This window comes from Phycicoccus sp. Soil802, from assembly GCF_001429605.1.
Classification (GTDB): Bacteria; Actinomycetota; Actinomycetes; order Actinomycetales; family Dermatophilaceae; genus Pedococcus.
Genome location: NZ_LMSS01000001.1, coordinates 113,737 through 171,407, shown reverse-complemented (window position 1 = coordinate 171,407; position 57,671 = coordinate 113,737). Strand labels below are relative to the sequence as shown.

Annotated in this window: 50 protein-coding genes and 1 riboswitch (2 of these 51 only partly in view); of the genes, 9 read left to right on the top strand and 41 right to left on the bottom strand. The window is 70.8% G+C overall.

What is annotated here, in order from left to right; all coding sequences use genetic code 11:
- From ASG91_RS00730 to ASG91_RS00710, 5 genes are all read right to left on the bottom strand, one after another.
- A protein-coding gene (locus ASG91_RS00730) for a GH1 family beta-glucosidase (RefSeq protein WP_056920708.1) crosses the window boundary here: on the bottom strand, positions 1-998 show its 5' portion. It extends 367 nt beyond the left edge of the window; 998 of the gene's 1,365 nt are visible here — the first part of the coding sequence; it begins with the start codon at positions 996-998; its stop codon lies off the left edge, out of view.
- 2 nt (positions 999-1,000) lie between these two features.
- Positions 1,001-1,936 (bottom strand): carbohydrate ABC transporter permease, encoded by a 936-nt coding sequence (locus tag ASG91_RS00725; protein WP_082593804.1) that lies wholly within the window; start codon positions 1,934-1,936, stop codon positions 1,001-1,003.
- A 7-nt stretch (positions 1,937-1,943) separates the two neighbouring features.
- Positions 1,944-2,903 carry a carbohydrate ABC transporter permease gene (locus ASG91_RS00720; RefSeq protein ID WP_235545294.1) on the bottom strand — a complete coding sequence of 320 codons (960 nt, stop codon included), beginning with the start codon at positions 2,901-2,903 and terminating at the stop codon, positions 1,944-1,946.
- A gap of 131 nt (positions 2,904-3,034) precedes the next feature.
- The gene (locus ASG91_RS00715) at positions 3,035-4,330 is read right to left on the bottom strand and encodes an ABC transporter substrate-binding protein (protein ID WP_200961192.1); all 1,296 of its coding nucleotides are present in this window, start codon (positions 4,328-4,330) and stop codon (positions 3,035-3,037) included.
- Positions 4,331-4,434: 104 nt separating this feature from the next.
- Complete coding sequence (locus ASG91_RS00710) at positions 4,435-5,313, bottom strand: RimK family alpha-L-glutamate ligase (RefSeq protein WP_056920706.1); 879 nt, start codon at positions 5,311-5,313, stop codon at positions 4,435-4,437.
- 144 nt (positions 5,314-5,457) lie between these two features.
- Here ASG91_RS00710 and ASG91_RS00705 point away from each other — a divergent pair, with 144 nt between their 5' ends.
- Together ASG91_RS00705 and ASG91_RS00700 are read left to right on the top strand one after the other, a co-directional pair.
- Entirely contained in the window at positions 5,458-6,297 is an 840-nt protein-coding gene (locus tag ASG91_RS00705; RefSeq protein ID WP_056920705.1) for a DUF4097 family beta strand repeat-containing protein, read from the top strand.
- Positions 6,294-6,899, top strand: a complete 606-nt coding sequence (locus tag ASG91_RS00700) for a PadR family transcriptional regulator (RefSeq protein ID WP_056920704.1) — start codon at positions 6,294-6,296, stop codon at positions 6,897-6,899. The genes ASG91_RS00705 and ASG91_RS00700 overlap by 4 nt, the downstream gene beginning before the upstream one ends.
- A 15-nt stretch (positions 6,900-6,914) precedes the next feature.
- Here the strand turns inward: ASG91_RS00700 and ASG91_RS00695 are convergent, their stop codons facing one another.
- Positions 6,915-7,391: an RDD family protein gene (locus ASG91_RS00695; protein WP_056920703.1), complete on the bottom strand. Its 477-nt coding sequence runs from the start codon at positions 7,389-7,391 to the stop codon at positions 6,915-6,917.
- Positions 7,392-7,523: 132 nt separating this feature from the next.
- Between ASG91_RS00695 and glnA the strand changes: the two genes are divergently transcribed.
- Positions 7,524-8,948 carry a type I glutamate--ammonia ligase gene (gene glnA / locus ASG91_RS00690; protein ID WP_056920702.1) on the top strand — a complete coding sequence of 475 codons (1,425 nt, stop codon included), beginning with the start codon at positions 7,524-7,526 and terminating at the stop codon, positions 8,946-8,948.
- Between the two features lie 438 nt (positions 8,949-9,386).
- Here glnA and ASG91_RS20465 read toward each other — a convergent pair whose 3' ends face one another.
- Positions 9,387-9,524, bottom strand: coding sequence for a hypothetical protein (locus ASG91_RS20465; protein WP_157582028.1), 138 nt, complete (start codon positions 9,522-9,524; stop codon positions 9,387-9,389).
- 247 nt (positions 9,525-9,771) lie between these two features.
- Between ASG91_RS20465 and ASG91_RS00685 the strand changes: the two genes are divergently transcribed.
- The 3 genes from ASG91_RS00685 (at position 9,772) to ASG91_RS00675 (ending at position 10,901) form a co-directional block, all read left to right on the top strand.
- A complete protein-coding gene (locus ASG91_RS00685; RefSeq protein ID WP_157605898.1) occupies positions 9,772-10,359 on the top strand; it encodes an ANTAR domain-containing protein in 588 nt (195 codons plus the stop codon).
- 114 nt (positions 10,360-10,473) lie between these two features.
- Positions 10,474-10,653: a hypothetical protein gene (locus ASG91_RS00680; protein WP_056920700.1), complete on the top strand. Its 180-nt coding sequence runs from the start codon at positions 10,474-10,476 to the stop codon at positions 10,651-10,653.
- Positions 10,654-10,757: 104 nt separating this feature from the next.
- A complete protein-coding gene (locus tag ASG91_RS00675) occupies positions 10,758-10,901 on the top strand; it encodes a hypothetical protein (RefSeq protein WP_157605895.1) in 144 nt (47 codons plus the stop codon).
- A 420-nt stretch (positions 10,902-11,321) separates the two neighbouring features.
- Here ASG91_RS00675 and ASG91_RS00665 read toward each other — a convergent pair whose 3' ends face one another.
- From ASG91_RS00665 to mraZ, 31 genes are all read right to left on the bottom strand, one after another.
- Positions 11,322-11,627 (bottom strand): hypothetical protein, encoded by a 306-nt coding sequence (locus ASG91_RS00665; protein ID WP_056920697.1) that lies wholly within the window; start codon positions 11,625-11,627, stop codon positions 11,322-11,324.
- A gap of 218 nt (positions 11,628-11,845) precedes the next feature.
- Positions 11,846-12,091 carry a hypothetical protein gene (locus ASG91_RS00660; RefSeq protein ID WP_056920696.1) on the bottom strand — a complete coding sequence of 82 codons (246 nt, stop codon included), beginning with the start codon at positions 12,089-12,091 and terminating at the stop codon, positions 11,846-11,848.
- Positions 12,088-12,810 (bottom strand): DUF2306 domain-containing protein, encoded by a 723-nt coding sequence (locus tag ASG91_RS00655; RefSeq protein WP_056920695.1) that lies wholly within the window; start codon positions 12,808-12,810, stop codon positions 12,088-12,090. Before ASG91_RS00655 ends, ASG91_RS00660 begins: the two co-directional genes overlap by 4 nt.
- Positions 12,807-13,499: a hypothetical protein gene (locus ASG91_RS00650; RefSeq protein WP_056920694.1), complete on the bottom strand. Its 693-nt coding sequence runs from the start codon at positions 13,497-13,499 to the stop codon at positions 12,807-12,809. The genes ASG91_RS00655 and ASG91_RS00650 overlap by 4 nt, the downstream gene beginning before the upstream one ends.
- 112 nt (positions 13,500-13,611) lie before the next feature.
- On the bottom strand, positions 13,612-16,341 hold the full coding sequence (locus ASG91_RS00645) for a LuxR C-terminal-related transcriptional regulator (protein ID WP_056921191.1): 2,730 nt from the start codon (positions 16,339-16,341) through the stop codon (positions 13,612-13,614).
- Positions 16,342-16,407: 66 nt separating this feature from the next.
- On the bottom strand, positions 16,408-17,211 hold the full coding sequence (locus ASG91_RS00640; RefSeq protein ID WP_056920693.1) for a hypothetical protein: 804 nt from the start codon (positions 17,209-17,211) through the stop codon (positions 16,408-16,410).
- A gap of 96 nt (positions 17,212-17,307) precedes the next feature.
- Positions 17,308-17,502, bottom strand: coding sequence for a hypothetical protein (locus ASG91_RS00635; protein ID WP_056920692.1), 195 nt, complete (start codon positions 17,500-17,502; stop codon positions 17,308-17,310).
- A gap of 257 nt (positions 17,503-17,759) precedes the next feature.
- On the bottom strand, positions 17,760-19,934 hold the full coding sequence (locus ASG91_RS00630) for an ATP-binding SpoIIE family protein phosphatase (protein WP_056920691.1): 2,175 nt from the start codon (positions 19,932-19,934) through the stop codon (positions 17,760-17,762).
- A 106-nt stretch (positions 19,935-20,040) separates the two neighbouring features.
- Positions 20,041-22,185 carry a S9 family peptidase gene (locus tag ASG91_RS00625; protein WP_056920690.1) on the bottom strand — a complete coding sequence of 715 codons (2,145 nt, stop codon included), beginning with the start codon at positions 22,183-22,185 and terminating at the stop codon, positions 20,041-20,043.
- Positions 22,186-22,206: 21 nt separating this feature from the next.
- Complete coding sequence (dnaE, locus tag ASG91_RS00620; protein WP_056920689.1) at positions 22,207-25,803, bottom strand: DNA polymerase III subunit alpha; 3,597 nt, start codon at positions 25,801-25,803, stop codon at positions 22,207-22,209.
- Positions 25,804-25,936: 133 nt separating this feature from the next.
- Entirely contained in the window at positions 25,937-26,872 is a 936-nt protein-coding gene (locus ASG91_RS00615) for an RluA family pseudouridine synthase (RefSeq protein WP_371262018.1), read from the bottom strand.
- A complete protein-coding gene (locus ASG91_RS00610; protein ID WP_157605892.1) occupies positions 26,869-27,447 on the bottom strand; it encodes a signal peptidase II in 579 nt (192 codons plus the stop codon). The genes ASG91_RS00615 and ASG91_RS00610 overlap by 4 nt, the downstream gene beginning before the upstream one ends.
- A complete protein-coding gene (locus tag ASG91_RS19990; protein ID WP_235545293.1) occupies positions 27,420-28,250 on the bottom strand; it encodes a TraR/DksA C4-type zinc finger protein in 831 nt (276 codons plus the stop codon). Before ASG91_RS19990 ends, ASG91_RS00610 begins: the two co-directional genes overlap by 28 nt.
- A gap of 314 nt (positions 28,251-28,564) precedes the next feature.
- Positions 28,565-29,857: a DivIVA domain-containing protein gene (locus ASG91_RS00595; RefSeq protein WP_082593859.1), complete on the bottom strand. Its 1,293-nt coding sequence runs from the start codon at positions 29,855-29,857 to the stop codon at positions 28,565-28,567.
- A gap of 85 nt (positions 29,858-29,942) precedes the next feature.
- Positions 29,943-30,233, bottom strand: a complete 291-nt coding sequence (locus tag ASG91_RS00590) for a YggT family protein (RefSeq protein ID WP_056920686.1) — start codon at positions 30,231-30,233, stop codon at positions 29,943-29,945.
- Positions 30,234-30,275: 42 nt separating this feature from the next.
- Entirely contained in the window at positions 30,276-30,755 is a 480-nt protein-coding gene (locus ASG91_RS00585; protein WP_056920685.1) for a cell division protein SepF, read from the bottom strand.
- A gap of 94 nt (positions 30,756-30,849) precedes the next feature.
- Complete coding sequence (locus tag ASG91_RS00580) at positions 30,850-31,557, bottom strand: YggS family pyridoxal phosphate-dependent enzyme (protein WP_056920684.1); 708 nt, start codon at positions 31,555-31,557, stop codon at positions 30,850-30,852.
- Entirely contained in the window at positions 31,554-32,279 is a 726-nt protein-coding gene (gene pgeF / locus ASG91_RS00575) for a peptidoglycan editing factor PgeF (RefSeq protein ID WP_056920683.1), read from the bottom strand. The genes ASG91_RS00580 and pgeF overlap by 4 nt, the downstream gene beginning before the upstream one ends.
- Positions 32,280-32,442: 163 nt before the next feature.
- A complete protein-coding gene (gene ftsZ, locus ASG91_RS00570) occupies positions 32,443-33,693 on the bottom strand; it encodes a cell division protein FtsZ (RefSeq protein WP_056920682.1) in 1,251 nt (416 codons plus the stop codon).
- Positions 33,694-34,035: 342 nt separating this feature from the next.
- Complete coding sequence (locus tag ASG91_RS00565; protein WP_056920681.1) at positions 34,036-34,803, bottom strand: cell division protein FtsQ/DivIB; 768 nt, start codon at positions 34,801-34,803, stop codon at positions 34,036-34,038.
- Entirely contained in the window at positions 34,800-36,236 is a 1,437-nt protein-coding gene (murC, locus tag ASG91_RS00560; RefSeq protein ID WP_056920680.1) for a UDP-N-acetylmuramate--L-alanine ligase, read from the bottom strand. Before murC ends, ASG91_RS00565 begins: the two co-directional genes overlap by 4 nt.
- Complete coding sequence (gene murG / locus ASG91_RS00555; protein ID WP_056920679.1) at positions 36,233-37,348, bottom strand: undecaprenyldiphospho-muramoylpentapeptide beta-N-acetylglucosaminyltransferase; 1,116 nt, start codon at positions 37,346-37,348, stop codon at positions 36,233-36,235. The genes murC and murG overlap by 4 nt, the downstream gene beginning before the upstream one ends.
- Positions 37,348-38,628, bottom strand: a complete 1,281-nt coding sequence (ftsW, locus tag ASG91_RS00550) for a putative lipid II flippase FtsW (RefSeq protein ID WP_056920678.1) — start codon at positions 38,626-38,628, stop codon at positions 37,348-37,350. Before ftsW ends, murG begins: the two co-directional genes overlap by 1 nt.
- 2 nt (positions 38,629-38,630) lie before the next feature.
- The gene (murD, locus tag ASG91_RS00545) at positions 38,631-40,115 is read right to left on the bottom strand and encodes a UDP-N-acetylmuramoyl-L-alanine--D-glutamate ligase (protein WP_235543854.1); all 1,485 of its coding nucleotides are present in this window, start codon (positions 40,113-40,115) and stop codon (positions 38,631-38,633) included.
- Positions 40,112-41,194: a phospho-N-acetylmuramoyl-pentapeptide-transferase gene (mraY, locus tag ASG91_RS00540; RefSeq protein ID WP_056920676.1), complete on the bottom strand. Its 1,083-nt coding sequence runs from the start codon at positions 41,192-41,194 to the stop codon at positions 40,112-40,114. Before mraY ends, murD begins: the two co-directional genes overlap by 4 nt.
- Entirely contained in the window at positions 41,191-42,639 is a 1,449-nt protein-coding gene (murF, locus tag ASG91_RS00535; RefSeq protein WP_056920675.1) for a UDP-N-acetylmuramoyl-tripeptide--D-alanyl-D-alanine ligase, read from the bottom strand. Before murF ends, mraY begins: the two co-directional genes overlap by 4 nt.
- Positions 42,636-44,219, bottom strand: coding sequence for a UDP-N-acetylmuramoyl-L-alanyl-D-glutamate--2,6-diaminopimelate ligase (locus ASG91_RS00530; protein ID WP_056920674.1), 1,584 nt, complete (start codon positions 44,217-44,219; stop codon positions 42,636-42,638). The genes murF and ASG91_RS00530 overlap by 4 nt, the downstream gene beginning before the upstream one ends.
- A 17-nt stretch (positions 44,220-44,236) precedes the next feature.
- Complete coding sequence (locus ASG91_RS00525) at positions 44,237-46,360, bottom strand: penicillin-binding protein 2 (RefSeq protein WP_235545292.1); 2,124 nt, start codon at positions 46,358-46,360, stop codon at positions 44,237-44,239.
- Positions 46,361-46,422: 62 nt separating this feature from the next.
- Complete coding sequence (locus ASG91_RS00520) at positions 46,423-47,070, bottom strand: hypothetical protein (RefSeq protein ID WP_056920672.1); 648 nt, start codon at positions 47,068-47,070, stop codon at positions 46,423-46,425.
- Positions 47,067-48,077 carry a 16S rRNA (cytosine(1402)-N(4))-methyltransferase RsmH gene (rsmH, locus tag ASG91_RS00515; RefSeq protein WP_082592596.1) on the bottom strand — a complete coding sequence of 337 codons (1,011 nt, stop codon included), beginning with the start codon at positions 48,075-48,077 and terminating at the stop codon, positions 47,067-47,069. Before rsmH ends, ASG91_RS00520 begins: the two co-directional genes overlap by 4 nt.
- A gap of 255 nt (positions 48,078-48,332) precedes the next feature.
- Positions 48,333-48,764: a division/cell wall cluster transcriptional repressor MraZ gene (gene mraZ, locus ASG91_RS00510; RefSeq protein WP_056921187.1), complete on the bottom strand. Its 432-nt coding sequence runs from the start codon at positions 48,762-48,764 to the stop codon at positions 48,333-48,335.
- Between the two features lie 401 nt (positions 48,765-49,165).
- On the opposite strand from mraZ, the gene ASG91_RS00505 reads away from it, so the two are divergent.
- The 3 genes from ASG91_RS00505 to ASG91_RS00495 are packed head-to-tail and all read left to right on the top strand — an operon-like array spanning position 49,166 to position 53,877.
- Complete coding sequence (locus ASG91_RS00505; RefSeq protein ID WP_369820381.1) at positions 49,166-50,221, top strand: AAA family ATPase; 1,056 nt, start codon at positions 49,166-49,168, stop codon at positions 50,219-50,221.
- A gap of 9 nt (positions 50,222-50,230) precedes the next feature.
- Positions 50,231-51,493 (top strand): DUF58 domain-containing protein, encoded by a 1,263-nt coding sequence (locus ASG91_RS00500; RefSeq protein ID WP_056920670.1) that lies wholly within the window; start codon positions 50,231-50,233, stop codon positions 51,491-51,493.
- Entirely contained in the window at positions 51,490-53,877 is a 2,388-nt protein-coding gene (locus ASG91_RS00495) for a transglutaminaseTgpA domain-containing protein (RefSeq protein ID WP_056920669.1), read from the top strand. The genes ASG91_RS00500 and ASG91_RS00495 overlap by 4 nt, the downstream gene beginning before the upstream one ends.
- Before the next feature lie 119 nt (positions 53,878-53,996).
- Here the strand turns inward: ASG91_RS00495 and ASG91_RS00490 are convergent, their stop codons facing one another.
- The 3 genes from ASG91_RS00490 to ASG91_RS00480 all read right to left on the bottom strand — a co-directional run bounded on the left by ASG91_RS00490 (position 53,997) and on the right by ASG91_RS00480 (position 57,561).
- Positions 53,997-55,637 (bottom strand): RNA polymerase sigma factor, encoded by a 1,641-nt coding sequence (locus ASG91_RS00490; protein ID WP_056920668.1) that lies wholly within the window; start codon positions 55,635-55,637, stop codon positions 53,997-53,999.
- 257 nt (positions 55,638-55,894) lie between these two features.
- On the bottom strand, positions 55,895-56,296 hold the full coding sequence (locus ASG91_RS00485; RefSeq protein ID WP_056920667.1) for a universal stress protein: 402 nt from the start codon (positions 56,294-56,296) through the stop codon (positions 55,895-55,897).
- 128 nt (positions 56,297-56,424) lie between these two features.
- The gene (locus tag ASG91_RS00480) at positions 56,425-57,561 is read right to left on the bottom strand and encodes a homoserine O-acetyltransferase (protein WP_056920666.1); all 1,137 of its coding nucleotides are present in this window, start codon (positions 57,559-57,561) and stop codon (positions 56,425-56,427) included.
- 17 nt (positions 57,562-57,578) lie between these two features.
- A riboswitch (SAM riboswitch) is annotated at positions 57,579-57,671 on the bottom strand (it continues 18 nt past the right edge of the window).

Genomic DNA, 57,671 nt, shown 5'->3' with positions numbered 1-57,671 from the left:
TCCCAGCCCATCGCGGTGGTGGGCAGCCCGCGGTCGGTGAAGTCGACGACGCCCGAGCCGGGGAACGCCCCGGGCGCCACCACGTGGCGGGTGTAGTAGTTCACCCCGAGGAAGTCGAGCGGGGCGCTGATCGTCTCGAGGTCGCCGTCGGCGACGAACGCGAGGTCGCTGACGTGGGCCACGTCCTCGACGACGTCCTTGGGGTAGGCGCCGCGCAGCACCGGGTCGAGGAACCACCGGTTCGACAGCCCGTCGATGCGACGCACCACGTCGTCCACCCCGGGCCCGTCGTGGGCCCCCGCGACCGGGTAGAGGTTGAGGGTGATCCCGACCTGCGCGTCCGGCACCCGCTCCCGGAGCGCCTGCACCGCGAGCCCGTGCCCCAGCATGAGGTGGTGCGCGGCGGCCAGGGCGTCGGCACCGTCCGCGCGACCGGGCGCGTGCCGCCCGCTGCCGTACCCGAGGAAGGCCGAGCACCAGGGCTCGTTGAGGGTGATGAAGTGCTTGACCCGGTCGCCGAGGGCGTCGGCGACGTGCGCGGCATACTCCGCGAAGCGGTATGCCGTGTCGCGGGCGGGCCAGCCGCCCAGGTCCTCGAGTGGTTGGGGCAGGTCCCAGTGGTAGAGCGTGGCCCACGGCGTGATGCCGCGCTCGAGCAGGCTGTCGACCAGGCGGCTGTAGAAGTCGAGTCCGGCCTGGTTGACCGGACCCGAGCCGGTCGGCTGCACGCGCGGCCAGGCGATCGAGAAGCGGTAGGCGTCGACGCCCAGGCTCGCCATCAGGTCGGCGTCCTGCGGGTAGCGGTGGTAGTGCTCGACCGCGACGTCGCCGTTGTCGCCGTCGACCACCCGACCGGGTGTGGCCGAGAAGGTGTCCCAGATCGACGGTCCCCGGCCGCCCTCGGAGGTGGCGCCCTCGATCTGGTAGCTCGAGGTGGCCACGCCCCAGGCGAAGTCGTCCGGGAAGTCGCTGCGCGACAGGTGGTGGTTGATCGGCATGGTCATCCCTTGACTCCGCCCTGCATGATGCCGCCGATGATCTGGCGGCCGAACACGATGAACACGATGACGAGCGGCAGGGTCCCGAGCAGGGTCCCGGCCATGACCAGCGCCTGGTCGGTGTAGTAGCCGCCCGAGAGCCTGGACAGCGCGACCTGCACCGTCGGGTGCTCGGCGTCGAGGGTCAGGTAGGGCCACAGGAAGTCGTTCCAGCGCTCCATGAAGGTGAGCAGCCCCAGCACCGCCGCGGCCGGCCGCAGGATCGGGAAGACCACCGAGAAGAAGATCCGGAACGTCGACGCCCCGTCGACCCGGGCCGCCTCGATGAGCTCGTTCGGGATCGCCTGCGCGGCGTACTGCCGCATCATGAAGACCCCGAACCCGCTGACGAGGAACGGCAGCAGCGCCGACGGCAGGGTGCCGGCCAGGCCGAGCTTGCCCATCAGCATGTAGAGCGGCACGAGACCGAGCTGGACCGGGACCATCATGGTGCCGATCACGATGAGCAGCAACGCATTCCGTCCCCGGAACCGCAGCTTCGCGAACGCGAACCCGGCCAGTGCGGAGAGCACCACGACCGAGATGGTGGCGACGCCGGCGACCAGCACCGAGTTCACCATCGCCTGCCCGAAGATGACGTCCTGGTTGGCGAAGACGCGCGAGATGTTGGTCCCGAGCTGGTCCCCCGGGGTGAGCGGCGGCGGCACCGAGGTGATGTCGCTGTTGGGCCGCGAGGCCATCACGACCATGTAGTAGAGCGGTCCGGCGGACAGCAGGACCGAGATCGCCAGGCAGAGGTAGACGAGCTTGCTGGCCGGGGTGGCACCGCTGCTCTGGGCGGCCAGCCTGGCCAGGGACCGACGACGCCGGGGGCTGGGCGCCTCGACCACGGGGACGGCGACCGGGGGCACGGGGGCGGAGAGCTGGATCTGGGTCATCGTCGCCTCACTCCGCCGACCGGATGCGCCGCAGCAGCAGCACGTTGACCGCCGAGAAGACCGCGATGAACAGGAACAGCACCCACGCGATGGTGGCCGCGTAGCCGAACCGCTGACCGGTGAAGGCCTGCTGGATGAGGTACATCGCGGCAGTCTGGAACTGCCCCGTCGTGCCGCCCCCGATGGAGTTCGCCCCCGGGTTGAACAGCAGGGGCTCGGTGAACAGCTGGGTGCCGCCGATGGTGGCGACCACCGACACGAAGATGAGGGTGGGGCGCAGCATCGGCACCGTGATCGACCAGAAGGTGCGCCAGCCGTTGGCCCCGTCGATGCGCGCCGCCTCGTAGATCTCGGTCGGCACCGACTGCAGCGCGGCCAGCAGGATCAGCGCGTTGTAGCCGGTCCAGCGCCAGTCGACCATGGTCGAGATGGCGAGCCACGACGACCAGCGGTGGTCCTGCCAGGCGATCGGGTCGACCCCCAGGTGGCCGAGGATCCAGTTGAACAGCCCGAAGTCCCGGCTGAACATCATCGTGAAGATGATCCCGACGGCGGCGACCGACGTGACGTTCGGGAGCAGGATGCCCATCCGCCACCAGGTCGCTCCCCGCAGCCGCGAGTTGAGCATCTGGGCCAGCACCATCGCGAGGACCAGCTGCGGGATGGTGGCGACGACGAACATCCCGAAGGTGTTGAGCATCGCGTTCCAGAAGTCCTTGTCCTGCATCAGCTCGCGGTAGTTGCCGAGGCCCAGCCAGCCCTGGTCACCCGCGAGCAGGCTCCAGTCGTGGGTCGAGACCCAGGCCGTGTAGACCAGCGGGAACAGGCCGAAGACCGCGAACAGGATGAAGAACGGCGAGACCATCGCGTAGGGCGACAGACGGGTGTCGGCTCGCCGGAGCCGTTGCCGCCAGCCGGTCGCCGGCGGGGCTGCGCCGGCGACCTTCTCGGGCGTCGTGGTGGTCACGGATCTCCCTCGGGTGGGTGGGGCGGTGGTGCTGTGGCAGGTCGTTGGTGGTGCTGGGTGGTGGCGGTCGGGTGCCGGCTCGCGAGAGCGCCGGCACCCGACCGCAGCTGGGGTATGCCGCGGGCGTGCGGCTACTTCGCCGCCTTCTGGGCGGCCGCGATGGCCTCGGTCCAGCCTGCGGCCGCCGTGCGTTGTCCGCCCTCGACGGCGCGCAGGGTGTTCTCCACGGCGTCCCGGACCGGCTGGTTCTTGGCCCCAAGGTAGACCGGCTTCAGGTTGGCCGCGCCGGCAACGAACAGCTCACCGACGGGGGCGTTGTTGAAGTAGTCGTTCTTGGCGTCCTTGAGGGCCGCCTCGGTGTAGAGCTTGGGGTTGGACGGGAGGTTCCCCGCCGCCTTGAACGCCGCGAGCTGGCTCTGGCCGGTCGTGAGGAACTTGGCGAGCTCGACGGCTTCCTTCTGGTGCTTGCTCTGGGTCGGCACGCCGAGCCAGGAGCCGCCCCAGTTGCCGCCACCGCCGGGGATCGTGGTGATGTCCCACTTCCCGGAGTTCGCGGCACCGGCCTGGTCCTTGATGTAGCCGGTCATCCACGCGGGGCAGGCGAGCGTGGCGAACGAGCCGTTCTTGAACCCGGCGTTCCACTCCGGCGAGAAGGCCTTGAGCTTCGCCGAGAGTCCGGTCTCGACCATCTTCAGCGACTCGTCCCAGGCCGACTTGACCGCGGGGTTGCTGTCGATGACCAGCTTGTCGCTGCGGTCGAAGTAGGTGTGGTCACCCGACTGCATGAGGATGGAGTTGTAGGTGTTGGTGGCGCTGTCGACGAAGTGCGACTTCGCGTCCTTGATCCCGGCCTGGTACTTCTGCCCGGTGGCGATGTACTCGTCCCACGTGGGCCACAGCTTGCCGACCTCGACGCGGTCGGTGGGGAGGCCGGCCTTCTCGAACAGGTCCTTGCGGTAGCACATGGCCAGGCCGCCGACATCGGTGCCGAGCCCGATGGTGGTCTTGCCGTCGGCGGTCGTGGCGTTGGCGTACTTCCACGGGAGCCAGTTGTCCTTGAGCTCGTTGCTGCCGTACTGCTGCAGGTTCACGAACTTGTCGGCGCTCTGGAGGAAGTTGACGACCTGGCCCTCCTCGATGGCCACGACGTCGCCGGCGCCGGACCCGGCCGCGATCCGCTGGATCAGCTGGGTGTTGTACTTGCCGAGGTCGCCCTCGGCGGTCTCGACGACCGTGACGTTCGGGTGGTCCTTCATGTACTGCGTGTACAGGTCCGTGTAGCCGAACTTGCCGAACGTGCTCACCCGCAGCGTGACCTTCTCGCCGGATGAGGTGGAGCCGCCGTTGTCGCCACCGCAGGCGGCGGTGAGGGCGGCCGTAGCGATCATTGCGGCTGCGGGAACCAGCCAGCGAGAGCGTGAGTGCACCGTTGCACCTTTCGTCGGGCTCCCTGATGGGAGCGCTCCCGAACAGCGTGGGACCCGGCCCGCTGCCGGGTCAAGAGTTCCGTGGGAGCGTTCTCATTTCGTGATCATTCCGTGACCTTGAGGGAGTCGACCGGCTCCAGCACCGCCGCCACGGCGCTCGCAAACCGGGTCACCGAGCCCGGCGACATCCGCAGGAAGAGGTCGGGCTCGATGAGCTCGAGCTCCATCAGGGTCGGCTGCCCGTCGACGTCCACCAGGTCGACCCGGGCGTAGACCAGCGCGTCGGGGGCGCCGGCCATCGCCCTCCTGGCCACGTCGAGCTCGGCCTCGGTCGGCGTGTGCGCCACCTCCGAGCCGCCGTGCAGGGCCTGCACGCGGTAGTCGCCGGGCTTGGGCACCTTGCGCACGGCGTGGGACAGCTCGCCGCCGAAGAAGAACAGCGACACCTCCCCCGCCTCCACCCCCGCGGCATACGGCTGGACGATCGTGTCGCCCGCCTCGACGAGGACGAGCAGGTGGGCGCCCGCCTCCGGCGACCCGGCCGGCGCCTTGAGGGCGCCCCTGGCTCCGCCGTCGACCGCCGGCTTGATCACCACCTCGCCCCAGCCGGTCGCCACCATGCGCTCGACGGGGTCCGCCGTTCCCCTGGCGAGGGCCAGGGTGGGCAGGACGGGGATGCCGGCCTCGCCTAGCTCGAGCAGGTAGCCCTTGTGGGAGTTCCAGCGAATCACTGTGGGGCTGTTGATGATCCGCGACACGGAGTCCACGTGGTCCGCCCACTCGAGGTACTCGTCGAGACGGTCGAAGTAGTCCCAGGTCGAGCGGATCACGACCAGGTCGAAGGACGCCCAGTCGACGCCACGCTGGTGCCAGACGACCACCTCGGCGTCGTGACCGAGGCCGCGCAGCTCGTCGGCGATCGCCGGCGGCTCGGGGTCGTCGTACATCGGGTCGGACCAGGTGCAGAGGGCGATGCGGCTCACGGTGACCAGTCTGGCAGCGCGCGCGTGAGCAGGGGTTGCGCGACGCGGCATACGCGATATAACGTGAATCTCGACAACGCGATATAGCGTGACTCTGGGCCATCACGGCCCACCGTGACACCACAGCCAGCGAGAGGACACCCCATGAGCGAGGAATGGTCGATCGACACCCCCCGGGTGCTCGACATCGGCGGCGACGGCGAGAAGGTCGGGCGGCTCAGCGTCGCCGTCGTCGGCGGTCGCGTCGACGTGGTCACGCACACCGACTCCCCCACCGCCCGCGTCGAGATCGCCCAGATCGAGGGTATGCCGGTCAAGGTCACCTGGGACGGGTGGAAGCTCAAGATCACCCACGGCGTCGACTCGACCCGGATCCTCGACCGGGTGCGGCAGGCCTTCGAGGGCCTCGAGCGCAACCGGGTCGCGCTGAGCATCTCGATCCCCGAGGACGCCGAGACCTCCGTGAGCACGGTGAGCGCCAGCGGGTTGCTGGCCGGCATGCGGGCCGGAGCCAAGGCCAACACCGTCTCCGGGTCGATCACCATCGACGACGTGGTCGGCGACGTCGACATCAACACGGTCAGCGGCGAGGTCGAGTGCGGCAACGTGCGCGGCCGGCTCAAGGTGCACTCGGTCTCGGGGGCGGTCACCGCCCAGCAGAGCGACGTGCCCGAGGTCAGCATCAGCACGGTGAGCGGCGACGTGGCGCTGGACCTGCTCAACAGCGCGGCCTCGATCAAGTCGACCTCCGTCTCTGGCGACGTGACGGTGCGGGCACCCCACGGCGGTTACGACGTGACCGCGAACACCGCCTCGGGGCAGGTCGTCATCGACGGGCACGCGATCCACAAGCACTCCTACACGGCAGGCAACCGGCTCACCGACGGCGACGGCAGCCTGCGCGTCAAGGCCAACGCCGTCTCCGGGAACGTCGTGGTGCTCAAGAGCGCCGTGGCTGCCCAGCCGGATGGGGCGTCCGCATGAGCCCGGTCTTCGCGCACGGCCAGCTCCGGCTCTACCTGCTGGCGCTGCTCAACGAGGGGCCGCGGCACGGCTACGAGGTCATCCAGGACCTCGAGCACCGGTTCAACGGCCTCTACTCCCCCAGCGCCGGCACGGTGTACCCGAGGCTGGCCAAGCTGGAGGAGGAAGGGCTGGTCGAGCGGGCCGAGGAGGGACGCAAGGCGATCTACCGGATCACCGAGGCCGGCCGCCAGGAGGTGCGGGACCGCCAGGACGAGCTGTCGAGCCTGGAGTCCGACCTCGACCTCTCGGTGCGTGAGCTCGCTGAGCAGGTGCGCTCCCGCGTGCGTGGGCAGACCAAGGACCTGCGCGCCGAGCTCAGGGCCGCCGCGCAGGAGGCCCGCCGCACCGCCACTCCCGTCGGTGGGCAGGAGTCGTGGAACGGGTGGAAGGGCAGTGACCCCAGCGCGATCCGCGACCTCGAGCAGGCGGTGGCCGAGCTGCGCGCGGAGGCGCGCACCGCGTGGAAGCGGCACGGGCTGACCAGTGAGCAGAGTCGCGAGATCATCGACATCCTCACCGACGCGACCGGCCGGATCCGCGACGTCTTCACCCGCCGCTGACCCTGACCGCGCCGCTCAGGTGCGGACGATGAGGGTGCCGGCGGCCTTGTCGTGCAGGCTGCGGCCGTCCTTGTCCCAGAACATCGCCGGCAGGAACAGGCACAGCAGGACGGTGCGCACCAGCACCTGGAACGGCCGCGCGCGCTGGCCGTCGAGCGACAGCACGCGCAGGCCGACGACCCGGTGGCCGAGCGTGTAGCCCGCCGTCCCCACGAGCAGCAGCTGCTCGAGCGCGAACAGGCCCAGCAGGATCAGGGTGTCGTTGCCGGAGGCCACGCCGGCGAACGGCAGCGGCACGTCGAACAACGCTGCCGCGATGAGCTGGCAGGCGGTCCAGTCGATCACGACGCCGACCAGGCGCCGCCCGAACCGGGCGATCGAACCGCGCCCGGTGCGCGGCATACCCAGTCGCTCTCCGGGGTATGCCGAGGAGGCGCCTGAGCGCGAACCCGGGCCTTCGAGCCAGGACCCGAGGTCCTTGCGGTCCACCACGGCGCCAGCCTCTCACGTCGTAACACCCGTGAAACATTCGGGTCATGGGCGAGAAATCCCCACCCGTTAGGGTCGACGGCGACACCAGTTGAGTCATGGGCGGTTTCGCCCGCCCCACCACAGGAGGTTGGTTTGTTCAGCAATGCTGACGAGGTCCTGAAGTTCATCAAGGACGAGGACGTCATCTTCGTCGATGTGCGGTTCTGTGACCTGCCCGGCGTGATGCAGCACTTCAACGTGCCGGCCAAGAGCCTCGACGCGGAGTTCTTCAAGGAAGGCCAGATGTTCGACGGGTCGTCGATCCGCGGCTTCCAGGCGATCCACGAGTCCGACATGAAGCTGATCCCGGACCCCACGAGCGCGTACCTCGACCCGTTCCGCAAGGAAAAGACGCTCATCCTCAACTTCTCCATCGTCGACCCGTTCACCGGCGAGGAGTACTCGCGCGACCCGCGCAACATCGCGGCCAAGGCCGAGGCGTACCTCAAGTCGACCGGCATCGCCGACACCGCGTACTTCGGTGCGGAGGCCGAGTTCTACGTCTTCGACGACGTGCGCTTCGAGACCAAGCAGAACGCCAGCTACTACTTCATCGACTCCGTCGAGGCCGCGTGGAACACCGGTCGCGAGGAGGAGGGTGGCAACAAGGGCTACAAGACCCGCTACAAGGGTGGCTACTTCCCCGTGCCGCCGGTGGACCACTTCGCCGACATGCGCGACGAGATGACGCTGGCCCTCCAGGACGCCGGCCTCACGGTCGAGCGCGCCCACCACGAGGTCGGCACCGCCGGTCAGCAGGAGATCAACTACCGCTTCAACGCGCTGAAGCAGGCTGCTGACGACGTGCTGAAGTTCAAGTACATCATCAAGAACGTGGCGTGGAAGGGCGACAAGACCGTCACCTTCATGCCGAAGCCGATCTTCGGTGACAACGGCTCGGGCATGCACTCGCACCAGTCGCTCTGGAAGGACGGCGAGCCGCTGTTCTACGACGAGCGCGGCTACGGCGGCCTGTCGGACATCGCCCGCTGGTACATCGGTGGACTGCTCAAGCACGCCCCGGCGCTGCTCGCGTTCACCAACCCGACGGTGAACTCCTACCACCGCCTGGTCCCCGGCTACGAGGCCCCGGTCAACCTGGTCTACTCGGCGCGCAACCGCTCGGCCTGCATCCGCATCCCGATCACCGGTGACAACCCGAAGGCCAAGCGCGTCGAGTTCCGCGTGCCGGACCCGTCGGCCAACCCGTACCTGGCCTTCTCGGCGATGCTGATGGCCGGCCTGGACGGCATCAAGAACCGGATCGAGCCCCCGGAGCCGGTGGACAAGGACCTCTACGAGCTGCCGCCGGAGGAGCACGACGCGATCGCGCAGGTCCCCGGTTCGCTCCCCGAGGTGCTCGACGCCCTCGAGGCCGACCACGAGTTCCTGCTCGAGGGTGACGTGTTCACCAAGGACCTCATCGAGACCTGGATCGAGTGGAAGCGCAAGAACGAGGTCGACCCGATCCGCTTCCGTCCGCACCCGCACGAGTTCGAGATGTACTTCGACATCTGAGCTGAGCGAGGAACGAGCGAGGCCAGATGTCGAACAGAAGACACAGCGACATCTGAGCTGAGCGAGGAACGAGCGAGGCCAGATGTCGAACAGAAGACACAGCGATATCTGAGCCGAGCGAGGAACGAGCGAGCCAGATCTGCCCAGCGAGTCCGCTCGCGCTGCCATCACTGCACCAACGGCAGCGCGGGCGGACTCGTCTGCGTCGGGCCACCTGTGCCCGTCCTAGCGCCGGGACCGCGACCCGGGCATCGTGTCCCTCCTGCGCCCGGGCCGCGGAGCCCCTGCAAGGCCGCGACCCGAGGGAGGGCACGAGGGGGATCGGAAACCTCAACCTCAGGCCGCGGTACCTGCATCGTTACCCGTGGAGAGGCTGGCTCAAACTCGAATGTTCCTGCGGAGTCGGGCGCGGGTGAGGCCATTACCGCCGTGGGCCGCTCACCTGAACTTCGTCCAGGTCAGGAACACTCCCACCCCGACCACGACGATGAGACTCAAGAGCGCGAGGTCCTGCCAGGCGGGAGTGGTGCGGTAGGTGCGACGAGTTTCGCGGGCGTGACGATCGTCTCTGGCCATTGGGGTGACTCCTTGCGTTGGAGGGGACTCCTGTCCGCTAGACGGATCGGCCAGACGTCAGTCGGCACAACCGGCACAACGGTAAAGCGACCGCCGGAGCCTCCCTGTTACACGCCCAGCTCCGCGGTCTTCGGCCCGCCACCCAGTTCGGCGAGGTGCATGCGCCCCGCGCAATCGCCAAATCAGCGGTGAGCCCGCTTGCCCTGGCAGTGACGAGCCGGGCGCCGCTGTCGAGGGTTCGTGAACCGTGTTTGTCCGGACTTGTCTGGCCGCACACGCCGATCTACTGTGTGCTCAGGTCAAGGCGCGGCCCTCCCACCTGGGAGAAGTTCAGGGTGTTTTCCAGGAGGTAGTTGTGAGTCAGCAAACTGTGCACACCAAGAATGGGGGGCAACGCGCGACCGACTCGGAGTCGCAGCGGACCCTGGAGGAACTGAGCGCTCAGGTGGCTCGTGACCGGGCCGACATCGACGCCTTGCAGGCAGGGGCCGAGCAGGCCTCCGCTCGGGCGGATGCGAGTGATGACCGGGGCATCGCGCACGACACGAGGATGGACGCCCTCGAGGCCCGATTCGACGTGGATCGAGAGGTGATCGCCCAGCTGCAGGCCGATGGGCTGCTGAGCGAGGAGCACGCGGCACACCTGAGTCACGCCCTGCAGTCGTCGCGCAAGATCGGCGCCGCGATAGGCATCGTGATGGCGGAGCGCAAGGTCAGCGAAGCAGCCGCATTCCACATCTTGAGCAAGGCCAGCCAAGACTCCAACCGCAAGCTGCAGGTCGTCGCCCATGAGGTCGTCAGCGATGGCAACACAAGGGGCCTGCGCCCGGACTGACCGCGTGTGCAAGCCACGGAGAGTGGGGGGCTCACCCACGTCTGACCCAGCGGAGCCGGGCCCCGACCGCGCACCGCGAGCGTGGCGTGGTGAGCCTCGCTACTGTGCGGTTGCATGCAGACTCCCGTGACCGTCCCGAACCTCCTCGCCGACATCGACACCGCCCGGCAGACGCTCGCCGAGGCCCTGCGGGAGTCCGATCCCGAACGCCAGCGCACCCTCGCGCTCATCGCCCAGGCCGCGGGACAGATCGCCCAGGCCGAGGCGCAGTGGCTCAGCACCACGGTCGGCTAGTCGCGCGACGGGTCGTGGACCCGTGGCGAGGAAGCCTTGCCAGCGGTGGTCAGCGCGCTCTTGCCGGAATGGTGACGGCGCGCGAGCCGCAGGTGCCAGACAGGATGCTGGAGAGCTTGCTGCGCTCGGTGGTGGTCCAGGAGCGGGCCCCCGAGCCCCACGCCTCGGCCAAGGCGACGTGGTGGTCGATGTCGACGTCCGCAGGGTTGGTCCAGGTGCGTCCGTCCGCTGATCTTGAACAGGAGTGACCGGGCACTCGTGGTGGCGGCGTCCGCCGGTGCCGCGGGGCCAACCGCCAGGCTGGCGGAGGTGACCATGGCCAGGGTGGCCGCGATCAGGCGAGCGGAAGTCACGTTCCCAGCGGACCACAACCACGCCGTCGGCGTCCTCCGCCAGAAGGTTGACCCTGACGAGGAGTGCACGTTCGGGAGGACGAAGGGGATGAACGCATGCGGCGACGCAGCCTCCCGGGGACGGCCCGTGCTTCGACCTCGCGGTGACGGGTAAGACTCATGCGGCGCATCGTCGGTGTCCAACAGCGCGGCTTCGGCGGTGACGTCCTCTCGCGTTTGCACGCCAGCGGCCGAGAGCGCCCCCGCCCACCAGGGGCAAGGGCGCTCTCGGGTCACGCCGTGACCTGACGCGAGGTCAGGCCAGCAACCGTCAGGTCAGGCGTCGTGGTCGCTGTTGGCGTTGCCGCGCGTCCCGGACTTGGCCAGGCCACGAGCGATCATGTAGCCGATGGTCAGGAACGTGATGTAGCGAAGGGCCTGCTCGGCGCTGAACGGGTCGGCGCCGCCGTCGCCACCGTCACCGACGAAGAGCGCGGTCAGCGCCACGGCCAGTACCGCGGCCACGTAGGCAATCAGCTCGGTGGTGCGGACAGCCGGACGGGTCTCGGTCGACACGTGGCGGTTGCCGCGGGTGGTGACGTCGTGGTTGGTGGTGACGTCGTGGTTGGTGGTCGTAGCCATGAGGACTCCTGTTTCCTCCGAGCATTCGGAGGCTTGATGGTGAATCCCGCGCAATGGCCCTTGTTTAGACACTCGACACCTCGGATTGAGGGGCGGCGGCCTGGCCTCGATGGGCGGCCGCGTCATGCGGTGGTTGAAGACTGTCCTACTTCTCTCAGCGCTGTCAACTCGAGAAACCGCAGGTCAGAGCCTCGCCGGACCCTCTCGCACCCGTGCCATCAGCGACCGTCGGCCTGCAGGTGCTGGACCTCCACGCGAAGGAGGGTGACTCCCAGGTCTCGGACCCGGTCGAGCAGTCCGTGCAGCTCGGCCTGGTCGGCGACCTCTGCCGTCAGGGTGGTGGTGCCATCGCTCTCGTGGGTCAGGGTGAACGCGTTGAACCACGAGCACCACTGCTCCCCGAGGTGCCCGTCGACCTGCAGCCGGTAGCGGGTCGGCGCTGGCCGGCGATCGGGCTGGTTCACGGCGAGCCCACCCGTGCGACCAGGTTGCCCGGGCGGCCGGGGCGCGTCGCGCCCCCCGCAGGACCACGGCGCGGACTCCCGCCACGGCGGATGACGAGCTCCGCGACGGCGAGGTTGATCGCCCAGCCGGCCCCGAGTCCGAGGTCGGTCGACGGGGACGCGTCGCCGAGGAGGGCATGCGCGATGCCGAGGGTGAAGGTCTGCGTGCCGGCCCCGAGGGCGAGCGCGTAGGCCCGGGTCATCCAGGCCTGGTGGGTGGCGACGTCGGCGCGTCGGATGGCCGCGAAGCCGAGCGTGATGCTGGCCGCCATGCCCGACCCGGCGGCCAGCCGGAAGAGGTAGGCCAGCACACCGGTGTCGGTCTGGCGCGGGTAGAACAGCGTCATCCACAGACCGGAGAAGGCCACTGCGAGACCGAGGGCGACCAGAGCGCGACCGGCCGCCCGGTGCCAGCCGGGCCGGCGACGACGCAGCCGGGCGGAGAACTGGAAGGCGCCGAGGACGGCATACGGGATGACGCTGAGGACGTGCACCACGACCGGCGCGGGCGACGCGGAGATCCGCGCGTTGTGCGGCAGGACCTCTGGACCACCGAACACCTCCACCAGGCGCAGGGTGCCCGCGACGACTGGTATGCCGCTCAGCGCGACCAGCGCGTAGGGCACCCACCCGGTCGGCCGGGCCGGCCGGGTGGGCGCCGCACGAAGGAGGCTGGTCACTTGGCGCCGGCCAGGTCGTGCCGTGCGCCTGCGTTGGTCGGCGCGACCGGACCGGCGGTCCCGGCGCGGCCTTCACGCCACAGGCTGTAGCCGAGGCCGACCATCGCGACTCCGATGGGGAGGGCGAAGAGCCGGAAGTTCACCTGTGGCACCAAGGGGATCGCGATCGTGGCGACGGTGCCCGCGGACAGGAGGGCGGCGGCCCACCGGGCGAGGACGTTGGCTCGGAAGAGCGCGACACCGAAGAGGAAGCCACCGAGCAGGTACGTCACGGCGTTGACCGCGCTGAGCGGACCCATGAGCCCGATGTCACCGGCCGCCTTGCCGTTGGTGGCTGCGGCGACGACGTCGGCGACGTAGCCGGGTGAGGTGTCGGCGATGGAGGGCAGCACGACCAGACCCACGATCTCGATGGCCAGCATGAGGAGGTAACCGATGGCGAAGAGGACGTAGCCGAGCAGCCCGAGCACCCGAGTCTGCTTCACCTGGCGGAGGTACATCCCGGTGATGCCCGCCAGCGACAGGACGGCCATCACCACCTTCATGCCCTGGCGGACCTTCCACTCGGTCGTGGAGACGAACGCCACGTCGATCGGCGGGTGCTTGACCTGGACGGCGATGAACAACGCTCCCGCAACCACGGCGTAGAGGCCGGCGGCTCGGATCAGCTTGCTGGTGGTGATGGTCATGACTGGCTCCTGGGTCGAGGTCCTCGGCGAGGCGCCGCGGGGGATGTCCTGAAGGTAGGAGCCGGCAGGATGACCTGGCGTCACCCAACGATGTGACCTGCGGGGGTGATCTCTAGAGCAGGCCCCGCTCGCGGGCCCTGCGGACCGCTGCCCGACGGGTGTTGACGTCGAGCTTGGTGAAGATGTGCTTGGTGTGCGTCCGCAGCGTGTTGTGCGACACGAACAGCTCGCGGGCGATCTGCGGTCCGGTCAGCTCGCTGTCCAGCAGCCGCAGCACCTGGAGCTCACGCTCGCTCAGCAGCTCTGTGGCCGCCTGAGGCTGCCGCGCAGGGTCGGCGGCTCCGGCGGGGGCGCCCCCGCGAGCAAGGATGAGCCGGGCGCGCGCGGCGGCTGTTCCCCGTGGCCCGGCAGCGTCGTGCCGTTCGACGGCACGCAGCAGCTCGAGCATCGGGGCGCCCTCGTCGAGGAAGAGCCGCACGGACGACTCGGGCTCGGCTGCGTCGGCCAACGCCTGGGCGAGCAGGCCCACGGCAGCCGCACGGTCGCCACGAGCGTCGGTGACCACGGCGCTGAGCACGGCGATCTCCAGCAGGCTGCCGCCGCGTGCGAAGGCCCGCGCGTCGTCGGCCAACCGCCGCAACAGGCCGAGCGCCTCGTCCAGCGTGCCGGGGTCGGCATCGGGGTCGGCGCGGTGTCGGGCGACCAGCAGCCGCACCAACGTCAGGTGGTCGAACTCGCGGAGGTAGTCGGCGCTGTCATCGGTGGTCACGCCGCGCTCCCCCGCCCAGCGAGCCACCTGCAGAAGGTCGCCGGCCGTGATCCACACCCGAGCCCTGATCGCCGCGATGGGACGGACGTCGGGGAAGAACCCCGGACGGTAGACCTCCGCCGCCCGGGTCAGGAGCGCCACCGCCTCGGACCGGTCGCCGCCCGCCGCGGCCACGCGACCCCTGGCCACGAACCACCGGTGGAGGCTCTCCGTCATCGGCGCCCGTTCGGCCAGAGAGGCGGCAGCGTCGAGGTGGCGCGTGGCGGCGTCGAGGTCCCCTGCGTCACAGTCCATCTCGCTGAGCCCCACGTGCAGGGTGGCCGTGGCCCGGGCGACCGGTTCGCCGTGCGCCTCCGCCAGCTCCAGGGCCCGCTCGTACAGTCCACGCGCCTCGGCCGGCCGACCCGCCGCGATCAGCAGGTCGGCGAGGACCACGGTGCTGGTGAGCTCGTCGACCGTGTTGCCGGCCGCGTGCAGGCTCGCCACCGCTGCGGTGAAGGTGTCGAACGCCGTCCCCACGTCGCCCTTCGCCCACGCCGCGAGCCCGAGGAAACCCGCGGCCCCGCCCCGGGCGAGGTGGTCCTGGGGTCCGGCCAGCGCGAGCGCGCGGGTGGCCTGGGCGACGGTGCCGGCGACGTCCCCATGCGCCTGGGCGATGGCCGCGCGGTGCACCGCGATCGTGGCGGGCAAGGTGCGCAGGTCGTCGGTGTCCGCCCACGGCAGGGCCGGGTCGGGGCCGGCCGCGAGGGCCCGCTCGGCGTCATCGAACCGTTCGCCGACCGCGTCGAGGTCCCCGGACACCATCAGCAGGTAGCCGTAGAACACGCTGAGCACCGGGCTGCGCCGGACCGTCGCGTCGGGCAGCTCCTTGAGCCAGCCGAGCAGGAGGGTTTCGCGGCGGTGTCGCCTGATCGCCGGCACCGCGAGCTCCATGAGGTATGCCGCGCGGTCGAAGTCCCCGGCATCGAGCGCGTGGCGGACCGCGTCGTCGGTGAGGTCCTGTTCCTCGTACCAGCGGCTGGCCCGCCGGTGCAGCAGCGGGACCAGCTCCGGGTGGTCGGCCAGCAGGTGCGCCTTGAGGACGTCGGCGAAGAGGTGGTGGTAGCGGTACCACCGCCGGTCGTCGTCGAGCGGGACGAGGAAGAGGTTGGCGCGGTCGAGGAGGTCGAGGACGCGTTGGCCGTCGGTGCGACCGGTGAGCGCGTCGCACAGGGGGCCGGTCAGGCGATCCACCACCGCGGTGTGCAGCAGGAAGTCGCGGACCTGCTCGGGCTGGTTGGCCAGCACCTCCTCGACGAGGTAGTCCACGACGTAGCGGTCCGTGCCGGCGAACCGCGAGACGAAGCCGCTCGGGTCAGCGCGCCCGCGCATGGACACGGCGGCGAGCTGGAGCGCGGCGATCCATCCCTCGGTGCGCTGCTCCAGCGACGCGACGTCGGAGTGGGAAAGCCCCAGTCCCGCAACGGAGTTGAGGTAGGCCGTGGTCTCGGCCAAGGTGAAGCGCAGGTCCGCGGCGCGAACCTCGACCAGCTCGCCGCGGACCCGCCAGCGGGGCAGGGGAAGGTCCGGGTCGGCGCGCGTGCTGACCAGGACGTGGACGTTCGCCGGGAGGTGTTCGAGGAAGAACGTCACTCCCGTGCGGACCTCCGGGTCGACGATCACGTGGTAGTCGTCGAGCACGAGCCAGACCTCGTCGGGCGCCGCGCCCAGGCCGTTCACCAGGGGCGTCAGCAGTGCCTCCGGCGACATCGGCCCCGACTCGATGCGCACCACCGCCCCTGGGTCGAGACCAGTGACCACCCGCTGCAAGGCGGCGACGACGTAGGCCCAGAAGGCCGCGGCCTCGTTGTCCGACGGGTCGAGCGAGACCCAGGCGACCGCTCGCCCGCTGGATGCCGTCTGCTGTGCCCAGTCGGACACCAGGGTCGTCTTGCCGAACCCGGCCGGTGCGGACACGAGGGCCAGTCGCACCCGCTCCCCCGTGTGCAGGACGTCGCGCAGCCTGGGCCGAGCCACCAGCCCCTGTCGTGGCCGCGGGATGTAGAGCTTGGTCCCGATCAGCGGACGTGCCACGTGCTTCCCCGTTCCGAGGTGCACCACCGACCGATGCGTGGCGTTGCCCCGCCCACGCTAGTGCTTTCAGAAGCCGCCCATGTCGCCGCCGCCGAAGTCGCCGCCGAACCCGCCCGAGTCGAAGCCACCAGAGTCGAACCCACCCGAGTCGAACCCACCGGAGTCGTAGCCCGCGTCCGCCGTCCCGACGTCGCCGGTCGAGTCCGCAGCGTCGCCACCGGCGTCTCCCCCGTCGGACCCCGACTCGGCCGACCCGGACTCGTCGGACCCGGATCCGTCCGAGCCAGACCCGTCCGTGCCGTCGGATCCTGCCGACGTGTCCCCTGCCTCGGCTGCCTCGGGTGAGGAGTCATAGCCGTCGAACAGCGAGTCGGCGATGGCGGACCCGATGACGACCCCGGCGATGGTGCCCATCATCGAGCCCATGATCGTGCCGCCCATCCCCAGCCCTCCGCCGACCATCCCGCCGCCGAACCGGCCGCGGCTGAAGGTCTGCTCGAGGTAGCCGGGCTGACGCAGCTCGGCGCGGGTCGCTGCCCGTGCCATCGACTGCGGGTCGGCCGTCGGCGGGGACTCCCCCGCCGGAAGCCCGGAGGACAGCTCGGCCAGCACCTGCTGGCGCTGCTCGGGGGTCAGCCGGGCGAACGCCTCGGCGTGCACCTGCTCCAGCGCCTCCGGCGGCGCGGTGCGCAGGAGGTAGCGGTAGCGCGCGATGGCGCGGTCATCCTCGGACGCCGGCCCCGACGTAGCGGGTCCTGAGGTGGCGGGTCCGGAGGCGGACGGCGCGGGGCGCGTGGATGGTGCCGGCCCGGCATACCCGCCCTGGGTCTGGAGCGGCTCGCGGCCGAGCAGTCGGTCGAGGAAGCCCATGGCACTCTCCGTCGGGAGGTGGGCAGCTGGTTGCCCACGGTGCCACCACCCTGCAACGCCGGCGCCTCGAAAGCAATCAGGCAGGCGGGCGGGCGGTCAGGAGGTCAGCGGGCGGACCGAACCTTCGAAGGCGGAGCGGCCCCGGCCCGTGGCGAGCGAGGCCTCGGTGCGGGCGTGGGCGTTCGTGGCCAGACCGGTCGAGGCGCCCACGCCGTCACGCTGGTCGAGTGCGGAGGAGTCGCCGTCCATCATGGGGATGAAGCGATCGAGCAGCTGCTGCCACATGTCCATCCGGCCCTTCTGTGCCCAAGCCGATCGTGGGGGCCCGATCGGCGACTGTGCCGTCTTCTGACGCGCAGCATGTACGATCCCCGACCTCGAGTGGTGATGACGCGCCGCAGCGATGCGTCTCATTCGTTGGTCAGGGAGCACTGGCCGAACGGTTGACCGGACAGCCCGGACGAACCGGGGCGAGTCGGGCACCAACTGGCCGACCTGTCGTCGCGATCGGTGCCGACCAGTAGCCCATCGGCGCAGGTCACGGCCGGTCAGGTCGTCCAGCCGGTGCCGGTCGAGGCTCCGGCTTCGACCAGGTCCACCGCGACCTCGAACCACACCGTGGTGCCGGCCGAGGTGCGGTGCGCCCCGAACGCGTCGGCGATGGCCTTCACGAGGGACAGCCCGCGACCCCGGACCGCCATGGTGTCGGCGCCGGTGAGCAGCGGCTCCCCGCGGTTGCCGCTGTCGGCGACGGTGACGGCCACGATCCCCGTGTCGAGGTCCATGGTGAGGTGCGACTCGGTGCCGGCGTGGAGGACGGCGTTGGTGATGAGCTCGGAGATCCCGGTCACGATGGTGTGCTGGTCGCCGTCGCCGACCTTCCAGTCGACCAGCTGCTCGCGAGCCCAGTCGCGGGCGGCGCGCACCGACTCGGGCATCGGCGGCACGACGATCGCGGACCTGCGGTGCCCCTCCGGGGAGCGACCCACCGCGATCACCGCACAGTCGTCCTCCTGCCCGGAGGCCTGCACCATCGCGTCCATGATGTGGTGCGCCACGCTGCGGGGGCTGCCGGGCGGCAGGTCGGTCAGCACGGCGAGCAGACGCTCCTCGCCCTGGTCGAACGCCTCCCCGCGCCGTTCGAGCAGGCCGTCGGTGAACCCGACGAGCATGTCGCCGATGCCCAGGGTCAGGTGGTGAGCCGGTCGCACGCCCTCGATCCCGAGGGGCGGCCCGACCGGCATCTCGACCAGCGTCCCGCGCGGGCGGCCGTCCTGTCGCGAGGCCCTGCCGAACAGCAGTGCCGGCAGCGGGTGACCCGCACTGGCCAGCACCACCTCGCCGGTGTCCGGCTCCACCGTGCCGTAGAGCATCGTGACGAACAGCTCGCCACCGAACGCCATGCCCGGTCGGGCCCGTGGGCTGCCCAGCGGCATCGACGCCGGCCACAGCGCGTCGAGGTCCCACACCACCCGGTCCAGGGCAGCCATGACCGACGCCGGGTCGCTGTTGGTCAACGCGGCGCCGCGGCAGGCGGCGCGGACCTGCCCCATCACCGTGGCCGCCATCACCCCGCGGCCGACGACGTCGCCGATGACGATCGCCAACCGCCCGTCGGGGAGGAAGAACGAGTCGTAGAAGTCGCCGCCGGCCACGGTCCCCTCCGACACCGGCTCGTAGCGGGCGGCGATGCTGATCGCGTCGGACTGCGGGAGGTTCGGCGGCAGCAGGGTCCGCTGGAGCAGCTCGGCCGTCGTGCGCTCGGCGTCGTAGACCACGGCGCGGCCCAGCGCGTCACCGACCAGGTCGCGGAACGGCGCCAGCACTGCCACCACGTCGTGCGGCACGGGTACCGCCTCGCGCTGGATCACCAACGCGGCCTGGCTCGCGCCAGTGCGGAAGGGGACGGCCACGACCTCACCGTTGTCCGACAGGTACGGCTCACCGCGCGCGATGGCCTGGGCGATGATCCCGGCCAGGTCCTCCCCGAGCTCGGACCAGATCAGGGGCAGCCGCTCCTCGTCCGGAGACAGCTGTTCGATGCGGTGCCGCCGGGCCATCCGCCACGACGCGGGCGAGGGCGAGGGCAGGCAGATCGAGACCGAGAGGCCGTCGAAGGCCACCATCGCCTGGCGCAGCACCACCTTGCACACGTCGTCGACCGTGACTGCCACGGCCAGCAGCGCCGCGAGCTTGGCGACGGCCCGGGCGCGGCCGATCGCGTTCGTGGTCTCGACGATGACGTGCAGCACCGCCAGGACCTCCCCATCGGCTCCCATGACCGGCGAACCGCTCCTCAGGTAGTAGCCGACGTCGCCGCCGTCCGAGACACCGAGGGCTCCCGAACCATGGCCCGGCCCGACCTCCCGACCACGGTCGAGGCGCAGCTCGACTCCTTCGTCGAGGAAGGGCTCGGCCTCGGTGAAGGCCCGCTCGAGCAGTGGCCCCACCTTGGGGTCGTCCCAGACCTCGGCGACGACCTTGCGGGCAGACTGACCGAAGGCCGACGGGTGCTTGCTGCCGAGCAGCTCCCGGAACGCGTCGTTGTAGAGCATCGTGAAGTCGGCGCCGCACAGCAGGGCCACCGGGAGGGGGCACTCGAGCGCGATCTCCCACGCGGCCTCGAGCTGGGTCGGCCACTGCGCCCGGGGACCGAGGGGCGTGGCCGCCCAGTCGCTGTGCGCAGCAAGGCGTCTCGCCTCTCGCGTTCGGCCCTCACCCACGCAGTCCGCCTCTGTCCGCTCTCTCGCCGCTGCACGTGCCGCACGCGGTTCGCCCTACCCGAAAGGGTATGGCCCCGACCCCAGGTAGAACACGGTCAAACCCCACTCAATCGTGAGAGATCTTCTGGGCGGCCTGAGCCTGGTCGGCGAGGAAGGCCCACTCCCAGGCCACCTGGCGCCACGCGTCGTAGCGGCCGCTCTTGCCGCCGTGGCCCGCGACCATCTCGGTGCGCAGCAGGACGGGCCGGCTCGCGGGGTCGCTCGTGGTGTGCTCGCGCAGCCGCGCGACCCACTTGGCGGGCTCGGTGAAGAACACCCGGGTGTCGTTGAGCGACGTCGTCGCCAGCACTGCCGGGTATGCCGCGTCGCGCACGTTCTCGTAGGGCGAGTAGGCCTTCATGTAGGCGTAGACCTCGGGGTCGGCCAGCGGGTTGCCCCACTCCTCCCACTCCACGACGGTCAGCGGCAGCGTCGGGTCGAGGATCGTGGTGAGGGCGTCGACGAACGGTACCGCGGCGTGGACCGCGCGGAACCGCTCGGGCGCGAGGTTGACGGCAGCGCCGATGAGCAGGCCACCGGCCGAACCTCCTTCTGCCACAAGCCGATCCGCCGCGACCCAGCCGCTGTCGACGAGGTGCGCCGCGCAGGTGACGAAGTCGGTGAAGGTGTTCTGCTTGGCCCCGAGCTTGCCCTGGTCGTACCAGGACCGGCCGAGCTCGCCACCACCACGGACGTGCGCGATGGCGTAGACGAAGCCCCGCTCGAGCAGGGACAGCCTGGCCACCGAGAAGTAGGGGTCGGACGAGATCTCGTAGGAGCCGTAGGCGCTGAGCAGGCCCGGGTGGCTGCCGTCCGGCTCCGACCCGGCCGGGAAGACCATGGACAGCGGGATGCGCGTGCCGTCGGCAGCGGTCGCCCACTCACGGCGCTGCTGGTACTGCGAGGGGTCGTAGCCACCGAGCACCGGCTGGCGCTTGAGCAGCTCGAACTCGCGGGTGGCCACGTCGTAGTCGAAGACGGTCTTCGGGGTCACCATCGACTCGAAGACGACCTGGAGCCGGGTCGTGGCGCTCTCGGGGTTGTCGCCGAGGCCGACCGAGTAGACCGGCTCGTCGAACTCGAGGTCGTGGTGCGCACCGAACCCCGACGGCTGGGACTGGTCGCGGGCCAGCACCCGGAGGGCGGTGAGCCCGTCGCGGCGCAGGGACAGGACGGCCACCTCGTCGAAGGCGTCGATGCCCTGGAACCGCTCCCCCGGCTGCGACCGCATCAGCAGCTGCCACTGGTCGGCCGAGGTGGCGTCGATCGGAGCCCAGGCCAGGTCGGAGTCGAGCGAGTCGGCGTTGTGCACGATGAGGAGCCGGTCGCCGGCCGGCTCGACGTCGTACTCGACTCCCTCGCGCCGGGGCGCCACCACCCGGAAGTCGCCGGTGGGGTCGGCGGCGTCGAGGATGCGGACCTCCGACGTCGTCTTCGACCCGAGGCCGATCATGATCCAGCGGTCGTCCCGGGAGGACCCGACACCCATCCAGAACCGCTCGTCGTCCTCCTGGTGGACCAGCACGTCGTCGTCCACGGCGGTGCCGACCCGGTGGCGCCAGACCTGGTGGGGGCGCCAGGTCTCGTCGACCCGCGTGTAGAAGACGTACTGGCCGTCGAGCGAGAACACGCAGCCGTACCCGACCTGGTCGACTGCGGTGTCGATGACGTCGCCGGTGCGAAGGTCCTTGACCCGCAACGAGAACCGTTCGTCGCCCTCGGTGTCCACGGCATACGCGAGCAGCTGGTGGTCGGGGCTGACGGTCAGGGCGCCGAGCGCGAAGAACTCGTGGCCCTTGGCTTCCTCGTTGCCGTCGAGCAGCACCTGCTCGCCCTCGACCACGACGTCAGCCGCAGGCATCGGCCGCGGTGCTCCCTCGACGCGGGGCGTGCGGCACTCGACGGAGTACTGCGCCCCCTCGAAGCTGCGGGAGTAGTACCACCAAGGACCGCTCGCCACCGGCACCGACAGGTCGGTCTCCTGGGTGCGCGACCGGATCTCCTCGAAGATCGCCTCGCGCAACGGCTGCAGGTCGGCGGTCACCGCCTCGGCGTAGGCGTTCTCGGCCTCGAGGTGGGCCCGCACCGCCGGGTCCTCCTTGTCGCGCAGCCACTCGAAGGGGTCGACCACCACGTCACCGTGGTGCTCGCGCACCGTCTCGCGGTGCTCGGCGAGGGGCGGGGTCGGCAGAGTTGCCTCAGGCGTGGTCACGCTCGCACCCTACGTGGTGGCTCAGCCCGCGAGGCAGCGCGGGCCGAGGATCACCTTGAGGTCGCCGAACAGCGCCTCGGTCGCGTTGACCCGGTAGGAGTCCTCGAGCTTCATCAGCACCGATCGACCGGGCTGGCTCAGCCGCACGTGCACCTCGGTGGAGCCCGGGTGGGACGAGAGCACCGACTTGAGCTCCTCGACCTTCGTCTGCGTCGCGCGGTTGGTGTCGATGGTGACGACGACCGGCCCCCGGGGTCCCTCGGAGATGTCGGGCAGGGTCAGGTCGGACGCGAAGATCGTGGGTGTGTCGTCGCGCCGGTTGACCCGCCCCTTCACCACGACGACGGTGTCATGGGTCAGCGCGTGCTGCACCGTGAGGTAGGCGCTGGGGAAGAACAGGCACTCGATCGCGCCCTCGAGGTCCTCGACCGTCACGATCGCCCAGAGGTCGCCCTTCTTGGTGCGCTTGACCTGCAGGCCGGTGATCAGCCCGGCGATGGTGACGTTGGCCCCCTCGGGCTTGCCGTCCTCACCCATCAGGCTCGCGATCGAGGTGTCGGCGTGGGAGGCGAGGACGTGCTCGATGCCGAACAGCGGGTGGTCGGAGACGTAGAGCCCCAACATCTCGCGCTCGAACTGCAGCAGCGTCTTCTTGTCCCACTCGACCCCGGGGATGACCGGCAGCACGGAGAAGTCGACCGACTCACCGGCCGCGTCGTCACCGAACGAGCCGAACAGCGAGTCCTGGCCGATCGCCTCCTGGCGCTTGATGTCGACGAAGTTGTCGACGAAGTCCTCGTGGACGCGGTAGAGCCCCTGGCGCGACTCCTGCAGCCCGTCGAAGGCGCCGGCCTTGATCAGCGACTCGATGGTGCGCTTGTTGCACACCACGGCCGGGCACTTCGACAGGAAGTCCTTGAAGGAGGTGAACCGGCCCTTCTCCTCGCGCGCCGCCACGATCGCCTCGACGACGTTGTGACCGACGTTGCGGATCGCCTGCATGCCGAACCGGATGTCGGTGCCGACCGCAGCGAACCGGGCCACCGAGTCGTTCACGTCGGGGGGCAGGACCTTGATGCCCATCCGCCGGCACTCGCCGAGGTAGAGGGCGGACTTGTCCTTGTCGTCGCCGACGCTGGTCAGCAGGGCGGCCATGTACTCGGCCGGGTAGTTGGCCTTGAGGTAGCCGGTCCAGTAGGAGACCAGGCCGTAGGCGGCGGTGTGCGCCTTGTTGAAGGCGTAGTCGGAGAACGGGACCAGGACGCCCCACAGTGCCGCGATCGACGCCTCGTTGAAGCCCTTGGCCTTCATGCCCTGGGAGAAGGGCACGTACTCGGCGTCGAGGACCTCCTTCTTCTTCTTGCCCATCGCGCGGCGCAGGAGGTCGGCGTTGCCGAGGGTGTAGCCCGCGAGCTTCTGGGCGATCTCCATGACCTGCTCCTGGTAGATCACCAGGCCGTAGGTGGTGCCGAGGATCGGCAGGAGCGCGTCGACCATCTCCTGCTGGAGCTTGCCCGCCAGCTGCGGGTCGAGCGGGGTGAGCTCCTGCTTGCCGTTCTTGCGCAGCGCGAAGTTGGTGTGGGCGTTGACGCCCATCGGCCCCGGTCGGTAGAGCGCGAGGGCCGCCGAGATGTCCTCGAAGTTGTCGGGTTGCATCAGCTTGAGCAGGGTGCGCATGCCACCACCGTCGAGCTGGAAGACGCCGAGGGTGTCACCGCGGGCCAGCAGGTCGAAGGTCGCCTGGTCGGTCATGTCCTTGGACAGTGCGTCGAGGTCGATGTCCTCGCCGCGGTTGGCCTTCACGTTGTCGATCGCGTCGTCGAGGATGGTGAGGTTGCGCAGCCCCAGGAAGTCCATCTTGACCAGGCCGAGCGCCTCACAGCTCGGGTAGTCGAACTGGGTGATGACCTGGCCGTCCTGCAGCCGTCGCATGATGGGGATGACGTCGATGAGCGGCTCGCTCGACATGATCACGCCGGCCGCGTGCACGCCCCACTGGCGCTTGAGCCCCTCGAGGCCGAGGGCGGTGTCGACGATCTCCTTGAAGTGCGGCTCGGTCTCGACCAGCGTGCGGAAGTCGCCGCCCTCGTTGTAGCGCTTGTGCTCCTTGTTGTAGATCTCGGCCAGCGGCACGCCCTTGCCCATCACGTCGGGGGGCATCGCCTTGGTGAGCTGCTCCCCCACGACGAACGGGTGGCCCATCACCCTGGCGGCGTCCTTGACGGCCTGCTTGGCCTTGATGGTGCCGTAGGTGACGATCTGGGCGACGCGGTCGGCGCCGTACTTGTCGGTGACGTACTTGATCACCTCACCGCGCCGGCGCTCGTCGAAGTCGACGTCGAAGTCAGGCAGCGAGGGTCGCTCGGGGTTGAGGAACCGCTCGAAGATCAGGCCGTGCGGGATCGGGTCGAGGTCGGTGATCTTCATGGCGTAGGCGCACATCGAGCCCGCACCCGAGCCACGACCGGGGCCGACCCGGATGCGGTTCTCCTTCGCCCAGTTGATGAAGTCGGCGACGACGAGGAAGTAGCCGGCATAGCCCTTGGAGACGATGACGTCGGTCTCGAAGGCGGCCTGCTTGGTGGCGTAGTCGGGGATCCCGCCGGGGAACCGCTCGACCAGTCCGCGCTGGACCTCCTTGATGAACCACGACTCCTCGTTCTCCCCCGGCGGGCACGGGAACCGCGGCATGTAGCGGCCCTCGTCCTCGGTGAACGAGATGTCGCACATCTCGGCGATGAGCAGGGTGTTGTCGCACGCCTCGGGCAGCTCGCGCCAGGTGTGCCGCATCTCGGCCGGGCTCTTGAGGTAGAAGTCGTCGGCGTCGAACTTGAACCGGTTGGGGTCCATCAGGGTCGAGCCGGACTGGACACAGAGCAGGGCGGAGTGCGCCTTGGCGTCCTCCTGCGTCGTGTAGTGCAGGTCGTTGGTGGCCACCAGCGGCAGCCCGAGCTCGCGGGCCAGCCGGAGCAGGTCCTTCTGGACGCGGCGCTCGATGTCGAGGCCGTGGTCCATCAGCTCGGCGAAGTAGTGGTCCTTGCCGAAGATGTCGCGGAAGTCGGAGGCCGCCTGCAGCGCCTCGCGGTACTGGCCCAGCCGCAACCGGGTCTGCACCTCGCCCGACGGGCACCCGGTGGTCGCGATCAGCCCCTGGCCGTACTGGCCGAGCAGCTCGCGGTCGATCCGCGGCCACTTCGCGTAGACCTGGTCGAGGCTGGCCTGCGAGTCGAGCCGGAAGAGGTTGTGCAGGCCGTTGTTGTTGCGGGCCAGCAGGGTCATGTGGGTGTAGGCGCCGGACCCGGAGACGTCGTCGCCGGACTGGTGGTCCTCACCCCACTTGACCCTCGTCTTGTCGGTGCGGTGGGTGCCGGGCGTGACGTAGGCCTCGACCCCGATGATCGGCTTGACCCCCGTGCCCTGGGCCTTCTTCCAGAACTCGTAGGCGCCGAAGACGTAGCCGTGGTCGGTCGTCGCCAGGGCCGGCATGCCCATCTCGGCGGCCTTGGTGAACAGGTCACCGATCCGCGCGGCGCCGTCGAGCATGGAGTACTCGGTGTGCACGTGGAGGTGGACGAACGAGTCGCTGCTGGAGGTGCCTGAGGCGATCTGGGGGGACATCAGAAGTGATCTTAGGTCGGGGGTCTGACGAGACCTAAGGGACGCGCCTGCCTGTGACGGATGAGGCACGTGGTATGCCGCGAAGCCGGCTTCGCGGCATACCACGCCGCCCGCACGGGGCGGCTCAGTGCGGTTAGAGGCGGTCGAGCGCCTGCGCCAGGTCGGGCGGGTAGGGGCTCTCGAAGGTGACGTACTTGCCCGTGCCCGGGTGCTCGAAGCCCAGCCCCACGGCGTGCAGCCACTGCCGCTCCAGGCCCAGTCGGGCCGCCAGCTTCGGGTCCGCGCCGTAGGTGAGGTCACCGGCGCACGGGTGGTGCAGCGCCGAGAAGTGCACCCGGATCTGGTGGGTGCGGCCGGTCTCGAGGTGGATGTCGAGCAGGGAGACCGCCCGGAACGCCTCGATCACCTCGTAGTGGGTGACGCTCGGCTTGCCCTTCTCCATGACCGCGAACTTGTAGTCGTGGTTGGGGTGCCGGCCGATCGGGGCGTCGATGGTGCCGACCACCGGGTCGGGCAGGCCCTGCACCAGGGCGTGGTACTTCTTGTCGACCGAGCGGCTGCGGAAGGCCTGCTTGAGCACGCTGTAGGCGTACTCGGACTTCGCGACCACCATCAGGCCACTGGTGCCGACGTCGAGCCGGGACACGATCCCCTGTCGCTCGCTCGCGCCACTCGTCGCGATCCGGTAGCCGGCCGCGGCCAGGCCACCCACGACGGTCGGACCGGTCCAGCCGACGCTGGGGTGGGCGGCCACCCCGACGGGCTTGTCGACGACGACCAGGTCGTCGTCGTCGTGGATGATGCTCATCCCCGGCACCGGCTCGGCGATCACCTTGAGGGTCGGGCTCTGCTCGCTGGCCGGCAGCGCGACCTCGAGGAGGTCACCGGCACTGACCCGGTCGGACTTGCCGGCCTGCCTGTGGTTGACCTGCACGTCACCCGCGGAGGCCAGGTCGGCGGCCTTGGTGCGCGAGACCCCGAACAGGCGGGCCAGAGCAGCATCGACCCGCTCTCCCTCGAGGCCGTCGGGGACGAACAGGGTCCTGGCGTCGGTCAGGGAATCGCTCATTCTGCGGCCTCGTGTCGTCCGTGGTGGGGGCGCCGGCCGTCGACACCGATGCCGCGCAGGGCGAGCAGCCCGATCAGCAGGGCGGCGCCGACGATGGCGATGTCGGCGACGTTGCCGATGAACAAGCCGAAGTAGTCGATGAAGTCGACGACGTGGCCCCGACCGGGGCCGGGCTCGCGGGTCATCCGGTCGGTGAGGTTGCCCAGCGAGCCGCCGAGCAGGAGACCCAGCGCCCAGGCCCAGCCGCGGCTGCCGATCCGGCGGGCGGTGCGGATGATGACGACGAGCACCCCGAAGGCGATCAGGGTCAGCACCCAGGTGGCGTTGTCGCCGATCGAGAAGGCGGCCCCGGCGTTGCGGATCAGGTTGAGCCGGATGAGCTCGCCGACCACGTTGACGGGCGAGCCGGCGTCGAGGGCGGACAGCGCCCAGGCCTTCGTGGCCTGGTCGAGGGCGTAGGCCACCACGGCCGAGCCCACGAGCAGGGCGAACAGGCCGCGGCGGTTGGTGGGGCGTTGGGGGGTGGTGGGGGAATCGTCGGCCGCGATCAGCGGCGCTCCTGCTTCGTCTTGCATGTCACGCATAGGGTCGCACGAGGAGCGGCCTGAAGGCGAAGTTTGCCGATGGGGTTGCCGCAGGACTCGCAGATCCCGTAGCTGCCGTCGTCGAGGCGCTCGAGGGCGTGGAGGTTCTGGTCGAGCATCTCGCGGGCGTTGTTGGCCAGCGAGATCTCCTGCTCGCGCTCGAAGGTCTTGGCTCCGGCGTCCGCCTGGTCGTCGCCGGCGCCGTCACCCGCGTCGCGCATCAGGCCGACGAGGTCGGCCTCGGCCACGGTGATCTCCTGGCGCAGGTGCGCGACGTCCGCCTCGATCTCGGTGCGGATCTCGCGCAGCTCCTTGGCGGTCCACGGCGACTCGTCGTCGCGGACCCGCAGCGACCGCGGCGCGGCCTTGGTGGCGGCACTGGTCCGCTTCACGGGCGTGGCCTTCTTCGCGGGCGCCGTCTTCTTCGCCGGGGCTGCCTTGGCAACGGCCGCAGCCTTCTTGGCCGGTGCGGCCTTCGTCGCGGGTGCCGTCTTCTTGGCCGGTGCAGCCTTCTTGGCCGGTGCAGCCTTCTTGGCGGGTGCGGCCTTCGTCGCGGGTGCCGCCTTCTTGGCGGGTGCGGCCTTCTTGGCGGGTGCGGCCTTCGTCGCGGGTGCCGCCTTCTTGGCCGGCGCGGCCTTCTTGGCGGGTGCGGCCTTCTTGGCGGGTGCCGCCTTCTTGGCGGGTGCCGCCTTCTTGGCCGGTGCCGCCTTCTTCGCGGGCGCAGTCGTCTTGACCGGTGCCGCCTTCTTCGCGGGCGCAGCCTTCGTGGCCGGGGCCGCCTTCTTGACGGACACAGCCTTCTTCGCAGACGCGGCCTTCTTCGCGGGGGCGGGCCTGGTGGCGCTGGAAGCCTTGCTGGTCGCTGCAGACTTCGTTGCGGCTCTCGCCTTTTGAACCATGGTGTGCCCGGCCCCTCGGTCGCATGGCGCTCCTAGACGAGCGCTCACAGGTGCGGTGAGGATAAGCGCTGGACGCTGCGTACTCAACGCCAAAACGCATTTGGGGCCGAATCCGTTGCAGTGGCGGGGCCGATGGACGGCGAAGGGCGCCCACCGCGATGCGGTGAGCGCCCTTCGTCCGGCCCTGCTGCCAGTGGCCGACCAGCTGACTACTGCTGGTCGGAGTGCTGCTCCTCGTCGCCCTGAGACTCGTCGTCGCCGGCCTCTGCGGGCTCCACACCGGTCTGCTCGAGGTCAGCGAGCTGCTCCTCGATGTAGTTCTTGAGCCGCGCGCGGTAGTCGCGCTCGAAGGTGCGCAGCTCGTCGATCTTCTTCTCGAGCAGGTTGCGCTCACGGGAGAGCTCCTCGAGGATCTGCGCCTTCTTCTGCTGCGCCTCGTGGACCATCCCCGTCGACCGCTCGCGCGCCTCGGTGATCATCTGCTCGTGCTTGGTGGTGGCCTCGCTGACGAGCTGGTCGTGCCGGTTCTGCGCGGTGGCGAGCAGCTCGTCGTGCCGGTTCTGACCGACCGACAGGAGCTCGTCGTGCTTGTTCTGCCCCTCGCCGACCAGCTCGTCGTGCCGGGCCTGGGCCTCGGCGATGAGCCGGTCACGGGTGGACTCACCCTGGCCGACGTGCTCGTCGTGCAGTCGCTGGGCCATCTCGAGCAGGGCCGCCGCGCTGGCGCCCCCACCCGCCGCCGCACCGAGGGCCACGGGGGCGTTCTGCTCGACCGGGGCCGCCTGCGCCTGCGTGGCCTGCTGGGCCGCCTGCGCTGCGGCCTGCTCGGCCTGCTGCTGCGCGGCCTGTGCTGCCGCGACCTGCTCGGCGCTGACGCGCTGGGCCTCCTCCGCCTGCTGGCGGGCCTCCTCGGCCTGGCGCTGGGCCTCCTCGGCCTGGCGCTGCACCTCCTCGGCCTGCTGCTGGGCCTCGGTGAGGCGCTGCTCCGCGGCCGCGGCGCGCTCCTCGGCCTCCTTGGCGCGGGCCTCGACGGCCTTGGCGCGCTCCTGCGCACCCTTCTCCGTGTCGGAGATCCGGCCCTGGGCGGCCTGCTCTGCCTCGTCGGCGCGCGCCTGCGCCGTCTTCTCGGCCTCCTCCGCCTTCGCGAGGGCCGCGGCGATCCGAGCCTGGGCTGCCTTCTCGGCCTCCTCGGCCTTGGCGGCGATCGCGGCGAGGCGGTCCTGCGCCTCGCGGTTCGCCTTCGCCTCGGCCTCCTCGGCCGCCTTGGCGTCCGCTGCCTTGGTGGCCGCGGCGTTCGGGTCGGCCTTGGCGACCGTGGGCATGCCCTTGGTCTGGCGGCAGTCGTTGAGCTGGTCGCGGAGGTCGTCGCCCTCCTTGACGATGCGGCGCATCTCGGCGACCACCTCGTCGAGGAAGTCGTCCACCTCGCGCTCGTCGTAGCCACGCCGGAACTGCGTCGGCGTGAAGTTCTTGTTGAGGACGTCCTCAGGCGTGAGCGTCATGTAGTCACCTCGGTTGGCTGGCATGAGCAGAGCGGGTCAAGCATCCCAGAGTCTGGGTCAGGGGCCAGCCTAGAGGATCCGGCGACTAGAGGATGCTCATGAGGAGAGAGGTTCCGACCATCAGGACGAGGAAGGCCAGGTCGAGCCGCAGGGTGCCGAGGGTCAACGGCGGGATGACCCGACGCAGCGCCTTCAGGGGCGGGTCGGTGACCGTGTAGACGAGCTCCGCGACGACCAGCAGCGGGCCGCGCGGTCGCCAGTCCCGGGCGAACGCCTGCACCCAGTCGAGGACCAGGCGCCCGAGCAGGATGACGAAGAACAGGAAGACGGCGAAGCGAACGACGCTCGCGATGATGTTGTCACCCAGCAGCTGCATGGGCTCACCCTGTCATGGTGGGCTTGGCGTGGGCTGTGTGGGTCAGCTCTGGTTGAACAGGCCGCGGGCGGCGGTGGGAGCCGCCGGACCTTCCTCGGCCGAGACCTCGACGTGGGCCGGCGACAGCAGGAACACCTTCGAGGTGACCCGCTCGATCTGGCCGTGCAGGCCGAAGACGAGACCCGCGGCGAAGTCGACGAGACGCTTGGCGTCGGAGTCGTCCATGTCGGAGAGGTTCATGATGACGGGAGTGCCGTCACGGAAGCTCTCGCCGATGTTCTTGGCCTCGTTGTAGGTGCGCGGGTGGATCGTGGTGATCCGGTTCAGGGCACCCACCTCGACATCGCGGACGACCCGGGCCACGGGCGTGCGCTGCGGCAGTGGCGTGACGGCAGCCGAACGCTCGGCCGGCGCCTCCTGGCGGGCCGGCTCGTCGTAGTCGTACTCGTCGTACCCGTCATAGCGCTCGTCGTCCTCGGCGAGCCCGAGGTACACCATCGTCTTGCGCAGCGCCCCAGCCATGTGCGAGCTCCCTTTGGTTTGCGTGCCTACCGTTGTCAGCGTTTCCCCGTGCGGCGGACATCGATCCGCGAGGTCACCATGTTCGGGACTGAAGTTACCGGTGTGACTGGCGAGAACCGAGGATTGCGCTTCCGACACGCAGGTGTGTCGCGCCGTGCGCGACCGCGGCCTCGAGGTCACCACTCATGCCCGCCGAGACCCACGACGCCTCGGGATGCGCCTCCCGTATGCCGCGGGCCACCTCCGCGAGCCGGGCGAAGGCCGCGTCGGGGTCGCCTCCCAAGGGAGCCACCGCCATGACCCCGCGCAGCTCGAGGTGCTCGCACGCCGCCACCTGGTCGGCGAGGGCTGCCGCTCCCCCGGGCTCGACCCCGCCACGGTCGGGCGGCTCGTCGAGCGAGACCTGCACGAGGACGGCCGGCCGGACCCCGCGCGCCGCCGCGGCGCGGTCGAGGGCCGCGACCAGCTTGGGGCGGTCGACCGACTGGACGACGTCGGCATACGACACGACCGAGCTCGCCTTGTTGGTCTGGAGCTGTCCGATGAAGTGCACCTCGAGGTCTCCCCTGCTGCGCAGCTCGGCGACCTTGACCGAGGCCTCCTGGTCGCGGTTCTCGCCGATCGCGCCGACCCCGAGCTCGGCGAGGAGGTCGACGTCGCTGGCCGGGAAGAACTTGGTCACCGCGACCAACGACACCTCGGAGGGGTCGCGCCCCGCGAGGTCGCACGCGGCCTCGACGCGAGCGCGCACGGTCGCGAGGTTGCGCTCGAGCTCGGCGCGCCGACCCGCGTCGGAGCTCACGGCGCACCGGCCACGACGACACCGGCATACCGCCCGGTGCGCCCGTCGCGACGGTAGGAGAACAGCCTCTCGTCCTCGCGCGCACACCCCGGAACCCATTGCACCGCAACGTTGTTCGCCACGAGCTGCGCGACCACGCCGGCGGCTACGTCGATCGCGGGCGTGCCCGACCACGAACGCGCTGACGCCTCGGGCGCCACCGCGGCGGCCGCGGCCCGCAGCTCCTCCGGCACCTCGTAGCAGCGGGCGCAGATCGACGGCCCGACGACGGCACGCAGGTCGCGGGCGCCGAGCTCGCGCATCCGCTCGACCGCGACCTCGACGATCCCGGCGGTCATGCCCGGCCGGCCGGCGTGCACCGCACCGACGACTCCGGTGTCGACGTCGGCGAGGAGGACCGGCGTGCAGTCGGCGACCAGCACGGCCAGGGCGAGCCCGGCCGTCGCGGTGACCACTCCGTCGGCCGGTGGCGGGCCACCCGCGTCCCACGGCCCGTCGGCCACGACGACGTCCGCCCCGTGACACTGCTGCAGGAAGAGTAGGTGGTCGCGCCCGACACCGGTCGCGCCGGCCACCGCCTCGCGGTTGGCCTCCACCGCCGCTGCGTCGTCACCCACGTGACCACCGAGGTTCAGCGAGTCGAAGTCGCCGGAGCTGCTGCCACCGGCACGGTCGGTGAAGGCCCACGACACACGACTCGTCTGCTGGCGCCAGTAGAACACCGGCCCAACCTACGACAGGGGCGCCGGACCAGTGCGGTCCGGCGCCCCTGTCGGAGTGTGTGGCTGCCTGCTCGAGGCTGGGCCTCCTTCACAGGGTGCCTATTTCAGACGGTGCCTATTTCAGACGGTGCCTATTTCAGACGGTGCCTATTTCAGACGGTGCCTATTTCAAGAAGTCGGGCACGTCGAGGTCGTCGCCCTCGTCGAACGTGACGGTCCTCGGCGGTCGACCGGCAGGCTCGCGCGGCATCACCGGCTCGACCCCGTTGGGCTGTGACCTCGTCACCGGGCCGTCCTCGACCGGGGCCGGGGCGGCCGGCTGGGATGCGGCCTGCGGTGCCGCGGCGGGCGCTGCCGGGGCGGGAGCAGCCGCGGCGGCCGGGGTCGAGTGTCCGGCAGTCTCCTGGGCGGCCCGCTGCGATCCCTGGATCTGGCCGATCGCGCGGTCGTTCTCGCGCTTCAGCGGGGCGCCTCCGTCGAACCCGGCAGCGATCACGGTCACGCGCACCTCGTCACCGAGGGCGTCGTCGATGACGGCACCGAAGATGATGTTGGCCTCCGGGTGGGCGGCCTCCTGCACCAGTCGGGCCGCCTCGTTGATCTCGAACAGGCCGAGGTCGCTGCCACCCTGGATCGAGAGCAGCACCCCGTGGGCGCCGTCGATGCTCGCCTCGAGCAGCGGGCTCGAGATGGCCAGCTCGGCGGCCTGGACGGCCCGGTCGTCACCCCGGGACGAGCCGATCCCCATCAGGGCCGAGCCGGCTCCCTGCATCACGGACTTGACGTCGGCGAAGTCGAGGTTGATCAGGCCCGGCGTGGTGATCAGGTCGGTGATGCCCTGGACGCCAGAGAGCAGGACCTGGTCGGCGGAGCGGAAGGCGTCGAGCATGCTGACCGTGCGGTCGCTGATCGACAGCAGCCGGTCGTTGGGGATGACGATGAGGGTGTCGACCTCCTCGCGGAGGTTGGCGATGCCGGTCTCGGCCTGGTTGGCCCGCCGACGACCCTCGAAGGTGAACGGCCGCGTCACGACCCCGATCGTCAGGGCGCCCAGACCCTTGGCGATCTTGGCGACGACGGGCGCACCACCGGTGCCCGTGCCACCACCCTCACCGGCGGTGACGAAGACCATGTCGGCGCCCTTGAGCACCTCCTCGATCTCCTCCGCGTGGTCCTCGGCGGCCTTCTTGCCGACCTCCGGGTCGGCGCCCGCACCGAGGCCACGGGTGAGCTCGCGACCCACGTCGAGCTTGACGTCCGCGTCACTCATGAGCAGCGCCTGCGCGTCGGTGTTGATGGCGATGAATTCGACGCCCTTGAGGCCGACCTCGATCATGCGGTTGATGGCGTTGACGCCACCACCGCCGATGCCGACGACCTTGATGACGGCCAGGTAGTTCTGCGGTGCTGCCACGGCGGTGGGCCTCTCCTGAATGCGGTGCTGGTGGTGGTCGTCCCTGCGGACGAAGTCCGTGGTGGGGCTGTGGTGGGTGCTGAGATGGAGCGTCCTTCGGGCGAACTGAGCCTCGACGTCTAGTTGAGGGTTACAAATCGCCCACGATCTGATGGCGCCGACGCTATGTGTCACATGGGTCGCAGGCAACGAGGTCGGCCGCGTGTCGCAGCACGGATTGGCCCGATTTCGAGGTTTGTCACGACCGGCACGCCACAGGCCGTAACAGTGGTCACATCCGCCCCACGAGCCCCATTCTGGCACGGCTCGGACTGCCCCCCGGACCACCGTCTCGCTCGGGCCTCAGCGGGTCACCGGCGTGCTCGGAGCGCTCACGTCGATGAGCTTCGGGTGGCCCTTGAGCAAGGCCGTCATGATGGCCAGCTTGCGCTCGGGCTCGTCGACCCCGCCCCAGACGATCGAGGTGCGCCCGATCTTGAGGGTGACCAGGTTGGCGCTGCTGACCGTGACGTTGCCGACCCGCTTCTGCAGGGTCGCGGGCAGCACCTTCACGACGCTGACCGCCGCTGCGAGGGCGTCGGGTGACAGGGCCGCCTGGGTGGCGGCGTTGACGGTCGGCACCCCGGCCGGAGCCTTGCTGACGTGGGCGTACGCGACCCCCGTCTCATCCACAACCTGTAGTTGACCTTGAGGGTTCTTGACCACGAGGAAGGGCTGGCGCGGGCTCGCGTGGATGACCAGCGTGCTGGGCCAGGAGCGCTCGATCGACACGTCGGCGACGGTCGCCCGCTCGGCCACCCGCGCCGCGACGGCGGCGCTGTCGACACGGGCCAGGGGCTGGCCGAGTGGCACCTTCGCCACCGCGCGGATGGCGGCCACCTCCGACTCGGGCACCCCCACGACCTCCACGGTGCGCACCGCCAGGACCGGGCTGAAACCGACCACCCACCCGAGGAGGGCGATCACGACGAGGGCCGCCGCGGCATACCCGAGGAGCCGCAGGGGTCGCTGGCGCACCTCGTGGGCGCGCCGCTGGAACCTGGCCCTGGACGACGCGAGACCGGTGCGGGTCGCCGGTCGGTGACCCGACGAACCGGGGTGCTGGCTCATGCCTGGCCGAGGGCGCGCAGGATCTCGGGCCCGATCATCGTCACGTCCCCGGCCCCCACGGTGAGGACGAGGTCGTCGGCCCGGGCCAGCCCCGCCACGTGGCCGGCCACGGCCGACCAGGAGGTGACGACCGAGACGTCGGCGTCGGGACGCAGCTCGCGCAGGGCGTCGGCGACGAGCTGCGACGAGACCCCCGGCATCGGGTCCTCGCGCGCGGCGTAGACCTCCATGAGGACGACCACGTCGGCCGGCGCGAGGGCCGCGGCGAACTCGTGGGCGAAGTCGCGGGTCCGGGAGTAGAGGTGCGGCTGGAAGACCACGACGAGGCGGCCGTCACCCGCCAGCTCGGCGCCGGTGCCGACCACCGCGGCGACCTTGCCGGGGTTGTGCGCGTAGTCGTCGACCACGGAGACCCCGGCCGCCGCCCCCTTGGGTTCGAACCGGCGGCGCGTGCCGGTGAACCCGAACAGCCCGTCGAGGACGCGGGTGGGGTCCTGGCCGAGCCCGTCGACGGCCACGGTGTAGGCGGCAGCGGCGTTGAGGAGGTTGTGCCGTCCCGGGATGTTGATCCGCAGGTTGCGGTCGACACCGTCCTGACCGGTGACGGTCACCCGGCCCATCAGGCCGCGGAACACCTCGCCGCGCAGGACCACGTCGGCGTCGGTCGACCAGCCGTAGGTCAGCACGCGGGTGCCCGAGGCGCGGGCCAGCCGAGCGAGCTCGCGGGAGCCCTCGTCGTCCTCGCAGGCCACGAGCAGGCCGCCGGGCAGGACCGTGGCGGCGAACGCGGCGTAGGCCTCCTTGACCCGCTCGAAGGTCCCGTAGAAGTCGAGGTGGTCGGGCTGCACGTTCGTCACGACCGCGACCTCGGGTCGGTAGACGAGGAACGAGCCGTCGCTCTCGTCGGCCTCGGCCACGAAGACCTCACCGGTCCCCCAGTGGGCGTTGGTGCCATGCTTCGCGAGCTCCCCGCCGGCGGCGAACGACGGGTCGACGCCGCAGTGCTGGAGTGCGACGGTGAGCATCGACGTGGTCGTCGTCTTGCCGTTGGCGCCGGCGACGGCGACCCGGCGCGAGTCGGCCATCGTGCTGGCCAGCGCCTGCGAGCGGTGCAGCACCCGGAGGCCGGCTGCGCGCGCTGCCACGAGCTCGATGTTGGACTCGCGGATCGCCGAGGAGATCACGACGGTGTCCTTGCCCTCCACGTATGCCGCGTCGTGGCCGACGTGGACGTCCGCCCCCTCGGCGGCGAGCGCCGCGAGCACCGGCGACTGCTTCGCGTCGGACCCGCTCACCGAGCAGCCGCGCGCGAGCATCACGCGGGCCACGCCGGACATGCCGGCCCCGCCGATGGCGATGAAATGGATCGCCCCCAGTTCGTCCAGCGGAGGGACTGGCGCGGTGAAGTCGAAGCGGTCGTTGGAGCCGTTCATCGTTGCCCCGCAACGGATTGTGCGTAGGCGGCGACCACCATGTCGGCGAGGAGCTCGTCGGCGCCCCGCTCCCCCGTCGCTGCCGAGGCCGCCGCCATGGCATCGAGGCGCTCGCGGTCGGACACCAGCGGCACCAGGGTGCTGTCGATCCAGGCCGGGGTCAGCGCCGCATCCTCCACCAGCAGCCCACCACCAGCGGCCACGACGTCAGCAGCATTGAAGCGCTGCTCGCCGTTGCCGATCGGCAGGGGCACGTAGACCGCCGGGAGCCCGACCGCGGTCAGCTCGCACACGGTGTTGGCACCGGCGCGGGCCACCACGAGGTCGGCCGCGGCATACGCGAGGTCCATCCGGTCGGCGTAGGGAGCGACGACGTAGGGGGCTCCGGGACCGCCGGTGGCGACCTCGAACTCCTTGCCGGCACCGGTCAGGTGCAGGACCTGCACCCCCGATGCCCGCAACGCGTCCACGCGCGCCTCGAAGGCGGTGTTGAGGCGCTGTGCCCCGAGCGAGCCGCCCGTCACCAGGACCGTGGGCCACAGCGGGTCGAGGCCGAAGTGCGCGAGTCCCTCGCCGCGCGCGGCGACCCGGTCGAGCTGGGTGATCTCGCGGCGCAGCGGCATGCCGATGGCGGTCGCGTGGGGGAGCTTGGTGCTCGCGAACGTGGTCGCGACGAACCGCGTCATCCGCGCCCCGAGGCGGTTGGCGAGCCCCGGTCGGGCGTTCTGCTCGTGCACCACCACCGGGACGTGCCGACGCCGGGCCGCGAGGTAGGCGGGGGTGGAGACGTAGCCGCCGAAACCGACGACGACCTGGGCACCGGTCTGCTCGATGGCCTGCTCGGCCGCGGCGACGGCGGCGCGCAGGTTGCCGGGCAGGCGCAGCAGGTCCGCTGAGGGCCTGCGGGGCAGGGGCACCTTCGGGACGGTCATCAGCGGGTAGCCGCGCTCGGGGACCAGCCGCGCCTCGAGGCCCGACTCGGTGCCCAGGGCGGTGACGGTGATGTCGGGGTCGCGGCGACGCAGGCAGTCGGCCAGGGCGAGCAGGGGCGAGACGTGACCAGCCGTCCCACCACCGGCCAGCAGGACCGACGAGGGAGAGTCAGCAGGCATCAGCGACGTCCCCGACGCCCCGGCAGGACAGCCAGCGAACGGCGGACCACGGAGGGCTTCGCCGACAGCGCCTCACGGCAGCCGGGCTCCTGGCGGGCGAAGGACAGCAGCATGCCGAGGGCGAACATCGTGGTCATCAGTGAGGACCCGCCGTAGGACACCAGCGGGAGCGGGACACCGATGACGGGCAGCAGCCCGATCACCGCGCCGATGTTGATGGTGGCCTGGCAGACGATCCAGGCCATCACCCCGGCGGTCGCGACCCGGACGAAGGTGTCGTCGGAGCGCACCACGATCCGGTAGCAGACCAGCGCCAGGGCGCAGAACAACCCGAGCAGCACGAGGGTGCCCGGCAGCCCGAGCTCCTCGCCGAGGATCGCGAAGATGAAGTCGTTGTGCGCCTCCGGCAGCCACTGCCACTTCTCCCGGCTGGCCCCGAGGCCGACACCCCACCAGCCGCCGTCGGCCAGTGCGTAGCGCCCGTGGAGGGTCTGGCGGTAGCCGCCGTAGGGGTTGGTGTCCTTGCCCAGCCACACGTCGAAGCGCTGCAGCCGGTTGGCGCTCGTGATCACCATCGTCACCGCCAGGGCACCGAAGAGCGCCCCGCCGTAGACGAACATCCGGCGCGGCACTCCCGCCGCGAAGAGCAGGGCCGCGACGATGCCGCCCATCACCATGACGGTGCCGAGGTCGTGGCCGAGCAGCACCAGCCCGATCGTCACGGCCGACACCGGGAACAGGAACGGGATGACCACGTGCCCCATCCGGCCGAGCAGCTTGCGCTTGGCGGTCAGCACCGTGGCCCCGACCAGCACGAGGCCGACCTTGGCGAACTCCGACGGCTGGAGCGAGATCGGGCCCACGGCGAGCCAGTTGCGGTTGCCGTTCACGGACACGCCGAGCGGGGTGAAGACGAGGAGCTGGAGGAAGAGGGCGCCCACGAGGATCGGCACCGACAGCGCCTTCCACGCGCGCAGGGGCACCCGCGAGGCCACGATGATGGCGATCGCGCCCATCGCGGCGAACTGCAGCTGCTTGCGGAAGAAGACGTAGGGCGTCGCGTTGTCGGTCTGCACCAGGGACTTCACCGACGAGGCGGACAGCACCATGATCAGCCCGATGACCACGAGCACGACCGTGACGCTGAGCAGCACGTAGTAGCTCGTCACCGGCGAGTCGAGCCGCTGGAGCCAGCCGCCGACCCGGCCCTGCTCGTCCGGCGTCCCCGAGGCGCGCGACGCGGTCCGCGCCCGTGGGGGTGCGGCGGTGGCACTGCTCACGGCTACTCCCCCGCGGACCCGGCGCGGCGGGCGACCGCCGCGGCGAAGGCGTCGCCCCGGGCACCGTAGTTGGGGAACATGTCCATCGAGGCGGCCGCGGGCGCGAGCAGCACGACGTCGCCCGGCTGGGCGAGCTCCGCTGCGCGCGCGACGACGGTCTCCATGACCCCAGTGTCCGTGCTCGGCACCTCGACGACCGGCACATCCGGCGCGTGTCGGGCCAACGCCTCGGCGAGCCTGGCGCGATCGGCCCCGATCAGCACCACGCCACGCAGCTGCCCGACGGCGTCGCGCACGAGGTCGTCGACCTCGGCCCCCTTCAGCAGCCCGCCGGCGATCCAGACCACGTGCTCGAACGCGTGCAGCGACGCGGCCGCCGCGTGCGGGTTGGTGGCCTTGGAGTCGTCGACGTAGCGGACCCCGTCGACCTCACCACAGTCGGCGATGCGGTGCGGGTCGGGCGTGAAGGCACGCAACCCGTCGCGGACCGCCAGGGGCGCCACACCGTAGGACCGCGCCAGCGCCGCGGCCGCGAGGGCGTTGGCGAGGTTGTGGGGCGCCAGCGTCGCCGCAGCACCACGGACGTCGTCGAGGGTGGCCAGCTCGGCGGCGGAGGTCTTGCGCTGCTCGACGAAGGCGCGGTCGGCGAGGATGTCGTCGACGACCCCCACCATCGACAGCCCCGGGGTGCCCAGGGTGAAACCGATGGCGCGGCAGCCGTCCTGCACCTCCGCGTCCCTGACGAGCTGCTCGGTGACGGGGTCCTGCACGTTGTAGACGCAGGCGACCTTGGTGCGCGCGTAGACCTTGCCCTTGGCCCGTTGGTACTCCTCGAGCGAGCCGTGCCAGTCGAGGTGGTCGGGGGCGACGTTGAGGCAGGCCGACGAGTAGGGGGCGATCGAGTCCGACCAGTGCAGCTGGAAGCTCGACAGCTCGACGGCGATGACGTCGTAGGGCTGGGGGTGGAGCACCGCCTCGAGGATCGGGGTGCCGACGTTGCCGGCCGCCGTGGCGCGCAGGCCGGCGGCCCGCAGCATCGCGGCGAGCATCTCGACCGTCGTCGTCTTGCCGTTGGTCCCCGTGATGGTCAGCCAGGGCGCGGGGCCCACCTCGGCGCGCATCCGCCAGGCCAGCTCGACCTCGCCCCAGACGGGGAGGCCGGCCTGCGCTGCTGCGAGGAGCAGCGGCTGGTCGGGACGCCACCCCGGTGAGGTGACGACGAGGTCGGGCACCTGGCCGACCGGCATACCCGTCACGTGCTCGGGACCGAGGCGCACGTCCACGCCGAGGATGTCGAGGATCCGCGCCCGCTCCCCGAGGGCGGTGTTGACCTCGGGGTCCCCGCCGTCGACCGCGACCACCCGGGCGCCGCGCTCGTGCAACGCATCGGCGGCGGCGAAGCCGCTCACCCCGAGACCGGCGACGACCACGTGGATGCCGCTCCAGTCGGCGCCGGCGCTGGTGAGGCCGTCGAGCCGTCCACTCACGCTGCGCCCACCACCCACTCGGCGTAGAACAGGCCGAGTCCGAGCGCGACGAAGAGCCCCGCGATGATCCAGAACCTGATGACGATGGTGACCTCGTTCCACCCGAGCAGCTCGAAGTGGTGCTGCAGCGGGGCCATCCGGAAGACCCGCTTGCCGGTCATCTTGAACGACCCGACCTGGATGATCACCGAGAGGGTGATCGTCACGAAGAGGCCGCCCAGGATGACGACGAGCAGCTCGGTGCGGGTGGTGATGGCCAGCCCCGCCAGCCCACCGCCGAGCGCGAGGGATCCGGTGTCTCCCATGAAGATCTTGGCCGGGGAGGCGTTCCACCAGAGGAAGCCGAAGCAGGCGCCCATGGCGGCAGCGGCCACCACCGCGAGGTCTCTCGAGTCGCGGACCTCGTAGCACTTGAGCCCCGGCGTCGTCTGGCAGTTCTGGTTGCCCTGCCAGATGCCGATGAGGACGTAGGCGGCGAACACCATCACCGAGGCACCGGTCGCCAGCCCGTCGAGGCCGTCGGTGAGGTTCACACCGTTGGACGTGCCCGCGATCATGATGTTGGCCCAGATGATGAAGAGGATCAGGCCCAGCAGCGTCCCGGCGAAGGCCAGGTCGATGGGTGTGTCACGCACGAACGAGATGTGCGTCGACCCCGGGGTGCGGTTCTTGGTGTTGGGGAACTGCAGCACCAGCACGGCGAACACGACCGCCACGAGGGTCTGGCCGGCCAGCTTCTCGCGCGAGCGCAGCCCGAGGCTGCGCTGCTTGGTGATCTTGATGTAGTCGTCGAGGAACCCGACCAGCCCCAGCCCGGCCATGAGGAACAGCACCAGCACACCGCTCCACGTCAGTGGCGTGCCGGTGATCACGTGCGCCAGCCCGTATGCCGCGAGGCTGGAGCCGATGATGACCGCACCACCCATGGTGGGCGTGCCGCGCTTGGTGTGGTGCGAGGTGGGTCCGTCGTCGCGGATGAACTGGCCGTAACCGCGGCGGACGAGGAACTTGATGAACATCGGGGTGCCGAACAGCGCGCCCACGAGGGAGATGACGGCAGCGAGCAGCACCGCCTTCACGTCGTGCCCTCCTCGCTGTTGTCGCCGCTCTTGCCGGCCAGTCTGTCTCCGAGCCACCGTAGTCCGGCATCGCGGCTGGACTTGAACAACACGACGTCCCCGGGACGAAGTTCTTCGGTGAGCAGGGCGTACGCGGCATCCGCGTCGGGCACCCAGACCGCCTCGTCGCCCCACGATCCCTCGTGCTGGGCACCCGAGGCCATCGGCCTGGCGGTGTCCCCCACCACGACGAGCCTGCCGATGTTGAGCCGCACGGCGAGCCGGCCGATCGCGTCGTGCTCGGCCGTGGAGTCGTCACCCAGCTCGAGCATCGACCCGAGCACGGCCCAGGTCCGTCGCGACGGGGCGGTGTCGGCGCCGCCGCGCCCGCCACCCATGGCCACGAGCGCCTTGAGGGCGGCGCGCATGGAGTCGGGGTTGGCGTTGTAGGCGTCGTTGACGACGGTCACCCCGTCGGCGCGCTCGGTGACCTCCATCCGCCAGCGCGAGGCAGGCGTGGCGGTGGCCAGGGCGGCGACGATGTCGGGCAGGTCCAGGCCGCACTCGAGGGCGGCGGCCACGACGGCCAGGGCGTTGCCGACGTGGTGCTCGCCGTGCAGCGGCAGGGTCACCTGGGCGCTGGCGTCGGGCGTCGTCACCCGGAAGCTCGGCCGTCCGGACTCGTCGAGGGTGGTCTCCGTGGCCCGCACGTCGGCCTCCGCGCCGGACCCCACCAGCTGCACGCGGGCGTCGGTCTTGGCGGCCATGGCTCGGACGGCGGGGTCGTCGACGTTGAGCACCGCGAGGCCGGTGGCGGGCAGTGCCTGCACGAGCTCGGCCTTGGCCACCGCGATCGCCTCGCGCGACCCGAACTCACCCACGTGGGCGGAGCCGACGTTGAGCTCGATCCCTATGCGGGGCGGGGCGATTCGCGTGAGGTAGGCGATGTGGCCGACGCCCCTGGCGCCCATCTCCACGACGAGGAACCGGGTCTGCGGCTCGACCCGGAACACGGTCAGCGGCACCCCCACCTCGGAGTTCAGCGACCCGACCGGGGCGACGGTGGGCGCGGCGCTGGAGAGCACACTGGCGAGCAGGTCCTTGGTGGAGGTCTTGCCCGACGAGCCGGTGATGCCGATCACGGTGAGGTCGGGGTGACGGTCCACGACGGCGCGCGCCAGCGACGCGAGCCCGTCCTGGATGTCGTCGACGACCACGCAGGGCAGCTCGTCGACCGGCCGGGTGGTCATGGCCGCCACCGCGCCGAGCGCGGCGGCGGAGGCGACGAACTGGTGACCGTCCAGCTGCTCACCGACCCGGGCGATGTAGAGCCCACCCGGACCGGCCTCGCGGGAGTCGGTGACGACGGGTCCGTCGACGACCAGGGACGCGGCGGCGTGGTCGTCGAGACCGTGCAGGCGTCCACCGGTGACCTCGGCGACCTGCGCCAGGGACATCGGGATCATCGCGCTCCCCCGTCCGGGTCGTGAGGGGTCTGGTCCAGCAGGGAGTCGAGGGCGCGTCTTGCCTCGTCCCGGTCGTCGAAGGGGTGCACCGTCCCGGCGATCTCCTGCCCGGTCTCGTGGCCCTTGCCGACGACGGCGACGACACTGCCCGGGCCGGCCTCGTGGGCGGCGCGGACCGCCTGCGCGATGGCGCTCGCGCGCCCCTCGACGTCGCGCAGCTCTGCGGCGGTGCCCGCGGCGCGGGCCCCGTCGAGGACCGCGGCGCGGATCGCTCCGGGGACCTCTGACCTCGGGTTGTCGTCGGTGACGACGACCAGGTCGGCGCCCTCGGCCGCGGCTCGTCCCATCGCGGCCCGCTTGCCACGGTCGCGGTCTCCCCCGGCGCCCAGCACGACGACCAGACGTCCGCTCGTCGCGGGCCGCAGCGCCTTGAGCGCCGCGGCGACCGCATCGGGCGTGTGGGCGTAGTCGACGACGACGAGCGGCAGGTCGGCCGAGCCCGGGCCGGTCGCGGGACCCTCCGCCGGCTCCACGACCACGCGTTCCATCCGGCCCGGGACGTGCGGGTCGACGAGCAGGGCCCGCTCGGCGTCGTCGGCAGGGATCCCTGCAGCCAGCAGGGCCAGCGCGGCCATCGCGGTGTTGACCCGGTTGAAGTCGCCCGGCAGGGCCGAGCGCAGGTGCAGCGCCGTTGACCCGTCGGACAGCGTGAACGTGGCCGGGTCCTCCTCGCCCGCCACGAGCCGCCAGTCGGCGTCGACGTCGGCCAGCGAGGTGACGGTGGTCACGGGCACCGTGGAGATCGTGGCGGCCAGCTCCCGGCCCCACTCGTCGTCGACGCAGACGATGCCGGTGCGTGACCGCTGGGGGGTGAACAGGTCGGCCTTGGCCAGGAAGTAGTCGCGCATCGTCGGGTGGAAGTCGAGGTGGTCCTGGGACAGGTTGGTGAACAGCGCGATGTCGTAGACGACCCCGTCCACCCGGTGCTGGCTCAGCGCGTGGCTCGAGACCTCCATCACGCAGGAGTCGATGCCGCGCTCGGTCATCACCGCGAGGAGGGCGTGCAGGACGGTGGCCTCGGGGGTCGTGCGGACGCTCTTGATCCGCTCGTCCCCGATGCGGGTCTCGACCGTGCCGATGAGGCCGGTCGTGTGGCCCAACGCGATGAGGGCCGAGTTGACGAGGTAGGCCGTGGTGGTCTTGCCGTTCGTCCCGGTCACGCCGTACATCTGCAGCGGGAGGTCGACGGTCCCGTAGACCAGCGAGGCCACCTGGCCCACGTGGCTGCGCGGGTCCTCGACCACGACCCGCGGGAGGTCGAGGCCCTCGGCGGCGAGCGCGGCGGCGCCCTCGGCGTCGGTGAGCACGGCGACCGCGCCGGCGTCCCGTGCCCCCGCGGCATACCTCGCGCCGTGGGTGTTGGCCCCGGGGAGGGCGGCGTAGAGGTCGCCCTCGACCACGTCCTGCGACGAGAGGGTCACGCCCGTGACCACCCGGTCGGCGCCGGCCAGCTCACCGTCGACCAGCGAGGCGACCGCCGCGAGGGTGGCGTGCGGGGACGACGGACGGGGTGATGACACGGACAGCGAGCCTACCGTCAGTGGGACGCGCCGGATGCGCCAGACCTCCGGTCGCGGAGCACGGTGGTGTCACCCGCGGCCGGGGTCTTGTCGACGCGGATCTTCGCCACCGGGGAGGTCGTGCCGGTCGGCGGGATCTGGAGCTCCTGCAGCGCGTAGGTCATCACGTCGTGGAACACCGGGCCGGCGACCACGCCACCGAAGTAGCCCTTGATCGGCCGCTGCAGCGTGACCGCGACGACGATCTCGGGGTCGTCGGCCGGAGCGAACCCGATGAAGCTGGCGGTCTTGCCCGAGTAGCCACCGACCCGCGCGTCGTAGCGGTCGGCGGTGCCCGTCTTGCCGGCCACGCGGTAGCCGGGGATCTTGGCCTCGGGCGCGGTGCCCTCCTTGCCGACGACGCCCTCGAGCATGTCGCGCACCTGCTTGGCCGTCTCGGGCGAGACCACCTTCACCGGAGCCGGCTTCTCCGCAGGCGTGAAACCACCCTTGCCGTCACCGGTCGCGGCCACGATCCGCGGGGGGATCCGGACGCCGTTGTTGGCGATCGTCTGGAAGACCCCGGCGGCCTGCAGGGCGTTGACCGACAGGCCCTGACCGAAGAGCACCGTGTAGCGCTGCGAGCCGTTCCAGTCCTTGACGTTGGTCAGCAGGCCGGGCCCCTCACCGGGGAACCCCATCCCCGAGGTCTGGCCCAGGCCGAACTTCTTGAAGTAGTCGTACATCGTCGACGCCTTGACCTTCTCGCCGGCCAGGATGGTGCCGATGTTGCTCGACTGCGCGAGGACCCCGGCGAAGGTGAGGTACTCGGTCGGGTGGTCGTGGCTGTCCTTGAACTCGGTGGCCGCGCGCCGGATCCGGTTGGGCACCTCGACCACGGTCGACGGCGTGACCACGCCCTGCTCGATCGCGGCGGCGGCGGTCATCACCTTGCCGGTCGAGCCGGGCTCGTAGACGTCGTTGAACGCCTTGTTGGTCCAGTTCGCGCTGGACTGCCCGGGCTGGTTGGGGTCGAAGGTCGGGTAGGACGCGACGGCGAGCAATTCGCCGGTCTTGACGTTCTCGACGACCACGGTCCCGGAGAGGGCCTGGGTCTCGATCACCTTCTGCGCCACGGCATTCTGGGCGAACCACTGCAGGTCGGAGTCGATCGTCAGCTGCACCTCACGACCGGGCACCGGGTTGATCGTCTCCTGGCGCGCGTTGGGGATCGGCCGGCCGTCCTGGGACTGCTCGAAGATGGTCTTGCCCGACTTGCCCTTGAGGGTCTTGTCCATCAGGACCTCGAGCCCGCCACCCGCCGAGCCGTCCGACTGGACGAAGCCGACCAGGGCCGAGGCCGCGGTCGAGGTCGGGTAGACGCGGTCGGAGGTCGCCTCGGAGTAGATCCCGTTGACGCCGAGCTCGGAGATCTTGCGCCAGTTGAGCGGCGTGACGTTCTTCTGCAGGATGCGGTACTTCGCCTCGCCGGTCAGCTCCTTGGTGAGGGTGGCCACCGGGATGCCGAGCAGTGGCGACAGGTCGGCTGCGGCACCGGCCACGCCCACCGTCTTGAGCTTTCCGTTGACGGTCTTCTTGTAGAAGGGCACCGCCGTCTGGTCGACGGTCACGGTGCGTCGCTCGATGCTCGAGGCGAGGATGGTGCCGTTGCGGTCGGTGATCGAGCCACGCAGGGCGGGCAGCGGGATCGTCGCCGTGCGCGACGACTGCGCGTCCTTGGAGACCGCCGAGGCGTCGAAGCCCTGCAGGCGCAGCAGCTGGGCGCCGAAGATGCTGAAGATGAACAGGACCGCGACCGTCATGGTGCGCATCCGGCGACGCGGGCTGGACCCGTCGAGGCTGACCTTCCGCCGACCCGGCGGGCGCGGCGGCGAGGCCGGTCGCTGGCCCGCGCGGGCCGGTTTGGCCGATGCGGCCCTGACCGGCTTGGCCGGCTTCGGCTTGGTGGGTCTGGTGGCCTTGGTGGGCTTGGTGGCCTTCGGGCCCGGCGTGGGGGCCTGGCCGGCACCGGGCGGCCTGCGCGCCGCCGTGCTGCGCGGGTCACCGGCCTTGGGGTGTGGCGCGCCGGCGCGGGCCGGGCGCGGACCCGAGGACGCAGTGGGGCGCGGGGCTCCGGGGCGGCTGCCTCGGGTCTGCGTCACTGGGTACCTCGCGTCCTGTCCTGGGTGTCGGTGAGGGTGGTCGGGGGTGTGGTGCGCTCGGGTCAGCGAACGGGGGTGACCGGCTGCTTCGCCTTGGTGGTCGTGGTGCTCGTCGTCGTCTTGGTCTTGGCGTTGACACTCGTCACGGTGGTCTGGACCGAGCCGTCGGGCTTGGTGACCACCACGGTCGTCGTCGTCACATCCCCCTTCTTCGTGACGCGGGTCGACGGCTCGGTGCGCTTGGTCGTCCCTGCCTGCACTGCCTTGGCCGAAGCCACCGCAGGAGCCGTCACCACGGTAAAGCCGCGGTCCTTCTTGGCCGGCTTCGCCACGCCGAGGACCTTGCCGTCCGAGAGGCGCAGGAAGGCGGCGGAGTCGGCCGGGACCATGCCGAGCCGGGTCGCCCGCGTCGCGAGGTGCGCGGGGCTGCGCTGGGCGTCGATGGCCTGGGTCAGCGCGTCCTGGGTGTCGGCGAGCTCGCCGGAGGTGGACTGCAGGTTGTGGAGGGTGAACGACCCCTCGGCCATGGCGGTGTTGAGCATGAGCAGCCCGACCAGCCCCGCGCACAACAGGGTCATGCACAGCGCGGCGAAGACGCCGTTGCCCGGGTGCCCGACGGCGGCCGGGACGACCCGCAGCGGTTGCGGAGGGGCGACCCTCCGGGCAGGTGCCCGAGATGCGACCCTCGCCGTCGCAGTCTGCTGGCTCATCGGTGCGTTCCCTTCGTGGTGCTGCGGTTGGTAGCGGTGGCAGGAGTGCTTCGGGTGCGCTCGGCGGCGCGCAGGCGCACCGAGGCGGATCGGGGGTTGCTGGCCTGCTCCTCGGCGCTCGCCTCTTCGGCGCCGCGGGTCAGCAGCCGCAGGTATGCCGCGTGCTCGGGGAGCTCGACCGGGAGCCCCTGGGGGCTGCTGCCCTTGGCGCCGGCGGTGAGGACGCGCTTGGTGATCCGGTCCTCGAGCGAGTGGTACGACAGGACCGCGATGCGGCCACCGACCGCCAGGGCGTCGATCGCGTTCGGCAGGGCGGCCGCCCAGACCGACAGCTCGGCGTTGACCTCGATGCGCAGCGCCTGGAAGGTGCGCTTGCCCGGGTGTCCCCCGCTCTTCTGCGACGCGGCCGGCACCACCTTCTTGAGCAGGTCGACGAGTCGGCCGGAGGTGGTGAACGGCTCGGCCTCGCGCTCGCGGACGATCGCCGCGACGATCTTGCGGGCGAACCGCTCCTCGCCGAAGTCGCGCAGCACCGCCTCGAGATCGCTCGCGTCGTAGGTGTTGAGCACCTCGGCGGCGGTGAGCCCGGCCGACTGGTCCATCCGCATGTCGAGTGGTGCGTCCTGGCTGTACGAGAAGCCGCGGTCGGCCTCGTCGAGCTGGAGCGAGGACACCCCCAGGTCGTAGAGGGCGGCGTCGACGTGGTCCACGCCCGCCTCCTCGAGGGCCCGCGGCACGTCGTCGTACACGGCGTGCACGAAGGTGACGCGACCGGCATACGGCTCGAGCCGCTCGGCCGCGAGGCCCAGCGCCTCCTGGTCGCGGTCGATGCCCACGACGAGCGCAGTGGGGCAGCGCTCGAGGATGGCCTCGGCGTGGCCGCCCATGCCCAGGGTGCCGTCGAGGTAGACGGCGCCGGGCGCCTCGAGGGCCGGGGCCAGCAGCTCGACGATTCGGTCGCGAAGCACGGGAACGTGCCGGTCGGCGGCCATTCCTCGTGCGTTCATCGACATCTCCTGCTGGACGGTGCTGGTGCTGCGTGGTCTCGGTGCTGGTGCTGCGTGGTCTCGGTGCGGTGCTGCGGGTGGTGCGCTGCTGGTCTGGTGCTCGGCTCGGCGCTGGGGTGGCCCTGCGGTCAGGTCTCCATCCGCTCCAAGGGATGCGGCCCGGGGCGGGGGAAGTCGTCCCGGGAAGCGAAGCGGCTGGAGACCTGGCTCCAGGGGCACTGCAGTGAGAAGGGTTGGGCTGGGTCAGGGGCAGGGTCAGAGGAGTCCGGGGATGACCTCCTCGGACTGGTCGGAGAAGCCCTGCTCGGTGGACTCGAGGTAGGCGTTCCAGGCGCTCGTGTCCCAGACCTCGACGCGGGAGCCGGCGCCGATGACGGTGCACTCGCGGGTCAGCCCCGCGTAGGCGCGCAGGTTGGCCGGGATCGTGACGCGGCCCTGCTTGTCCGGCACCTCGTCGGAGGCGCCCGAGAGGAAGACACGGGTGAAGTCGCGGACCGCCTTGCTCGTGGTGGGCGCCGCCTGCATCTGCTGGGTCACCTTCAGGAACTCGTCCATCGGGAAGACGTAGAGGCAGCGCTCCTGGCCCCTGGTCACGACCAGCCCGTCGGACATCCGGTCGCGGAACTTGGCGGGCAGGAACAGGCGGCCCTTGTCGTCGAGTCGGGGGCTGTGCGTCCCGAGAAACATCGCGCCCACCTCCCCTGCCGACCCGGTCGAGGACCCCACGGCCCTCTCGTTTCCCCCACTTTACTCCACCGTTACCCGCCAGGTCAGCCACTTTGGCGCAATTCCCCCACCTAGTTCGATGTTTTAGCAGGTCAGAGGGGTGGTGGAAAGTGGTGTGGAATTCCCAGAACCGAGCCGCACAGGGGCTCGTGGCTCCGCCGCCAAGGCCGGCCACGAGCGCGCCAGGCATCCCCGGGAGCTCGCATCCGGCGGCGCCGCGGCGCCGGACGACTGGTCGAGCGGACTTCACAGGTCACGACACGGCATACCCCCTGTTTTGGTGGTGCGTTGTGGGGGAAGATCGAGCGACCACCCGGACGGGACGCAACGTGGCGGCCATGGGGACGACGGAAGGACATCCGGTGCAAGCCAGGCACGAGGACGACGGCATCACGCAGGCAGCACCCACGACACCCGTGGGCACCACCAAGCCGGAGAGCCTGCTCTCCCTCCCCGCGGGGTCGCCCGCCTCCCTGGGGCAGGTGACCGAGGTCGCCGGGCGGCTGGCTCGGGCGATCAACACCGTCATCGAGGGCAAGCCGGACGTCGTGCACACGGCGATCACCGTGCTGCTCGCCGAGGGCCACCTCCTGCTCGAGGACGTGCCCGGAGTCGGCAAGACCATGCTGGCCAAGACCCTGGCCCGGTCGATCGACTGCTCAGTGCGACGGGTGCAGTTCACCCCCGACCTGCTGCCCAGCGACATCACCGGCGTCAGCGTGTTCAACCAGGACGTGCGCGACTTCGAGTTCCGGCCGGGTGCGATCTTCGCGAACGTCGTGGTCGGTGACGAGATCAACCGGGCCTCACCCAAGACCCAGTCGGCCCTGCTCGAGTCGATGGAGGAGGGCCAGGTCACGGTCGACGGCCAGACCTACGACCTGCCCAAGCCGTTCATCGTGATGGCGACCCAGAACCCCATCGAGATGGAGGGCACCTACCCCCTCCCCGAGGCCCAGCGCGACCGCTTCATGGCCCGGATCTCCCTCGGGTACCCGTCCTCGCGCGCCGAGGTCGCGATGCTCGACAGCCACGGCCAGGTCTCGCCGCTGGAGACGCTGCAGCCGGTCACCGACGCCGCGACCGTCTCGGCGATGGTCCGGGCGGTGCGCTCGGTGTTCACCAGCGACGCGATCAAGCAGTACGTCGTGGACCTGTCGGCCGCCACCCGCTCGAGCTCGGCCCTGCGGCTCGGGGCCTCGCCGCGTGCGACCCTGCACATGCTCCGCGCAGCCCGTGCGCACGCCGCGCTCGAGGGACGCGACCACGTCCTGCCGGACGACGTCCAGTCGATCGTGCTGCCGGTGCTGGCCCACCGCATCATCCCCACCGGTGAGACGCAGCTCGCACGGCGCAGCACCGGGGAGGTCCTGCAGGACCTCATGCGGCGGGTGCCCGTCCCGGCTTCCGGCCGCTGAGGGGCGGCCGTGCGTCGACTCCGAGACCTGCTCACGACCCGAGGCCGTGCGTTCGTCGCGGCGGGAATCACGTTGGTGCTGTGCGGGATCGGGCTCGGCTTCACCGACCTCACCCGGATCGGTGTGCTGCTCGTCGCGCTCCCCCTCCTCAGCGGTCTGCTGATGCGCCGGCACGACCTGCGGTTCGCGCTCGAGCGCACCGCGGTGCCCGGGCGCATCCAGGTCGACGAGCAGTCCCTGGTCACGCTGGCCATCGAGAACGCCGGCGGAGGAGCCAGCCCCCTGCTGATGGCCGAGGAGCAGCTCGACTACGCCCTCGGCGACCGGCCGCGCTTCGTCGTGCCACGTCTGCGCCGCGGCGACCGGCAGGAGGTGCACTACTCGGTGCGCTCCCACGTGCGGGGCCGGCACCGGCTGGGGCCCCTCGGCGTGCGGTTGCGTGACCCGTTCGGCCTGAGCACCCGCGTGGCGGCCATCTCGGGGTCCAGCGACATCCTGGTGCTGCCCAAGATCGTGCCGCTCGGTGGTGGGCAGCCCCCGGGCAGCGGGGTCGGCGCCGAGGGTGCGATCCCCCACATGGTCGCCCTGCACGGCGAGGACGACGTGTCGATCCGGTCCTACCGCGACGGCGACGACCTGCGTCGCATCCACTGGCCGGCGACCGCCAAGACCGGCGAGCTGATGGTCCGCCAGGAGGACCGACCCGCGCGCCGCCGCGCCGCGATCGTCCTCGACTCACGAGCCCGCGGGCACCACGGCTCGGGCACCTCCGGCTCGTTCGAGTGGGGCGTGACCGCGTGCGCCTCCGTCGCAGCGCACCTGATCGACCAGGGGTATGCCGTGCACCTCATCAGCGACGAGACCGCCGAGGACAGCCGGGCTGCCAGCGCGATGGAGGTCGACCCGCTGCTCGACGTGCTGGCGATGGCCGAGACCGGCTCGGACGACCAGTTCGCCGACGTCCTCCAGTCCGCCCACCCGGTGACCGCCTCCGGCGGCCTGGTCCTGGCCGTCGTCACCGACCTCGACGAGGAGCTCGCCCGGCGGGTGGCCTCGCTGCGCCAGCCCGGCGGGACCGCGCTGGCCATCGTGCTGGACCCCGACGGCTTCACCGCCACCAGGCGACACCGGCCCGGCAGCAGCGACGAGCTCGCCTGCGTGCCCGTGCTGCGCGGTGCCGGCTGGACGGTGACCGTCGTCGGCGCCGGTGACGACCTGCCCTCGGTCTGGGGAGTGCTCTCCGGGTCGACCAGCCGGGTGGGTGTGGCATGACCCGCGGACGGCTCGCCGACTCGCTGATCGCGGGCGCCTGCTCCGCCGTCGTCGCCTGGCCGTTGACCACCCTCTTCACGCCGAGCACCTGGATCCGCCCGACCCTGGCCATGGTGCTCGCCGTCGTCGTGGTCGGGGTGGTGGGCCGGATGCTCACCAGCTCCTGGGTCGCCGTCGCCGGTGCCCAGCTGGTGGGGGTCGTCCTGGCCGCGGGCTGGATCTACGGGCGGGGCCACCTCTGGTACGGCCTGCCCTACCCCGACACCGTCCTCGCCTTCAACAACCTGCTCATCGAGGCCCGGGAGACGATCCAGAACTACGCCGCACCCGCCCCGACCGGCCGCGGCATCACGCTGGCCATCGGCCTGGCGATCGGCGTGGTCGCGGTCATCGTCGACCACCTCGCAGTGATGCGACGGTCCCCTGCTCTGGCCGGGCTGCCCCTGCTGACCGCCTTCCTCATCTCGGCCTCCAACTCGGGGAACTCCCTGCACCCGATGTTCTTCGTGGCGTCCGGAGGCCTGTGGCTGCTCATGCTGGGGCGGCAGGGAATCGCCTCGCTCCGGCGGTGGAGCACCACCGTGCCGATGAGCACCACCGGGCGCCGGAACACCGACGACCACGACGGGGCCTACGGCTATGCCGCCGTGGGTCGGAGCCTGGCCGTCGCCGGGCTCGTGGCCGCGGTCGTCGTGCCGGTGGTCATCCCGCACTTCCCGACCCGCTACCTCATCGACGGCCTGGGCCGCTCCAATGAGGCCACCGGGTTCAGCGACGGCCAGGTCGGGCTGAAGTCCACCCTCGACCTGACCAAGAGCCTCAAGACCCTGTCGAAGGCGCCGGTCCTCAGCTACACCACCAACGCCGCCATCCTGACGCCGTTGCGGGTCGGGGTGCTCGAGAACTACCAGGGCGACAGCTGGCGGCCCGAGCGCGACGAGGTCGACTACGGCCGGCAGAGCTCGGTGCCCCTGCCCAGCGAGCTCGGCGACGACGTGCCCCGGGAGACCTACCGGATCTCGGTCGAGGACTCCCGGCTCGAGGCCCCGCAGATCGCCGCGCCCACTCCACTGGTGACCGCCGACCTCGGCCGGGTCAGCTGGGGCCTGGACCGGAACACCTCGGTCGCCGTCGTCAACCGCTCGGTCAGCTCCTACAGCTTCACCTACCTCGCCCTCAACCCGACCCAGGCGTCCCTCGCCCAGTCGAGGCAGGGACCGACGGGTGGTTTCCTGCGCGAGGACCTGCGGGTCGACCCCGAGTCGCAGGAGATCATCAGCAAGACGGTCGGTGAGGTCGTGCCCCCGGACGCCAGTCGCATCGAGGCGGCGCGGGCGATCCAGAAGTACCTGCGCACCGACGGGGGGTTCCGGTACTCCCTCGAGCTCCCCGAGACGGTGAAGAACGAGTTCGGCCAGGACGAGGCGCCCGACCCGATCACGCTCTTCCTGCGCAGCAAGGTCGGCTACTGCGTCCAGTTCGCCACGGCGATGGTGATGATGGCGCGCGAGGCCGGGATCCCCGCGCGCATGGCGATCGGCTTCCTGCCCGGCACGGCCGACCGCGGGACCTACACGGTGCGGGGTTCCGACGCGCACGCCTGGCCCGAGCTGTACTTCGAGGGCATCGGCTGGCTCCGGTTCGAACCCACGCCGTCCGGCACGCAGAGCACGGTCGCCCCGCCCTACTCGCTGGCGCCGACCACCCCCGGCACCGACCCGACCTCGACCAGCACCGCGACGGGTGGAGCCACCGCGAGCCCGACCCGCCCGGAGGGCCGCAACGACCCCGGAGCCACCGACCCGACCAGGACCACCGGGAGCGACTCGGGGTTCGCGAGCTGGTTCGGTCCGCAGACCCGCACCCTGGTGCTGTGGGTCCTGCTCGGGATCGTGATCGGCCTGTTCGGCTCGCTGGCCGTCCCCCTCGCCGCCCGGAGCCGGTTCCGCCGCAGGCTGCGGCACGCTCCGGACGAGTCGACCCGGGTCGAGATCGAGTGGCAGGCGATGACCGAGCGGATCGGCGACCTCGGCGTCATCCCGCCCCGCGGCAGCACCCCGCGTCAGGCCGGCCGGTTCTACCAGCGGGAGGCCTACCTCGAGGGTGAGCAGACCGAGGCGCTGCGCCGGGTCGTCTCCGGGGTGGAGACCTCGCGCTACGCCCCACCGGGGTCGACCGTCACCGACATCCGCGTCGACACCCAGACCGTCGTCAAGGCCGTCTCCGGCGTGCGCCGCCGCAAGGACCGGCTGCGCGCCACCTGGTGGCCGACCGAGGGCCTGCTCGAGTGGCGCGACCGGCGCGCCGCCGTCGCTCGCTTGGTGCGGCGCCCGCTCGACCGGTTCCAGGACTGGCGCGACGCGCGCCGCGACTACCGCGCCTAGCTCGCTGGACGGCATACCGCGATGACGAAAGGCCCCGAGATGGTCTCGGGGCCTTTGGTCACTGCCTTGGTATGCCGCGTCAGTCCAGCGTGCACGGACCAACCGACGTACTGCCTTGCTCAGTCCAGGTAGTCGCGCAGCACCTGGCTGCGGCTCGGGTGGCGCAGCTTGCTCATCGTCTTGGACTCGATCTGGCGGATCCGCTCACGGGTCACGCCGTAGACCTTGCCGATCTCGTCGAGCGTCTTCGGCTGGCCGTCGGTGAGGCCGAACCGCATCGAGACGACCCCGGCCTCGCGCTCGGACAGCGTGTCGAGCACGGAGTGCAGCTGCTCCTGCAGCAGTGTGAAGCTGACCGCGTCGGCAGGCACGACGGCCTCGGAGTCCTCGATGAGGTCACCGAACTCGCTGTCGCCGTCCTCACCCAGGGGGGTGTGCAGGGAGATCGGCTCGCGACCGTACTTCTGGACCTCGACGACCTTCTCCGGGGTCATGTCGAGCTCCTTGGCGAGCTCCTCCGGGGTGGGCTCGCGCCCGAGGTCCTGGAGCATCTGGCGCTGCACGCGGGCCAGCTTGTTGATGACCTCGACCATGTGCACCGGGATGCGGATGGTGCGGGCCTGGTCGGCCATCGCGCGGGTGATCGCCTGGCGGATCCACCACGTCGCGTAGGTCGAGAACTTGTAGCCCTTGGTGTAGTCGAACTTCTCGACCGCACGGATCAGACCCAGGTTGCCCTCCTGGATCAGGTCGAGGAAGAGCATGCCGCGGCCGGTGTAGCGCTTGGCCAGCGAGACCACGAGCCGCAGGTTGGCCTCGAGCAGGTGGTTCTTGGCCTTCTTGCCGTCCTGGGCGATCCACCAGAGCTCGCGCTTGAGCTTCATCTCGATCTTGTCGCCGGAGTTGAGGCGCTCCTCGGCGAACAGGCCGGCCTCGATGCGCTTGGCGAGCTCGACCTCCTGCTCGGCGTTGAGGAGGGCGACCTTGCCGATCTGCTTGAGGTAGTCCTTGACCGGGTCGGCGGTGGCGCCCGCGGTGACGACCTGCTGCACCGGTGCGTCGTCCTCGTCGTCGTCGCGCAGGACGAAGCCTGCGCCCTCGGACTCCTCGTCCTTCTTGTCGTCGTCGGCGTCGTCCTCGACGACGACGTCCTCGAGCTCGGACTCGACCACCTCGGTCGGCTCGGCATCGACGACCTCGTCGTCTCCGGTGGCGGCGGCCTCGTCGGCTGCGGCGCCCGGGGCGGCCGTCTTGCTGGCGGTCTTCGCCCCGGCCTTCGCAGCCGTCTTCTTGGCGGCTGGTGCGGACTCGCCTGCGGCGGCAGCGGCCGCCTTCTTCGTCGTGGTCGCCTTGGCCGGAGCAGCCTTCGCCGCCTTGGTGGCGGTCTTGGCCGCGGTCGCCTTGGCCGGGGCCTTCTCCTCGGCCTTCGCCTCGACCTTGGTCGCGGTCTTGGTCGCCGCGGCGGTCTTGGGGGCAGCCTTCTTGGCCGGCGCGGTGGCCGTCTTCTTGCGGGTGCTGGTCGCAGCCACCGCACGCGAGGCGGTCGCCGAGTCGAGGGTCACGTGGATCCCCTGCTCGTCCAGCGAACGCAGCACGGCCTTCATCCTCTTCGGGGCGATCTCGGCCCCCTCGAGGGCGTCACGCAGCTGCGCGCTGTCCACGGAGCCGTTGGTACGGCCCTGCTTGAGCAGCTTCTGCAGCGCGGGGTGGGAGAACTCCTGGGGGAGAGACGGTGCGGGGCTCGCAGCCTTCTTGGACACAGGCGACACGGACTACCTTTCGTCGCGGACTCGCGGCACGGCGCACGTCATCACAGCCATGCTTTGAGGGGATGTCTGTGACAACAACGGCGGGAGTGGAAGTATTGCGGAGACCGCTCGGGCTGACCCGTCGAGACCTCGTTGGTGACATTGTAAAACGAGATGCCCCCAGATCCCGCATCGGCGCCACGGATGACGCCGATGGTCGCGGCGACACCGGTGGTCGACGGCAGGAGCGGGCCGATCGGACTGCTTGGTCAGTCGTCAGCCTTGACGGCCAGCACCGGGCAGGAGGCATCGAGCAGGATGCGCTGGGCGTTGGAGCCCAGGATCAGCTTGCCGACCGGGGTGCGTCGACGCAGCCCGATGACGATGAAGTCGGCGTTCTCCTCCTCGGCGACCGCGATGAGGTCCTCGGCCGGTTCGTTGCCCCGCACCAGCTGGCGCACCTCGTGCTCCAGACCCTCCTCGTCGAGCTCGCCCTGGATGCGCCTGAGCTCGGTCTCGAAGCGGTTGGCCTCCTCACCGTCGAAGTCGCGCCCACCACGCTGGGAGTTGATGACGATGAGCTTCGACTTGCGAAGCAGGGACTCGTCAGCAGCGCGACGCAGGGCCGCGCGACCTTCCTTCGTCGGGACGTATCCAACAACGATGGCCACGGGGGACCTCCTACGGTCTCTTGGTCGGCCGAGATTCGGCCGGGGCACTGTCGACCGGAGCCTCGTTGCTCCGACCAGGTGCCTGAGCGGCGGCAGCCGCTGCGCCGACCGTACCGGAAATCCCCGGGTCAGGCAGGGCCAGCGAGCACCTTCGCCACGATCGCACCGACCTGCTCGATCTCGATCAGGAAGCCGTCGTGGCCGTAGTCGGAGTGGACCGTGTGAAGCGCCGTCCCGGGGACCGCGTCGGCGATCTCGTGCGACAGCCTCGGGGGGTAGAGCCGGTCCGAGTCGACGGCCACCACGACGAGGTCGGCGGTCACCCGCTCGAGCGCTGCCGCCACTCCCCCACGACCGCGACCGATGTCGTGCGAGTTCATCGCCTCGGTGAGGACCACGTAGGAGTTCGCGTCGAAGCGGCCGGCCAGCTTGCCGGCGTGGTGGTCGAGGTAGGACTCCACGGCATACCGACCGCGGCCACCCAGCGGGTCCTCGGATTGCTGCGGCTGGCGACCGAAGCGCTCGTGCAGCTCGAGCTCGCTGCGGTAGGTGACGTGCGCGATGCGCCGGGCGATCCCCAGCCCGGTCTCGGGCCCGGTGACGTGCTCGTAGTAGTCGCCGCCGTGGAAGTGCGTGTCGGCGCGGATGGCCAGCAGCTGGGCCTGGCACCAGCCGATCTGCTCCGCGGTCGCGTATGCCGTGCTGGCCAGCACGATCGCCGTGCCGACCCGCTCGGGGTGGGTGACGGCCCACTCGAGCGCACGCATGCCCCCCATCGAGCCGCCGAGGACCGTGTGCCAGCGGTCGACCCCGAGGGCGTCGGCCAGCAGGGCCTCGGTCTGCACCTGGTCGCGGACCGTGATGAACGGGAAGCGGCTGCCCCACGGCCTGCCGTCCGGCGCGGGGCTCGAGGGCCCGGTGCTGCCCTGGCAGCCGCCCAGCACGTTGGCGGCCACGACGAAGTAGCGGTCGGAGTCGAGGGGCTTGCCCGGCCCGACGAGGCCGTCCCACCACCCGGGGGTGGGGTGACCGGGACCGGTCGGCCCGTCGACGTGGCTGTCCCCGGTGAGGGCGTGCTCCACGAGGACGGCGTTGTCGCCGGCGGCGTTCAGCTCGCCCCAGGTCTCGTAGGCCACCCGGACAGCGGGCAGCACACCCCCGCGCTCGAGCTCGACCGCGCCGAGGTCGACGAACTGGCGTCGGCCGACCGGGTCGCCGTCCCGCCACGCCCCGGAGGTGGCCTGTGGTGGGGAGGTCGTGGTCATCGAAACTGCTCCTGTGGCGCTCGCGCTTGCCGCCCAGGTGAGGGTCGGCCGGGTCTTCACCCGGGGCACCCCACCGCGAGGAGGGTTGCCGCCCAGCAAGCCGGGGCTTG

Excerpts from the sequence above, each read along its gene's own strand:
- ASG91_RS00520 (WP_056920672.1), bottom strand. The coding sequence starts at position 47,070 with ATGAGCCAGCAGACTGCGACGGCGAGGGTCGCATCTCGGGCACCTGCC.
- ASG91_RS00700 (WP_056920704.1), top strand. The coding sequence starts at position 6,294 with ATGAGCCCGGTCTTCGCGCACGGCCAGCTCCGGCTCTACCTGCTGGCG.
- ASG91_RS00675 (WP_157605895.1), top strand. The coding sequence starts at position 10,758 with ATGCTGGAGAGCTTGCTGCGCTCGGTGGTGGTCCAGGAGCGGGCCCCC.
- ASG91_RS00595 (WP_082593859.1), bottom strand. The coding sequence starts at position 29,857 with ATGACGCTCACGCCTGAGGACGTCCTCAACAAGAACTTCACGCCGACG.
- rsmH (WP_082592596.1), bottom strand. The coding sequence starts at position 48,077 with ATGAACGCACGAGGAATGGCCGCCGACCGGCACGTTCCCGTGCTTCGC.
- ASG91_RS00635 (WP_056920692.1), bottom strand. The coding sequence starts at position 17,502 with ATGGACATGTGGCAGCAGCTGCTCGATCGCTTCATCCCCATGATGGAC.
- ASG91_RS00610 (WP_157605892.1), bottom strand. The coding sequence starts at position 27,447 with ATGCAAGACGAAGCAGGAGCGCCGCTGATCGCGGCCGACGATTCCCCC.
- ASG91_RS00680 (WP_056920700.1), top strand. The coding sequence starts at position 10,474 with ATGCAGACTCCCGTGACCGTCCCGAACCTCCTCGCCGACATCGACACC.
- mraZ (WP_056921187.1), bottom strand. The coding sequence starts at position 48,764 with ATGTTTCTCGGGACGCACAGCCCCCGACTCGACGACAAGGGCCGCCTG.
- ASG91_RS00585 (WP_056920685.1), bottom strand. The coding sequence starts at position 30,755 with ATGGCTGGGGCGCTGCGCAAGACGATGGTGTACCTCGGGCTCGCCGAG.
- ASG91_RS00705 (WP_056920705.1), top strand. The coding sequence starts at position 5,458 with ATGAGCGAGGAATGGTCGATCGACACCCCCCGGGTGCTCGACATCGGC.
- murC (WP_056920680.1), bottom strand. The coding sequence starts at position 36,236 with ATGAACGGCTCCAACGACCGCTTCGACTTCACCGCGCCAGTCCCTCCG.
- ASG91_RS00640 (WP_056920693.1), bottom strand. The coding sequence starts at position 17,211 with ATGGGCTTCCTCGACCGACTGCTCGGCCGCGAGCCGCTCCAGACCCAG.
- ASG91_RS20465 (WP_157582028.1), bottom strand. The coding sequence starts at position 9,524 with ATGGCCAGAGACGATCGTCACGCCCGCGAAACTCGTCGCACCTACCGC.
- ASG91_RS00565 (WP_056920681.1), bottom strand. The coding sequence starts at position 34,803 with ATGAGCCAGCACCCCGGTTCGTCGGGTCACCGACCGGCGACCCGCACC.
- ASG91_RS00590 (WP_056920686.1), bottom strand. The coding sequence starts at position 30,233 with ATGCAGCTGCTGGGTGACAACATCATCGCGAGCGTCGTTCGCTTCGCC.
- murG (WP_056920679.1), bottom strand. The coding sequence starts at position 37,348 with ATGCCTGCTGACTCTCCCTCGTCGGTCCTGCTGGCCGGTGGTGGGACG.
- ASG91_RS00725 (WP_082593804.1), bottom strand. The coding sequence starts at position 1,936 with ATGACCCAGATCCAGCTCTCCGCCCCCGTGCCCCCGGTCGCCGTCCCC.
- ASG91_RS00615 (WP_371262018.1), bottom strand. The coding sequence starts at position 26,872 with ATGAGCGATTCCCTGACCGACGCCAGGACCCTGTTCGTCCCCGACGGC.
- murF (WP_056920675.1), bottom strand. The coding sequence starts at position 42,639 with ATGATCCCGATGTCCCTGGCGCAGGTCGCCGAGGTCACCGGTGGACGC.
- ASG91_RS00480 (WP_056920666.1), bottom strand. The coding sequence starts at position 57,561 with ATGACCACGACCTCCCCACCACAGGCCACCTCCGGGGCGTGGCGGGAC.
- ASG91_RS00650 (WP_056920694.1), bottom strand. The coding sequence starts at position 13,499 with ATGACCATCACCACCAGCAAGCTGATCCGAGCCGCCGGCCTCTACGCC.
- ASG91_RS00665 (WP_056920697.1), bottom strand. The coding sequence starts at position 11,627 with ATGGCTACGACCACCAACCACGACGTCACCACCAACCACGACGTCACC.
- dnaE (WP_056920689.1), bottom strand. The coding sequence starts at position 25,803 with ATGTCCCCCCAGATCGCCTCAGGCACCTCCAGCAGCGACTCGTTCGTC.
- ASG91_RS00495 (WP_056920669.1), top strand. The coding sequence starts at position 51,490 with ATGACCCGCGGACGGCTCGCCGACTCGCTGATCGCGGGCGCCTGCTCC.